The sequence below is a fragment of the Paenibacillus sp. plas6 genome (genome assembly GCF_057221655.1).
Window position 1 is genome coordinate 950,001 of sequence record NZ_CM170151.1, and the last position, 57,671, is coordinate 1,007,671.

The window sequence follows — 57,671 nt, forward strand, 5'->3', positions numbered from 1 at the left end:
ATGATTCTTGGGACAGGTGGTATATTGCTATTTGGGGACGTTGGTAAAATAATTGCTGCAATCTTCTTAGTTATTGGAATGATAGCACTCTTTATTAGCGTTGCAATCTACTTCTGGGCAGGGATGATGTCTACTAGTGCAACAATGCTGCAATGTCCTGAATGTAATCGCCCTACTAAGATGCTTGGTAAAACAGATCGTTGTATGTATTGCAAAACAATACTAACGCTTGATCCCCAGCAAGCTACAACTGGAGTCGAAGAAGCCAATGCATAGTAGGCTTACATTAACGCTAACAGACACATATAAAAATACATAAATATTAAAAAAGCAAGTGAACGAGTAAAATTACCGTTCACTTGCTTTTTTTAATAAGAAATTACGAATGAAGTTCATTATGAATAACTGACCAAATCTCCGGCTTGGCAAATGCTCTCTGCCAAGAAGCAACTCCTGCGAGTTTATATTTATGGACCAGTGCAATACGAGCTTTGAGCGATGTTTCATCCTCAATCCAAATTCGTTTCTTAATCTCATCTTCTTTATACTCTACATAATTTTGACCTGCCTCGTCATCTAATGTCGGCGTAAGCTTGTACTGCGCAATAATTTCATCTACTTTCGCCATACCTACTGCTTTAGAGCTGACCTTTATACTGCCGTCTTGCTGCTTTTCCTCAGACCAAACGCGTGTATAAAGCGGCATGCCAAGTACTAGTTTTTCAGCAGGTACTTGATCTTCTTCTATTATGCGAGTTATCGAACGTTCAACCCATGGGATCGAGGCCACTGAACCTGCTGTTGGACTAGATGCCCAATGCTCATCGTAGGCCATAACCATCATATAATCAACAAGCTTGCCTAGTGCAGCACGATCTAAAAAGGCTGACCACATTTCACTGTTCGATTTCGGGGTAACGTCAATCGAAACAACTAAACCTTGCTCATGCATGATTGGCATCATTTCTTTTACAAATTGCACGAGATTTTCTTTATCTTCGGTATAAACATTTTCAAAATCGATATTAATTCCGTCCAAATGATATAGCTCGGCAAAAGCAACGAGCTGCTGAATCATATAGAAACGCTTTTCCGTGCTCGAAAGCACTTCAGTAGTTTGGTCAGGCTCGAAGCCATTGCTAAACAAAGCCCATACTTGATAACCTCGATCATGTGCCCATTTTACATATTCATGCGTTGCCTTTCCTTTGATTTTACCATCTCCATTTACAAGCTCGAACCATGTTGGACTTACAACATTGACACCTTCCATCTTAGGCATGGACGCTAAATCAGGCTGCTTATTATATATCGCTTCCCAGATTAGATTAATCTTTTTCCCAGCCAAATCATGCTTTAATCCTTCATACGGCTCGATCGCAGGGGTATATTCAATATTCTCCTTAGCTTGTAAATGCGCCTTTTTTACGTATCCTTGCTCACCAGACATCGTTTGCACCTTGCTCCACTCTTCACCAACTTCCCATACCATAACTTGTTGATTTAACTCCAGCTCCATATAATATGGACTCTTTATTGTTGGCTCAGCTCTTAGAGGAGTTCCTTTTTTACGACTGACTATCGCAGTTTTCACCGTATAATTTGGATCATAAACAGCGATTGCCGTATTCCCTTCTAAAGTTTCAATATGCAAACCATAAAGCTGTTCAATCAGCTCAGCAGGGATATATACGATATCATTTTCCACTTGAGCTGTTATCGATAACTCATAGCTTTTCTCATTCAGCAATGCGTTAAGCGATTCTGTTTTAAACCTCAGCACTTTATCAAGTGTAGTTAACACTAATGTATTACTTTCTTCTTCATAATAAATCGGTGAGTCTTCTAAAAGTTCATCTAATAATGGCAATGGCAACTTAACATGTCCATCTTGAATAAGCGCACCTAACTGCTGTAACTCACCGTTATAGTAAATGGGATGATCAAACTCATGGTTGATAGACATTTTCTCAAATGAAGGAACTAGCTTAATATAACCAACAATACATGTTACAGCTAATGCAATAATAAAAATAAACCAATAACGTGTTCCTCGCCTCCTCCTTGAACGAGGAGGATAATGCTCCGTATAATTCATTTTCAATTATCCTTCCTAAATAAAAACGTGCAAATTAGCGAAATATCGCCGCTCTGCACGTCTATACGTAATTTTCAAATTATCTGACTAAATTAATGATGTTTTTGTTGTGACTCGCTGCAGCTTTGACATAGACCATATATTTCCATACGATGACCTTCTACAACAAAACCTGTTGTTTCTGCTGCTGCTCGTTCAACTTCATGAAGCGGCGGGTGCATAAAGTCAACAATCGCTCCACAGCTCTTACATATCGCATGATAATGATCTGATAAATCCGCATCGAAGCGACTAGAATCGTCTCCATAAGTTAGTTCTCGAACGAGACCTGCTTCGACAAATAAACGCAAATTATTGTAAATTGTTGCTACACTCATGCTTGGATATGTTGGTGACAACGCCTTGTAAATATCATCAGCAGTTGGATGTGTCTTCGTATCCATCAAATAGCTTAATATCGCGTGTCGCTGCGGGGTCATACGCACGCCGTTCGTCTTCAATTGTTCTAAAGCCAATTGTACGTTGGCAACCATTCCCCTCACGCCTTTCTTTTTTATAATAATTCTATTGTACGTTTATTTCTAAAGTTTTGTCAATGAATCAACAGTTAGCTTCAAAACGACAATGAACTATTCCTCAAACTACTTCTATTTAAGAAGAATATAGTTAGATGCATACAGATCTATGACATACTTCCCTTTGCCTTGGCGGAAATATAGTTCTTTGCGATACTGCCTGCTAAGTTGGCCCATCGTTATATGCCCAAAGCTTACCTTAGCGCTTAATTCAAAATCTCCATCCTTAGGCAATGTCAACTGTATATTACCTACCGTAGCGGATAAATCCCAATCCCCGTATAGTTGTTTAGCCTGGACAGTAATGTCCCCATTTAATGTAGTTGCATTTATAGCACGGGAAGGATTCAGCAAAGTAATATCGCCTTTTTTAGTTTGTACATCAACTGTGCCTACTGTTTTATTCATATAAATGTTGCCCGATTTGCTTACTGTCTCAATTGGTCCAATAATCGATCGAATGTTTATAGCTGCTGTATTGCTTTCTACCTTTAACCGCTTCGACAATACAAGATTAGAAATGCTAATTGCACCATGCTCTACACGTACATCAGCCGTCTGCAAAAAACGGTTTTGCTTAGGCAGCACTACTGTAATATTCATTCTTGGGTAGCGATTAAGTTTATAGCTCGGCAAGCTACTTACAATAGACAGCTTCTCATCAAAGAGAACCTCAATCTTACTTTGCGCTTTGACGTTTAATGCTTCCTGTTCATCATCAGTAGCTACATATAACTCTGGATAGATCGTTATATCGTCCACTTCGCCGCTCATTAACCGAACGTAACCGTTAAGATGCCGCAATTGTAATGCTTTATAGTCATCTGAAGCTGGCACTTTAATCGGTGGCAATTCATAATAGTACCCTGTTTCACCATCAAGCTGATCTTCTGCTAACATTGGCGCATGAAAGCTTGCTAAAAGTTGCTCAGGATAATCACGATACTGGATGACAAAATAAGCACTGACAATCAATAGAGCACCTATGCATATACTGCTAACATCAATCGTAAAACGTCGCTGCTGATTTAGAAAATAGCGATACAAAAAAAGCAATACAAGTTCTAGCCCGATAATAATGGGTAAGGCGAGCAGCCATTTGCTCCATTGAATCGGAACAAAGCTTTGCAAATTAAATAGCACGCTAAACAGCAGTATACTTATCGAGGCACTTAAGCGAAAAACAAACAGCTTCCCGTTACTACGCTTACTTAAATGAAGCAAATAATATGCTACCGTGCATAGCATTAATACACTAGGATAAGTGCTGCATATCGTTTGCTTATAAGGATACAATCTGTCACTAGGAATCCATAACAACAAGGCAGCAATACTAATCAAACTAGCAAGTACAAGCAACAATTTGGAATTAGTGCGGACCTGGTCATGCATAGACTGTAGACTATTATAAATACCATAAAAATAGTGCCATGGGATGACTAGCATTAAATACGCTACACTAACAGGCTGCTCGATCACAACCATATGTAGCAATGTATATGCAAGCGATAAATGAAATAGAAAAGTGCTTAATATAAAAAATGCGTTATCCCGTTTTCCTACGATCCAGTGTCCTAGTCCTGGTGCAATAATTGACAGCACCACTATCCATAATTTATATGTTACTCGTATTGAAGCCAATGAATGCCCTCCACTTGTTTTAATGCCTGAACAAACGAAAGTATTGCTAGTGCAGACTTACGCTCGATATCAACATATAAAGTAATTTCCAGCTCATTTTTCGACTTCACTTTATCATTGATCTCTAATTCTTCACTCTCTAGCTCACCGATAGAAAGCTTATGCAACACGACTTTATGCTCTTTAAGCAATTGTTGAATGTCGTGAAATAATGATGGCATATTTTCGCATTTAATATTAACCACATAACGTTTTTTATTACGAATGAAGCGATGCTCTAGCTTATTAAATAACCATAAGGTTAAGAACACCATTATTGTTACCGAAACTGAGGCAAAATAAAAACCCGCTCCAGTTCCCAAGCCGATTGCAGCAACTACCCATACCGAGGCTGCAGTTGTCAAACCCGAAATCTTTTTCCCAGTAAACAGAATCGTACCTGCTCCAAGAAATCCTACGCCTGTAATAACTGCTGCTGCAAGTCGCGCAGGATCGACACGAACATTCCACTCGTTTACAAAATCAGAAAAACCGTAAATCGACAGTAGCATCATTAAGCAAGCACCAACACAAACTAAAATGTTTGTGCGAAAGCCAGCAGCATGCTGATGATGTTCACGCTCTAAACCAATGACACCGCCTAACACTAGTGCCGTACCTAGACGAATTAAAATTTCAACCTCACTAATATACCACGGGCTATCAGTAGCTAATAACATTAATGAAGCACTCCCTCTGTAATTGTATCGAATGAAGTTCTTTTTCTATACAGACATGCTGCGCGATCTCAGTATGAAATCGCGCAGCATGCTATGCTACATCGTATGCAGTTCTCTTTCATCTATGATTGGTTAATCGCGCAATTCGTTGGCGCTAGTCAGCTTAGTCGCAAATCTTACATCAACTGTGCTGGACTATTTAATACGCAATCATTATGCTTTTAAGCGTTCGATCAACAGTTTATTTACTAAAGCTGGGTTTGCTTTACCTTTCGTTTCCTTCATAATTTGACCAACAAGGAAACCAATCGCTTTCTCTTTACCAGCACGATAATCTTCAACAGACTGCGGATTACGTGCAATTACTTCATCAACAATAGCAAGAATTGCTCCTTCATCACTAATCTGTACAAGTCCTTGCTCTTCAACGATTTGTTGTGGCAGCTTGCCTGTTTCGAGCATCGTTTTAAATACAGTTTTGGCGATTTTACCGTTAATTGTGCCCTTAGCAAGCAGCTCAAGCATTTCACCAAGACCTTGTCCAGTAAGCGCTACATCAGATAGCTCCTTATTGTTAGCATTTAAATATCCTAGCAAATCGCCCATAATCCAGTTTGCAGCGCCTTTAGCATCCTTCGTATAATTCAAGCTTTCTTCGAACAAGTCAGCTAATTTTTTGGAGGAAGTGATAACCTCTGCATCGTATGCGGAAAGCTCATACTGTGAAGTATAACGAGCTTTTCTTGCATCTGGAAGTTCTGGAATAGTTGCACGCACAGCGTCCTTCCATTCTTGACTAATGTGCAGTTTAACAAGGTCAGGATCTGGGAAGTAGCGATAGTCATGCGCTTCCTCTTTACCGCGCATAGAGAATGTTTTCCCAGTGCTGTCATCATAACGGCGAGTTTCTTGCACAACTTCTCCGCCAGATTCCAAGATTTCAGCTTGACGAATTTGTTCGTACTCTAGACCGCGTTGCACATTACGCAATGAGTTCATATTTTTCAGCTCAGCGCGTGTACCAAATTCTTTTTGACCATAAGGACGTAAACTAATATTGGCATCACAGCGCATGCTGCCTTCTTCCATCTTCACATCAGATACTTCACAGTACAACATAATGGAGCGAAGCTTCTCTAGGTATGCTTTCGCTTCTTCTGGTGTACGAATATCTGGCTCAGATACAATTTCGATTAGCGGTGTACCGACACGGTTGAAGTCGACAAGTGATGCATATCCGCCATCAACATGTGTCAGTTTACCAGCGTCCTCTTCTAGATGAACGCGGGTAATGCCGATTCGCTTTGTTTCACCATTAACTTCAATATCAATATAACCATGCTCACCAATTGGCTGATCATATTGAGAAATTTGATACGCTTTAGGCGAATCTGGGTAGAAATAATTTTTACGGTCAAATTTGCTAATATCAGCAATTTGACAGTTTAGTGCCATCGCTGCTTTCATCGCATATTCAACAGCTTGGCGATTTAGTACTGGTAATACCCCTGGATGACCTAAGCAAACAGGGCAAGTATGAGTATTTGGCGGAGCTCCAAATTCTGTTGAGCAGCCGCAAAAGATTTTACTTTTTGTGTGCAGCTCAACGTGAACCTCTAGGCCTATGACCGTTTCATATTTTTCCAAAGTCATTTTTCATCTATCCTTTCGTCATCACGCTAAGCTATAGCGATGGGCGCTGCTTATGGAATTCAGTATTTGCCTCAAACGCATGAGCTGCGCGTAATACGGTTGATTCATCAAATGCTTTACCGATAATTTGCAAACCAATTGGCAAGCCATCAGCTTGACCACATGGTACACTAATCGCTGGAATCCCTGCTAAAGATACAGGAATTGTACAAATATCGTTTAAGTACATTGTCAGCGGGTCGCCAACCTGCTCACCAATACGGAAAGCTGTCGTCGGTGCAGTTGGGCCGATAACAAGATCATATTTCTCGAAAACTTGATCAAAGTCACGCTTAATTAATGTACGAACTTTTTGCGCTTTTAAGTAATATGCATCGTAGTAACCGGAGCTTAATGCATACGTTCCAAGCATAATACGACGCTTCACTTCTGGACCAAATCCTTGAGAACGAGATTTACGATAAAGATCAATTAAGTTCTCAGGATTATCAGCACGAACACCGTAACGTACACCGTCAAAGCGTGCTAAGTTAGAGGAAGCCTCTGAAGAAGCAAGCAAATAGTATGTTGCAATTGCGTATTCAGTATGTGGTAAAGAAACCTCTTCCCATACAGCTCCCAATGATTCAAACGTTTTTAATGCGTTCATTACCGCTTCTTTCACACGAGCGTCGATACCTTCTCCTAAATATTCCTTAGGTACAGCAATACGCAGCCCTTTAACATCTCCTGTTAATGCGGCGCTGTAGTCTGGAATATCTACTTTAGCAGATGTAGAATCGTTTGGATCATAGCCTGCAATAGCTTGCAACACATGTGCAGCATCCTCAACATTTTTTGTAAGCGGACCAATTTGATCCAATGAGGAAGCAAAGGCTACCAAGCCAAAGCGAGATACAAGACCGTATGTAGGTTTTAAACCAACGATACCACAATAAGCTGCAGGCTGACGGATAGAACCGCCTGTATCGGAGCCAAGTGAGAAGTAGACTTGTCCTGCAGCGACCGCTGCTGCTGATCCACCGCTTGAACCACCTGGAACATAATCAGGATTCCATGGATTGCGAGTCACAAAGTAACTTGAGTTTTCATTAGAACCGCCCATTGCGAACTCGTCCATATTTAATTTACCGATGGTTACAGTAGAAGCCTCACGAAGCTTACGAGTAACCGTTGCATCATAAATCGGTTTATAGTTGCTTAAAAATTGGCTAGCACATGTTGTAAGCAAGCCTTCCGTTACAATATTATCCTTAATTCCTGCAGGCAAGCCAAACAACGCTCCCTGTGCCTCACCTTTAGCTAAGGTTTCATCCAGCTTAGTTGCTTGTTTACGAGCCTCCTGCTCATTAAGTGTAATAAAAGCTTTTATCGTATCATCAGTTTGGGCAATTCGTGCGTAAGAAGCATCTACTAGCTCGCTTACGGACAGCTCTTTATTTTTTAGCTTCGCCCCAACTTCTTTTATACTTAAATCAAAAGGTAACAACAGAAGCTCCTCCTTTCACTATCTCCTCTTATTCAATAACTGCTGGCACTTTAATTTGATCATCTTCATCGTCTGGTGCGTTTAACAACACCTTTTCAATTGGAAGTGATTCTTTTGTCACATCTTCGCGCATTACATTGACAAGCTCGAAGACATGGCTTGTAGGCTCTACATTTTCGGTATCGAGCTCATTTAACTTTTCTGCGTATTTTAATATCGCATTAAGCTGCTCAGTAAATTTCGTTTTTTCTTCTTCTGAGAGCTCAAGTCGGGCAAGATTAGCTACATGCTCAACATCCTTTAAACTAATGCTCATTTCACTACTCTCCTTAAATAGACTTCGGTTTTCGTAATCATGCCTTATATTATAGCCTGTCAGGGCTAAATATAGCAATGTTATTAGACTATGAGACAGCAAAAAGGAGCAGTTAAGCCTAGTTTGCTTTAAGCTGCTCCTATCTTGTATTTAAATCCAAGCTTTTAAATTAATTTGGCGGATAAAATCTTTTCCGCTTAATGGCTGACTTTCTTCTTCCTCTTTACGCTCATCAGCCTCACCATTCATAATATAACGAAATAATTCCTCATTGTGGGTTGCTAGCGCATAATCAATTAGCGCTTCCTTGCCGATTTTTTCTGCCTCTTGCTCGATTAAGCGCGACTCTAACTCAATATCTCCCTTTGGTACAGCAAAATTGCGATTGAGTGCAGGCACACGTACTACATAATCAAAGATATTATCACTATTTCGATCATACGCAATAATGTACCCGTATTCACCAATCGGCAACTTTTGCTCAAGTTGATCTTCAATAAACACAACTTTTGATCCAAGTGGTAACATAACAATCATCCCCTATGTTTCGCACATGCTTTACTGATGTTCCTATTATCCTACTAAACTTTCTATCATATGTCCATGCATATAAGCGATAATCACTTGTCAAATTGCTTTGTTACTGCAAGTATGTGCTTTTTTAATGATCATTTGACTCTTCATTTAGCAGTTGTTGAACCTCTTGTTCAAGAATTGGCGGCAAAGATAATGTAGATTGTCGACTTACTTGTTTAAGAAATAACCTCGTAAATTCATCTCCATCATCCTGCTGATTTTCTTTTATAATTGATATTTCTTTATGAAGACGTTCCATCTGTTTATCTAGCATATTCGCAACATCCGCTGCTTGCTTTAGTTCTTGCAATAAATGGGCGGGAACAGCGGCATCATATTTATAAAAGATTTTATGTTCCAAACTCGCCCAAAAGTCCATTGCAATTGTACGAATTTGAATTTCTACGCAAACAATTTCCCGACCGGTTGTCATCACAACAGGTACGCCTGCAATTAAATGAAGGCTGCGATAGCCATTAGGCTTAGGATTTTGAATATAGTCCTTTACCTCATAAATCTCAACATCAAAGTGCTTTTCAAGCATCTCCTTAATTCGATAAATATCAGAGATAAATGAACAAGTTATGCGAATTCCTGCAATATCTTTAATATGTTTGCGAAGTGTATCCAAATTAAAGGCTAGACCTTTACGCTGAATTTTACCAATTATACTTTCAAAGGACTTTACGCGAGACTTTGTATGTTCAATCGGATTATAGTCATGCAATAGCTGAAATTCTTCTTTTAAAATTTCTATTTTTGTTTCAAGCTCATTTAAGGCAAATTGGTACATCATCATAATGCGCGTTACTTCTTCGCGCAATCGCTTAAATTGCTCGACTTGATTGGAAATCAGTTCGTATTTCTCCATCTGTTTCTCCTCACTTGTCTCCATCGATTACAGCCTTAGTTAAAAAGCTTGTTATAGTTATTGTATACGATGGCAAGTACCAGGTGCAAACTAATCAGTATACAGAAAAAATTAAGAAAAGATCTTGTCGAATAAAAATGACTCATGTAGAATCTAGCAAGAACATAAAAAAATGAAGGAGCAACAATTATGCGAAAATCAATCGGTGTACATGAAAAACCACCATTGCCGATGTCATTAATGCTCGGCTTACAACACTTATTCGCAATGTTTGGCTCTACTGTTCTAGTTCCAAATTTACTAGGCGTAGATCCTGCGATTTGTCTATTTATGAACGGTATAGGCACCCTGCTTTACATCTTTATTTGTAAAGGAAAAATCCCTGCATATTTAGGCTCTAGCTTCGCCTTTATTGCACCGGCAACTGCTGTTATAACAAAAGAAGCTGGCGGCGGTTATGCAGAAGCGCTCGGCGGCTTTGTTATCGTCGGGGTAATTTTCACTGTAGTTGCTCTAATTATTGCGAAGGCAGGCACAAAATGGATTGATGTTGTATTCCCTCCTGCAACGATGGGAGCAATTATAGCAATTATTGGACTTGAGCTAGTTCCAACAGCGGCTGGTATGGCTGGCTGGATTAATCCAGATCCAGTAAATAATCCGGATTGGACCATGGACCCGAAAATCATTATTCTATCAACTGCAACATTGGCAGTGACTGTTCTCGGTTCTGTACTGTTCCGCGGTTTCTTGCGTATTATTCCAATTCTAATCGGGATTATTTTCGGTTATGTGCTTGCGTTCTTTATGGGAATGATTAAATTTGATGAAATTAGCGATGTATCATTTATTACTTCCCCAACATTCACTTGGCCAGCATTTGATTGGGTTGCTATTCTGACGATTGCTCCTGCTGCACTAGTTGTTATTGCTGAGCATATTGGTCACTTAGTAGTAACAAGCAATATCGTTGGTAGTGATTTATCCAAGGATCCAGGTCTGCATCGTTCCTTGCTCGGAAACGGTATTTCTACAATAATTTCAGGTTTCGTTGGCTCTACACCTAACACTACATATGGTGAAAATATTGGGGTTCTTGCAATTACGCGTGTATTTTCTACCTTTGTAATTGGACTTGCCGCAGTATTTGCCATTGTATTATCGTTCTTAGGTAAGTTTTCATGGTTAGTTGCTAATATTCCTACTGCGGTTATGGGCGGTGTATCCTTACTGCTGTTTGGGGTCATTGCAGCATCAGGCTTCCGTATGCTTGTTGAATCTAAAGTTGATTACTCTAAGCCATCTAATTTGTACTTAACTACTGTAGTACTTGTTGTAGGCTTGAGCGGCGTAAAATTAACAATTGGTGATTTTTCAATGAGCGGAATGTCACTAGCAACGGTTGTCGGTATTCTATTAAGCTTATTGTTCAAGCTGTTTGATGTGCTAAAAGCTTCAAACGACTACGAGGAAGCTGGACATTAATGATGTATGGACTAAAAAAGGTGAACTCCTTCTGGAATTCACCTTTTCTTATTTTGCAGACTTTTGCTTTTTTAGTTAGGAAGGCTGGCAAACTTATTGCTCAAATCTTGATTGCTCCACTACCCAGTAGCCATAGTAAATGGTCGTCTGTAAAACATCACTGTCCCACCCCGGTGCATGTCGATAAACTACAGGTCTAAGCCCAAAAGCTTCAATTGCTGCGGTAATTTCAGAAAATGACCAAAAAAATAAGCGTATGTCTGACTGTCCCCCGCCCACTGCAATCCAGCGTTGATCATGATAACGTAGCTCCTCACGACGCTCAATAATCGTAAAGTAAAAACGTCCGCCGTATTTAAGGGCAGCAGCTGCATTACCTATAACTGTTACGAGATCCTCACAAAAATCAAAACAACCATTTGCTATGATGACATCAAACATTCCTAGTTCCATAGGCAATGACTGATGAAAATCATGTACGAGATACGTACCCGAAGGACGTCTTTGCCTTGCAACTTCAACCATAGCAGGAGATAGATCAAGTCCGACTACCTCCACATTAAGTGGAAGAGCGCTCGTCAAATGACCAGGTCCACAACCAAGATCAAGCAACCGTATCCCTGGACGCACGTTCTCGGCAAGAAAATGCTGCACGAAAATATGAAAATGAGACAGATGAGTTGTAAGTGCTTCATAGCTAGTGGCAATGTCATTGTATAATGCAGCTACCTTATGCTTGTCGTTTTGGATATCATTCATGTGGATATCCTCCTCTCCACTTGCTGCTCACTTATGTTCATTGTTCAAAGGTGTTTGATATATAAATACTATTCATCCCATGATTCGTTCATACTTGTGAATTTCTCAACACTTCCAACTCATCTCTTTTAATAGAATACTATTTCGTAATTAACGATACTTTGCAATTACTTCTTGTTTTAATTTGTTAAATTGCTCTACATTTTCACCAAGATATTCGCTTTCAATATCGGTTTGATTAACCTTAGCATTCACCTGATCCGGCTCATTCAAATCATACTTCCCTTGATACATCCCAACAATGGTATGCACAGGTCCGGCTTCATTCTTTTTCAAAAATAAGATGTATTCGCCTTCTTCGTTCATTAAATTGTAACCTTCGATCGTAACGTATTCATCTTTTTCCTGAAAATAACCTGGCTCAAAGGTTTGAATTATGCTATCTGCACTAACTTCTCCTTTATACACCTTCAATACTTTAATGGTCGAAATTGAATTTTTAAGAAACGTATGCCCTTCCTCCGTTTTATACTCATTTAATTCTCGTTCACCAGTAAACTTCGCTAAGACAATTAGCTCAGCCTGTTCCTCCACTTCAGATAGACTTTCAAAAAGAATGAAATCGGCATGAGTAGATAATATTTTTATATTTTGCTCGTTAGTCGAAGCAGTGTCTTGATTAGTAACAATATCATTAACGCCTTGAGAAGAAAAATGTTCATTGTTGGCTCCATTTAATAATATTAGGTGTTAAAGATTGGAGCATAGAAATAAAAATGATGAAGTATGTCCTAAACACAACGAATATAAATCTACCTACTTTTAATCACCAAATAAAAATAGAGGTTCAGATCATCAGTTAGCTGATAGTCTAAACCTCTATTTTACTTATTCTATCTATCGAATTGAGTTTTCTACTAGTTTAGCGAGTCTCATGAATTGCCGCTGTAAATTGCTCCAATGCTTGTTTCAGAATCGACCGCGGACAAGCAAGATTAATCCGCAGCCAACCCGCTCCCTCTTCACCGAACATGGAGCCTTCGTTAAACGCAACTTTAGCTTTTTTATGCATTAGCTCCTTCAACTCAGCAGGCTTGTCGCTTATTGCACGGCAATCGATCCATAACAAATAAGTGCCTTCTGGAACTAACGGTTTTACGATTGGCGCATGCTCAGCTAAATAAGCTGTCGCATAATCTAGATTTCCCTTTACATACTTCAGCATTTCATCAAGCCATTCTTCGCTTTCATTGTAAGCAGCCTGAACAGCGTCTTGGGCAAAATGGCTTGCCATATGAATGCTAAGCACCTTAACACGCTGATCAAATTTAGCGCGAAGCTGCGGATTTGAAATAACCGCAAATGAAGTATGCAGTCCTGGAAGATTGAAAGTTTTCGTCGCTGCTAATGCTGTTATTGTAATATTAGCTGCTTCCTCGGACAATGTAGCAAATGGCGTATGTACATGTCCTGCAAATGTTAAATCGCAATGAATTTCATCAGAGACGACTAACACGTTATATTTCAAGGCAAGCTCAGCCAAACGTTCTAGCGTTTCTCGCTCCCATACTCTGCCGCCAGGATTATGCGGATTACATAGAAGAATCATTTTCGCTCCCGAAGCGAATAGCTCCTCAAGATGAGCAAAATCCATTTCGTAACGTCCGTTTTCAATTTTTAACGGATTACGAAGCACTTTGCGTCCATTTCCTTTAATAACATCATAAAACGGATAATAGACAGGTGATTGCAATACAACACCATCACCAGGCTCTGTAAACAAATCAACTGCTAAGCTTAGTGTCGTAACTACACTTGGAACATCAATGATCCAATTTGCCTGAATGCTCCAGCCATGACGACGCTTAAACCAACCTGTAATTGCGTCCAAATAGCTTTGTGTGCGAATGCTATATCCATATACGCCAAGTGCCGCACGCTGTTCAACGACTTTTCTTACAGCAGGCGGACTGTAAAAATCCATATCAGCTACCCATAACGGCAGGATTGTTTCGTCACCAAGTAACGGTCCCATCTGATCCCATTTATAGGAACGCGTATTGCGTCGATTAATTACTTCATCAAAATTATAGCTCACGTCTTACACACCTCACCCTTCTGTAGATAATACTACTGTAGCATGTTTGTCCCGCATTCGCCAACTGAATTAGTGTATTAGCGAGACACATTAGGATGAGAAGCAACATAAAAACGCCACGGATAATCCTTTGCTTCACCAGTGTTAGGAATCCCGATTCTTGGTCCAGTCGTTATTCCATCATAACTTTTTCCTTCTGCAATCCATAACGGCGGCTCAGTTACTTTATGACCATAATCCGTCATCGTAATACCTAGCGCCTTACATAGCTTTCCAGGACCATTTGTTAGCTCCCGTTCATGCTTTATCTTGCCTCTGCGCTTATGCATTAACTCGATGCCAATACATGGCTCTACCGCCCTTATTAATACTGCTTCAGGCACTTCTGGCTTTGCAGCAACGATATTCACTAAGCAATGGGTATGCATTTGATAGGTATAAACATATCCTGCAGGGCCAAACATCACCTCTGTGCGCGCTGTTCGGCGATTATTATAGCTATGAGCAGCACGATCCATCGGTCCAGCATAAGCTTCTGTTTCTACGATATAGCCTCCTGCAAGCCCATCCTCTGTTTGCTTTAATAACAGCTTGCCTATTAACTGTTCTGCAAGACTTAACGAGCTCTGCGCATAAAACTGCAGTGGCAGCGGCTCATATTCCATGCTCATTCCCTCCTGTTTGAATCGGAAAAAATCTCTATTAACATAATGGAATGTGGTGCAAGCTGCTTCCGCAAGCATGGCAAATCACGATCATAGATATACCCTTCAATGCTTCTGCCTCTCGCTAAAAACTGAATATACCTCATCCTCTTAATCGGCGTTTGCTTGCCCACATTTACTAAATAAATGTTATCCCATTTTGTGAGCTCGTCCTTCTGCTCTAGCCCTTCCTCTGTAATAAAATGAGAGATTGTACGAGAAGGATACAATATATAGATTAATAGTGCAATACCGACATCGATTATGTTTAACTCATGATATACTGTTGATTGAGCCAGTTCATTGTACATATATAGGATGTAAATTGCTATAGTCGTTAAACTAAAGATAGTAAGCAGTACATCAAGTATCCGCACAGCAGGAGGAATTCTATGAAGATAATGTTTGATTGATGAGGTTTCAAGCAAAATCCCATGCTGCCTTGTACGGGCAATATATAGCAGCAAAACTTCTTTTGCGAAAAATAAAAGTAGAGACAGCCCGATCCCCCAAGCTACAACCAATTGCATCTAATATCCTCCTCTCTCATATAACAGCTATTATTTACAAATGATAGAAGACTCATACGCTTATAAAGTCTGTTAGCTTCAATATATTATGTAAATGAGCTGGATATGTACCCTCTATTAAACTTTTATTTGTAGGCGATTTAGATTTAAAAGAGAAAGCGCAAGCTTAGCATGTGCCTATCGCACTGCCTGCTTGCGCTTTTTGTGTTGTACTATCCATTTGCTATTTTTATTAATGATTAAGCAAGTCAATCCTCACTGATTTATATAGAGACAGAGCGTTCTTCAACGATAGATAGACGATACTTTTTACTAATCATATAAAAACATAGCATCGATATAAATGCGCCCATCAATACATCTGTAGCAAAATGTGCGCCATAGATGACTCGGCTTAGCGAAGTACAAAGACCCCAGATAACTGTCAAACTTAAGCAACATAATCTCCATGTGCGTTTTAGCGGGACAAATAATACGAATGCTACTCCTGACCAGGCATTAGCGGAATGACCTGAGGGAAAGGACTTATATACACTGCTTATTATTCCGTTTTCTTGAATCCCTCGCAGCCTAAACCATGGGGTAAATTGCGATATATCATCTAACATTTCACGATAACGCATTCTGCCCCACACAATTTTTAGCAAATGCGTTACAACTAATTCAGCAACAATGATCAACATGCTCGCCCAAGCTACTGTACGTAAATGACGCATCGTCTTCTCATTAACTTGGCTTAGCCAAAATTGGATAAGAAATGAGAGAAATAACGTCAATATAAGAGCTGCTGTCAAATAAATGATAGGCGAGCCTGTCATACGTGATGATGCAACTAATCCGCCGCCAATTCCTCCTGATAATATAGAAAAAGTGCCAATTATTACAACTGCAAATTTAACTTTCCTATCTTGAACTGTTCTAGAGTAAATCAATACATTGCCAGCAGCAATCAGTACGAGAAATGCTGGCGTCTCTCCCCAAATTTCAAAAAAATGGGCAAAGACCGACGATTTTCCTCTATAAATTGCCTGCGAAAAAGATAGGTCGAAAAACGTAAAGCAAATGAATAACACAATCCATACTGAAAAAAGCGATAAAAATAATCGTTTATCAGTTTTGAACATTTGATAATCTCCTTTTTTTTCAAGCTTGTCCGAAATTTCACGAGTCAAGTTTCTTTTTAAACAGATATACTCATTTTTTCGGTATTCTAGGTAGTTAAGCCTCTCCAATAAAACGCTGTTGCAAGCTGCTATTGCGCTCAGTATGCTTAAAATTAGTGACGGCATGCTTTATAGCAGAATCCTGACCAATGACGCAAACAAATTGCTGCGCTCTCGTATAACCTGTATAAAAAATGCTATTGTTTAGCATATGACGATGCTCGTCCAAGACGATGATAATAACCGCCTTCCATTGTGATCCTTGCGACTTATGAATCGTCATCGCATAACAATGATCCAGTTCATCCAACCCATCGCGATATTTAACGAAGCCGTCCTCATAGCGTACGACAACAACGGGAGTTTCTCCTTGTTCAGTTGTTTCAAGATAGATTTCTTCAATTACGCCACATTCACCATTCGTTATTCCTAATAGCTGCTTATTTTCAATATAGCTCCCCTGCTCGTTCTTACTATACCAAACCTTATTGTAGTTATTTACAGTATGGATGACTTTATCACCGGTCATAAAATAAAGCGTTAGCTGCTCACTCTCTGCGTGAATGCCTGCTTTCTCTTCATTTGATAGTTGCTTCTCTGTTAACTGTTTCGTAAATTTACAGTTTTCAAGCTTTAAGCCGTCCACATTTTTATTAAAATGCTGCTGAATCAACCAATTTAGCACATAAGTACCGCCTTCACCTTTTCGCTGAGGACAAAGCACCTGAATCTCATCTAAAGAAAAACGATAAGCTTTCATTAAACGCTCCATTGAGCGCAGCAAAATTGAATGTATGTTCACAGCATCGGGTTGAGTAATTATAAATGCATCACCAGTTGCAGCTTGTTTTTCAGGAATTTCTCCCGCTATTATTTTGTTGGCATTGGCGACAATCCCTGAGTCTTTGCCTTGCCGCTTTACCACATCTAGCGTAACGACAGGAATAACCTCGCATGCAATCAGATCGTGCAGAACATTTCCTGCCCCAATGCTCGGCAACTGCTTTGTATCTCCCAGCAAAATCACTTTGCAATGCTTTGGCAATACGCAAAAAAGCTGACTTGCAAGCATAATATCTAGCATTGAGCTTTCATCTATGACCACGCAATCTACTGGAAGCGGGTTCTGCTCATTAAATTCAAAGCCTCTCTCTGGACTATAGCTTAAACCGCGATGAATTGTTGTGCATGCTCGGCCAGTTGCTTTTGCGGCAACTTTCGCTGCCTTGCCTGTCGGAGCGAAAATGCGCACTTGGAATGGCAAGTTTAACGACTCATATTGCTGCTCCAGCACATCAAGAATAATGTTAAGTGTAAATGTTTTTCCGCAGCCTGCACTGCCATTAAGGATATAAATGCCTCCGCTTTGCTCAGTAAAGCTAGTTACCGCTTGAAGCTGTTTTGCTTCAAGCTTTAACCCTTTTTCTGCTAAATAAGCGCTTATTCTTGCTTGGGCGGATGGGAACTGTTGGGCAGGATGCAGTAATATTTGCAAAATTTGTCGCGCCAGCTTTAGTTCTGCTCGATAGAGCTTAGGAGAATAAATGCGCTCCGCTTCCCTAATTAGTTTTCCTTGCTCAATACATTCCGTTAGAAGAGTATCTAATTGACTTAGCGAAAAAGAAAGACCTTTATTACCAGTCGCAATAGATTTCATTGATACGCTGGGCAATTCTAATAATTCCTTTAGTCTTTGAAGCAATATGCTCCGTTCAAGAAAACAGTGACCATCGTAAGAAGCTTCACGCAATAGATAACCAATTGCTGCAAGCTGACGGCTTTTAGCTGTCATATCTAGACCAAGCTCCATTGCTATTGCATCGCAACGACGAAATCCATAACCCCTTACTAGTTTGCTAAGCAAATAAGGATTTTGCTCAATAAGCTGATCTACCTCATTTCCCAGCTCTGAAATAAGCTTTTTCGCAGCATTCAGACTAATACCCCAGCCTTGCAAACGTGCCAGCAGCTCCGCATTGCCGCCAAGCTGATCCAATTGTCTAGACCAATGCTCTGCTTGCTTTAGACTAACTCCTGATATTTCTTCTGCAACAATTTGTGGCTTATGCTTAACCATTTCCAGCGTATGTTCCTTGTACCGCTCAACTAATGTATAGGCTCGTTTATCTAAGCCATCTAAGCTTTGCAAAAGCAGCACAATTCCTTCTAGCGTTAATGGTCGAGTGGCTCGAATAGAGGAAAGATGAATTTGTTTACCCTCTTTATATAAAACAACCTTGCCCTCAATGTTGTAAGTTAATCCTTTTTTTAAGCGATGCGGCAAGGTCCCATTAATTACATAGAAATGCTTATCTTCCTCTTGACATACATATGCTCCGTAATGCGAATCGTCGTCATAATAGAGCTCTTCATAGATACAAGACTCTCGCTTAACGATCTCATCCACTTCCATCGCCTTCAGCCACTTTGGCATCAGTTTATGAAGACGACTTATCGAATGTACCATCAACTTCCCCCTTAATTGACTAGTTTTTTTTGTAAATGAGTGACAGTTATTTGGATATTACTCCTTGCGGAAGAAGAATTCACCCCATAGAAATGCTCCCTTTATAGCTGAGGAAATTCTTTTCCCTACGCTATACGGGAGCTTTTATTGTCAAAATTTATACGTTCCGCTATCCTTACTGTTCTTTAACCATCTTATTCGTAAGTGCGCCAAGCTTTTCAATTTCAATTGTTACAATATCACCATCACGCAGCCAGTCAAACTGAGGTTTCTTATGTGCGATTTGTCCGTCAAAGCCGTTAAACACTACACCCTCTGGTGTTCCTGTAATAATCAAATCACCGGGCTGTAAAGTCATATACTGAGAAATATAGCTTATAATATCGCGGCAATTAAAAATCATATCCGACGTATTCGAGCGTTGACGCACTTCTCCATTCACTTTGCAAAGGATTTCCAGCTTATTCGGATCACCTACCTCATCGCTGCTAACGAGATAAGGTCCAACTGGACAGAACTTATCACAGCTTTTGCCAAGCAACCATTGATTAGTACGGAATTGCAGATCTCTTGCTGATAGATCATTTGCATTACAATAGCCTAATACGTAATCAAGCGCAGTTTCTGGCGTAACCTCCTTCGCAGTTTTGCCAATGACAATGCCTAGCTCCGCTTCATAGTCCACTTGCTCACTATTAAAAGGCAAAGGAATGTCCTCTCCATGTGCAGCAATTGCGTTACTGAATTTATTGAATAATATTGGATATTTCGGTATCGGCATATTTGACTCTTCAGCATGCTTACGATAATTCGTACCTACGCAAATAATTTTGCTCGGCTTATAAACAACTGGACCATATTGAATTTCAGTTTCCAAGCGCCAAAGCCCTTTATCCTCAACCAACAGCTTTTCGTTTTGCTGCAAGTATTGCTGTAAAGCTAAAAGCGCTTCATTGCCTCGTGACATCAATTGTTCGATTGAAACAGGAATATTGATTGAAGTTTTGCAAGCTTCACTTGCTTTACGTATATCCAATACTCCTTGTTCTGTTCGCACGCCAAGCTGCAATCCATCCTCATAATAGGTTAAAATTTTCATCTATCGATCCGTCCTTTTCATTTCCATTTGTACATCTCATTCTATTATACAACTCTAATAGATAACTCTGAAATTTAAACAAACATATCGTTTCTTTTGCTGTTTCTTTTAGGGGCCAAGCAATAAACTAAGTCTGAATAGTAATAAAACTAAGAAAGAGAGGTATGCATCTATGTCTAGCAAATTCAAAAAGCTCGTAGCTTTGCCCCTCGCACTGCTACTCGTGCTAGCGCTTATTTCTCCTAGTTTTCTTACATCACAAGTGGCAAACGCAGCACCAGAAATTCCACAGGAATGGAAATTTAACATGGGACATCCTGGAGGACCGACGGATGGCATGGAAGATTGGATTACACTTTATCCAAGCACGTCAGCCTATTCGTCTGAAAATGGCTATGGTGTGGTGAATACGACAAGCGTAGATTCACGCAATAGAAATCAAGCTGGTTTAACTCCGTTAGAAAATCAATTTTTTCTTGGAGCTGCGGGATTTCGCGTTGATATTCCAGACGGTAAATATTTAGTTACTATTTATTCAGGCGATCCTACCAGCTCAGGCACAACAAACTTAAATATTTCTGTTGACGGGGAAAGTAAAGGAAGAATTAGTTCCAAAGCAACAGTTAACTCCTTATCTTTTGAATACGTTGCAACACAGGGCTACATTCAACTGGATTTTTCGACTAACAATTTATTAGTCCTTAATGGAATTGTTATTACAGAAATTGTTCCTGAAGTACCCGAGCCGCCAACCTCGCTCACAGCAAGTGCTACCTCACAAGCAATTACATTAAGCTGGGAGCCAAGCAGCACTGAAGACGTTACGTACACGGTATACCGCTCACTAAGTGGAGAAAACAACTACGATGCGATTGCTACAGAACTGTCCCAGTTGACTTATCAAGATACTGCGGCAGAATTTGGCAACAGCTATGACTATTATGTTGTTGCTGTTAAAGATAGTGTAGCTTCTGAGCCTAGTGACATCGTTACTTCAAGCTTGCAAGCGGTTACAGTGACACCTCAAGCTCCCGCTTCATTAACTGTACGCAATGTCAATATTTCGGGTGTTACTCTGCAATGGAGTGCCAGTGAACTAAGTGACAGCTACAATGTTTACCGTTCCGATTTAGCTGATGGACAATTTACTTTGATTGCTAGCGGTCTCACTGCTCTTACCTATGTCGACACTACCGCTGATACATCCATTGTTAATTATTATAAAGTTACTGCAGTTAACAGTGTAGGCGAATCAGAAGCTTCACCAGTTGCAGCTAGCAGCATTTATACGCCTCCTGCTCAACTGCCTGAAAGCTTTCCATATCGTTTTGATTTTGGGCTTGTTGAAGCTGCACCTAATGCAATCCAGGTTGATGATCATGCAGTATACAGTGAGCAAATCGGTTATGGATTCGCAGATGCTGATAATGTGACATGGGGTAACAATAATGATGCGGATCCGCTATACAATGACTTTGCAATTCCTGATGCCAATGCTGTATTTAAGGTTGATCTGCCAAATGGTGATTACCGCATCTCAATTATTGCAGGAGATTCACAAACAGCTTCCCAAACTGGCGTAATTGCTGAAAGCATTCAAAAGGTGCAAATTCCAGAAGCTGCTGCGGCCGGCTACATGGAACGTACTTTTGATATTGCGCTTGTTGATGGTCAATTGAATATAAGTTTTAACGGCAATGCTCCTAAAATCAATGCAATTACAATTGATAAACTGCCGGAACGTCAACCGGGACTTAAACCGACAGTTTATATAGCTGGTGACTCGACCGTACAAACTTATGATGAATATTGGAAGCCTGAGGCTGGCTGGGGTCAAATGATTAATCGCTTCTTTACCGATGATGTTGCTTTTGACAATCATGCCATCGGCGGACGAAGCAGTAAAACATTTATAACAGAGGGCAGATTAGATACGATATTGCGCAAAATTCAGCCCGGTGACTATTTCCTCATTCAGTTCGGCCATAACGATGCTACCATTACCGTTCCAGAACGTTATGCATCTGTGCCAGATTATAAGGAGTACTTAAAAACTTATGTTAACGGTGCCCGCCAACGCGGAGCTGAACCTATTCTAGTTACTCCAGTTGGTCGCCGTTCTTATAATTTTGAAACAGGGAAATTTAACGTCAGCTTCCCAGAATATGTTCAAGGAATGAAGGAAGTCGCTGCTGAGCTGGACGTTAAACTTGTTGATTTAAGTGCACTTAGTATTGCGTTCTATGATGAAATTGGTTATGAGGCAACTCGTTCTGTCTTCCTATATACTGACCCAGGCGTTTACAGTGCTTGGCCGAACGGCAGTACTGACGATACACATTTCCAAGAATACGGTGCAATTCAGCTTGCTAGATTAGTTGCTGGGGCAATTAAAGAACTGAATATATCTATTTCACAATATGTTATTTCTGTGCAAGCGCCAGAAACTGTACCTGCCGCACCAACGAATATTATCGTAAGCAGCATTAGTAATGCAGGAGCTACGATAAGCTGGAACGCTGTAGAAGGTGCTGACATTTACAAAGTATATCGAAAAGCTGAAAGTGACGAGCAGTTCAGTCTAGTTACCACCTCTACGACACCGCTAGTCAGCATTTCAGGATTGAGTGATGGTACAAACTACAGCATCTACGTAACAGCTGTTAATGCAAAAGGTGAGTCTGAGCCTTCACAAATTACCACATTCCGCACGAAGTCAGCAGATTACAAATTTGACTTTCAGGGACACCCTGATTTTACAAATGGCGGAACAAATGCAGAAGGCTATACTATTGTAAACCTTGGTAATTCAGCAGAAACCTCAACCACTTACAATGAAGAGCGTGGATACGGATTATTTTACGATTCCGGCATGATTTCTCGTAACCGTGGTTATGGCAGTTATGCTGGTCAATTACCGACCAATGTACTCGATGCCCTGCGTGATTGGATTGGCTACTTTAATGTAGGCTGGCAATTTAGAGTGGATGTGCCTAACGGCATTTATGCAATTAAACTTTATGTTGGTGATTTTAGCGGCAGTGCTCGCACAAATTTAGCGATTAATGGTATCAACTATGGTGCCGTTAATGCAGCGAACTCCAGCTATACGGAACGGGTCATTAGCAATATTAAAGTGACTGATGGCCATTTATTGTTCCACTTTACTGGTTCAACGGGAATTGCCAATGCACTTGAAATTACAACGATTTTAGTTGCACCGAAAAATTTACAATTAACAGAAACTTCTCTTGATATTAATAATCCGTCTATTCATTTAGCATGGGATGAAGCTGCCGATGTCTCTAAGTATAGAATCTATCGTCAAATTGAAGGTTCCTCGCTCCGTCAACTTGTGGCAGAAACTGAAGAAACATCATGGCAAGATACCGATGTTATTGTAGGGGCAAGTTACCTATATTCTGTCTCTGCAGTAGATGCTGGCGGTGTTGAATCCGTTCGCTCTAATGAATTACTTGTAAATCTATATGATGAAAGTAATGGAACGATTGATGCTCCGCAAAATCTAAACGTAGCAGATATTCATAAAAATGATGTAACGCTTACTTGGGATGAAGTAGAAGGTGCTCACGCCTATGCAATCTATCGTTCTGAAAGCATGGATGGCCCATATGAGCTTGTAGGCTTTGCTAATGCCCCATCATTTACAGATACAACTGTACTAACAACAATCGCCTATTATTTCAAAGTAAAAACGCTCCATAATGGTGTACCATCTGAACTATCTGAAGCTCTAGAAACACCTGCAGTAACCACATTGCTGCGTCAAATGGAAGCGCTCGATCGCGGAATTGTTGCTATTAATACGGAAGAAGGGGTATTTGTTAGCTGGAGATTACTAGGTACTGATCCAAGCTCGATCGCCTTCCATCTGTATCGTGATGGGGAACGCATTACATCCCAGCCAATAACAGACAGCACAAACTATCTTGATAAAAATGGATCGCTCGATGCTGTTTATGCTGTTGCTGCAGTAATAGATGGGCTTGAACAACCTGCGTATGATTCTGCAACAGTATGGGCTGAGCAATATATTGACATTCCACTTAATAAACCTGAAGATGGCGTAACTCCGCTCGGCGATCCATACACTTACAGTGCAAATGACGCTAGTGTAGCTGATTTAGATGGTGATGGTCAGTACGAAATTATCGTCAAATGGAATCCGTCAAATGCGAAAGATAACTCACAAGCAGGCTATACAGGCAACGTATATATCGATGCTTACGAATTTAGCGGTGAACAGCTATGGCGTATCGATCTAGGTCATAATATTCGTGCAGGGGCACACTATACGCAATACATGGTTTATGATTTTGATGGCGATGGCAAAGCTGAAATCGCGATGAAAACTTCTGACGGCACAGTTGATGGTGTAGGCAATGTAATTGGCGATCATACAAAAGATTATCGTAATTCCAGCGGTTACGTCTTAATAGGCAATGAGTATTTAACAATGTTCGATGGATTAACAGGGGCAGCTATTGATACAGTCGACTATGAGCCTCCTCGCGGTGTCGTAGCTGATTGGGGCGATTCCTATGGAAATCGCGTAGACCGCTTTGCTGCTGCTGTTGCTTATCTTGATGGAGAGCAACCTAGCCTAATTATGGCTCGCGGAGTTTATACTCGAATCGCTATAGTCGCCTATACTTTCAAAAATGGTAAGTTAACTCAGCAATGGAAATTCGATACGATTGACGAAGGGAATAATGTTTATGAAGGTCAAGGATATCACAGCTTAAGTGTTGCTGATGTTGATTTTGATGGCAAGGATGAAATCATATACGGTCAACTTGTAATTGACGATAACGGTAAAGTTCTTCATAGCACGGGCTTAGGACATGGAGACGCGTTGCATGTCAGCGACTTTGTGCCAGAACGTGAAGGTCTTGAAATTTTCGCAGTACAAGAGCATGCTGATGCTCCTTATGGCTATGACTTACGCGATGCTCGCACAGGGGAAATTTTATGGGGGGTGTATACTGGTATCGATACAGGTCGCGGACTAATCGCCGATGTCGATCCACGTTACCCTGGTGCAGAGGCCTGGGCAATTGATGGAGAATGGAATAGCCGTACTGGCGGAATTCATAATGCAACAACCGGTGAAAAAATCGGTAACTCAATCCCTACTAGCAACTTTGCTATTTGGTGGGATGGCGACCTATTGAGTGAGCTTCTTGACCATGACTATGATGAAACAATCGGAGCGGGACCGGGTGTAATTGATAAATGGGATTACGAAAATATGCAATTGCAACGAATTTTAACGGCTAATGGCACGCTCTCTAATAATGGCACAAAAGGTACTCCATCGTTACAGGGTGATTTGCTAGGAGACTGGCGTGAAGAAGTATTGTGGAGAACTGAGGATAGTTCGGCATTAAGACTATATACAACTACAGATGTTACAGAACATCGTATCTTTACATTAATGCATGATCCACAATATCGACTAGCAATTGCTTGGCAAAACGTAGCATACAATCAACCGCCACATCCAAGCTTCTTTATTGGTGTAGGGATGTCTACACCACAGCAGCCAAATATTTATGTAAATGAAATCCTTGCTACGGATGTGTCAATACAAAGTGAAAACTCCGAACTAGTTGTTGGAGGCTCATTACAGCTAAAAGCTATCATCACTCCTGCATCTGCTACGATGAAACAAGTACAATGGAGCGTAACAGATATTGATGGCGGTCATACGGATTTAGCTTCCATAAGCGAGGATGGAGTTTTGACTGCGCTAAAACCTGGCAAGGTGAAAGTCATTGCTACAACACTCGATGGTTCAAATTTAAGAGATGAGCTAATAATTACGATTAAGCCAATTGTTGTAGAAAGCATCAAAATTACTAGCACTAGCTCTGTAGTAAGACTCGGCAATAAAGTACAACTGTCAGCAATTATCGCACCAGATAACGCGAGCAATAAAGCTGTAAGCTGGTCAGTAACGACACTTGACGGAAAAACTACAAGCATTGCTGCTATTAATCAAAACGGCTTATTAGATACAATAGCACTAGGTCAAGTCAAAGTGATCGCTTCAGCAGTCGATGGTTCGAATGTAACTGCGGAAACTATTATTACAATTATAGATAGCGGAACAAGTTCAAATGATAATCCGCCTGCTAGCACACCGCAGCCGACAACTGAGCCTAATCCTGCTAATGTACCAATCGTGCTAGAAGTTACGAAAAATAAGGATGGCATTGCAGAAGCAGTTATTACTGCTGAGCTTCTAAAACAGCTTGATTCTGGACAGCAAACTGTAACTATTAATTTACCAAGCGACAGCAATGAACAATTACTGCTAACCTTGTCCCCAGAAGCGTTGGAGCAATGGCATCACATGAATAGAAATTATATTGAATTTATTACTCCTTTAGGCAACATTAAGCTAAACTCTGCATTTGCCGGCAGTGATAAAGACAAAGCTAGCTTACAAGTATTGCTTGAAAATAAAGCTGCACCTTCTGATGTAGCTACTGAAACTGGCAGCTCGAGCGTGCTTGAAGTAAAAGTATTACGTAATGGAGAAGCTGCAGACCATTTAGCTGGCAATATAACGATTACTCTGCCGCAGTCAGTGGAAAAACGTGATGACAATACTTTATGGGTTGTTTATTACATTGATGAAGACGGCAGCTTAACGCCTGTGAAAAATAGCCGCTTAACAGCGGACAACAAGCTTGTTTTCAAAGCAAGTGAAGTTGGTCAATACGTTGTTGGCTATGCTAAAGTCAACTTATCTGATGTAACGAAAGCACCTTGGGCTGCAGAAGCAATCCACACATTAGCTGCTAGAGGCATTATTACAGGTTATAGTGACGGAAGCTTCAAACCTGAAAATCCTATTACACGTGCAGAATTTATTAAGCTGTTGCTTGAAGCTGCAGAGCTAATGCAAACTGATGCTGAAAGCACATTTAGCGATGTAAATCCGACAAACTGGTTCTATCATGTCGCAGCTACCGCAGAGCAATTAGGGTTAGTTACTGGAAAAACTGACGATCGATTTGCTGGAAATGATCTCATTACAAGAGAAGAAATGGCGGTTATCGCTTATCGCTTCATACAATACTTGAAGCTTTCTCTAACGGTGCAAGAGACTTCTCCGTTCAATGATATTGATCAAGTTGCTTCTTACGCTAAAGGAGCCGTAACCGCAATGCAGCAAAATGGTATTCTTCAAGGTAATGGGGCAAACCGCTTCAATCCTAAGCAAAATGCTTCACGTGGTGAAGCAGCGGTAATAATTTACCGTTTATGGCAACTATTCGAATAAGTTCTCAACTCCCCCCCTTATTATAGTTGAGGCACGAAAAAAGGCTGGGACCTGCTTAAAATGTACCCAATAAGATGGACACTTGAAAAAGGTTATCTTATTGGGTCTTTTTTTGATTATAATGAACAAAACAACAATCGGAGCCGATGAATATGAGCAAACAATTATTTACAAGAAAACAACAGGAACAATTAAGACAAAATCCTTATGTAAAAAGAGTTAGCGAAAAAGCAATTACGTATACGGACGCATTTAAGCAGTTATTTATTCACGAGTATGAGCAAGGGAAACTCCCCTCTCAAATTTTTGAAGAAGCTGGGTTTGATGCAGAAGTGTTAGGGATGACACGTATCTGGAAGGCCTCTAGTCGTTGGCGTGCAGCTTATAAGGATAACGGAGTAGCAGGATTAGAGGATACACGTAAATATAGTTCTGGTCGTCCATTAGAGCGTGAGTTAAGCATCGAAGAGAAATATGCACGTTTAGAGGCGAAGATGAAATTAGTACAAGCAGAGAATGAACTATTAAAAAAGCTCGATCAACTAGAAAGGCAGATGATGAAAAAGAAATCCTATTAAGTACCAGTCAAAAATTTCAACTCATTCATCAGATTATTGAGAAATATCAATTAAAACGACTTGCTAGCTATCTTTGTAAACTCACAGGCGTATCACGTTCAGGTTATTATGGTTATTTCAAAGAAGAGGCAGTACGCAATCGGAGAAAACGTGAGGAAGCCGATATGAAATTGAAAGCGATCATTCTAAAAGCCTATCGTTTCCGCAATCGAAACAAAGGGGCACGTCAAATTAAAATGACGTTAGAAAATCAATATCAGATTATATTTAACTTAAAACGAATTCGTCGTATTATGAAAAAATTTTCAATCATATGTCCGATTCGAAAGGCTAATCCATATCGAAGAATGGCGAAAGCAACAAAGGAACATCGAACATGTCCAAACCTGCTACAACGTCATTTTAAGCAAGGGGTAGCAGGAAAAGTATTATTAACGGACATTACCTATTTAACGTACAAATACGGAAAACGTGCCTATTTGTCTACCATAAAAGATGCTGTAACAAATGAAATTTTAGCCTATGAAGTATCCGATAAAATCACTTTAGATATTGCAATCAACACGCTCCAAAAACTGAAGTTAAAACATCGTCATTTAACCAAAGATGCTTTTATTCATTCCGATCAAGGTATGCACTATACGCATCCTAAATTTCAAAAGTTGGTAAAGAAAATGAAGTTAGGTCAATCGATGTCACGTAGAGGGAATTGTTGGGATAATGCCCCACAAGAATCCTTCTTTGGACATCTCAAAGATGAAACAAGGATTAGTCATTGTGAAACGTTAGACGAGGTTAAACAAGAAATTAAGGACTATATGATCTATTACAATTACTATCGTGGTCAGTGGAATTTAAAAAAGCTGCCGCCTGCAAAATACAGACAGCAGCTAGAACAAGTCGTCTAACCTTTTAATAATTGTCCTTTACAGAGGGTACATTTTAGCTTACGTCCCAGCCTCTTTTATTCAAGCTAAAATTTTCGATTGTTTAGTATTAAGCGAATAAATCCACTGTGCAGCCTGCTTTAATCTCTAGTGGCTCGTTATCTACACTTATCCATACATCTAACGCTGTTGGATTGTAAATCACACTGCAATCCATTGTAAAGCGTAATGATTGTAAAGCCTTCATATAAGCAACGATTTCTGCATTAGTCGCATACCATATATCATTGCGCCCTGCAATTTTTTCTCCGAATTGCTGCACAAGCTCCCAGTTATTGTCATGATCAAATTCAAAGCTATGACCCCATACATATAAAAGCGCCATTTGCGTTTTGCGATAAGTGAACTCCAGAAACTTTTCAGCATACTCCACCATTTGCTTATGATGACAAGTGGGATGCCACTCCAACCAGTTTTGTGGCATATGAAATTGTCCATGACTCGCTACAGTGCGAGCATACTCAATGCCAAGTGCTTGAAGTTGCTGAATTACACTTGTATTGTATGTACCATATGGATAACTCATCCCTCGAATTGGATAGCGCACAAGCGATTCTAGCGCTTGGCGATCCTGTACGACTTGATATATGACCTGCTCCTGCGGAGACTGCTCAAGAAACGGATGATGTGTTGTATGAATAGACACCTCGTGTCCCTGATACAATGTTGCTACCTCACTAGCTTCAATGTAGCCATCTTTGTCGAAATTACCACTATTCAAATGAAATGTACCCTTCAGCCCGTATCCATTAAGCAATTCGACTAATTTGCGATCAAATTCCCTGCCATCATCAAAGCTTAACGTAACTCCCTTCGTTAAGCCACCTGGAAAACGATTGAATAAAATGTTCATTATCTTAACCCCCACCATTTTAAACGTATTGTAAAAACTTTATATATATAATTGAGGGTTTTCCTTGATATATAAGTCTCGGAAAGCAAAAAACTTGCCACCCCCATAGTTTTAGGTTAAAAGTAAGGTTACCACACCGAACACTTAATCCCAAACAACTAGGAAGTGACAAGTTTGTATCCTCAATTATTAACCTATTTACTTGAATTTATCAAGTACCAAGATCAAATTATTAAAACTTTACTTACTCTTCTTATCGGTAAAAACATGTTTGATAAACCTAAAGAAGAGCCAATCAATAAACCATATCGTAAGCTTCAGGTGGATGATCTTCCGATCAACGAAACTCTTCAGAAGCTTGATTATCGAATCCTTCTAACAGAATACCTAGAGAAAAACGGTAAACATCTAAAGCCTGTTCAAAGGCGTTTGAATGCAAAGACGACTGTACCTAAATCTATGAACTGTCCGAAGTGTGGTGCTCCATCGGATTATCTTTATGCCAATAATGGGGGCAAAGGACAGTATCAATGTAAGGTATGTTCCTGTCTGTTTAATGATAAGAGCCGCTATTTGAAAGAGGCCATTTTAAAGTGTCCTCATTGTTCTAAGACTCTTGAAAAAATCAAAGAGCGAAAAGACTTTAACGTGTTCAAGTGTAAAAATAATGATTGTCCCTATTACCAAAAGAAACTAAATGGTATGTCTTCGAAAGAGAAGAGACAGTTTAAAAAAGATCCTCAATCCTTTAAGTTAAGATACATTTTCCGGCAGTTTCACATCGATTTTCAGCCATTGTCTAAGTCTTCCCCCAAAAAGCCCAAGGTTGATTTATCCAGGCTGTATGCGTCGCCACATACTTTGGGGCTCATTTTAACCTATCATGTCAACTATGGACTTTCGGCCCGTAAAACAGCTGCACTCATGAAAGATGTACATGGGGTAAGCATATCGCATCAAAGTATTTTAAATTATGAGAATGCAGTTGCCCTAATACTTAAGCCTTACGTAGATTATTATCCCTACGAACTTTCTGACCAGTTCTGTGGAGACGAAACCTACATCAAGGTGAATGGGCGTTGGCATTACTTGTTTTTCTTCTTTGATGCGGTAAAAAAGATTATTTTGTCTTACCCAGTATCGCCAAATCGGGATACAGTGTCAGCAATCCGTGCCATTGATGATGTCTTAATGAAACTGAAAGAGATTCCTAAAGATCTTACATTTGTGGTGGATGGCAATCCGATTTATCTCTTAGCTCAGCACTTTTTCGCTCAACACGATATTCAGTTCGACATCAAGCAGGTTATTGGACTTACCAATGAAGATCCTGTGTCAACGGAGTATAGGCATCTCAAACAAGTTATCGAAAGACTAAATCGCACATTTAAAGGCAATTATCGTTCAACACACGGGTTTGGATCCGAACAAGGATCTGTTTCTTTTGTGACCCTGTTTGTAGCTTACTTTAACTTTTTAAGGCCTCATTCTGCATTAGAAGGTAAGGTGCCAGTGCTTAATCCAGAGTTACTGCAGCTCCCGAATATGCCTGCGAGATGGACTAAACTGATCGCTTTAGCACAACAATGGATTAACGAACAACAACCAGCCTAACTTTTTGGTTTAGCAGAGCCCGAAGTAAAAACGAGCAATCGGCGGAGCGAACTCTTGACAAACCGAACTAGCCAATGGTTTAAAATGGAAAAACCAAGGGCTATTTAGCATGCCTTCTTTTTGTCCCCGTCGCCCTTGTTAAAGTAGAGTCAAACCATTGGCGTGTTTGTCAAGAGCGATTGCGTGGCCTTTCCACCCAACAAATGGGAGACGACCCGAACACCTATTGAGTTTTCATAGAACTTTTGACACTACCATTTTAAAAAATACTATTTAAGTATCCTACAATGTAGGCTGCCTGCAGCTTTCTTATTTCCTCATGATAATGTACATGGTCAAAATAGGCCTCTTTACCGAATGTGCAAGTGAATGTATACAAATCAATGACTGGAATATGATGCATAGCCATAATCTCATCTGCACAAGCATTATATGCTACAACATCGTTATGAAATCTTAAAAAAGGAGCTGAGCTATCTCGATTATGTATTTCCTCTACTACATCTGTTGTGCGAATCCATATGAATGTACGTGACATTTCTTGTGCTAAGGCAACGATTTTTTCAAGATTTTGCCGATATTGCTCAATTGGGATTTGCTTTTGCATCGAATGTGAATCTGTTCTTATATCATGCAGTCCACAATTAACTAGCAGCACGTCATATTTTATACCTTTGCTTTTCTCCTCCATCAAATAAGAGAGAACCATGCTGCTGTCTCCGCCGTTCGCACCAACTGGCTTATCTAAATCAACTAAAGCCTCAGCTTCCCCTCGTTTACGATCATATGTAAAAGTACCGCTTGTCATGTTTTTTACATACGGTCCATATTGAATAGAAATACTGTCCCCAAGAAAAAACAAGCTTCTCATTTTATAGTAGCTCCTCAAATCAACAGACTAACAATTAATACTTTACCTTAAGATGAAGTCATAATCGTCTTATTTTTTTGCGAGTTTTTCAAAATAATTGCAAATTTTGTACTTGCTTATTACAGATCCTGCTGCTTAATCCTAATGAAAATATCTTTCGTTAATTTATTGTAATATACGTTGCTTTAATTGAGTAGTATCTCTCATTAAAGCCTCTACACTTTAATTAAGCATTGTTAATTATATATTGAAATAAAATCGCAAAACTATTCGAATCAGTTCATCTAACTCTGCCCAAAAATAAGTCAGTTAGTATAAACAAATAACAATGAAAACAATAGCATTTGAATTTATTTTTATGTTACAATAGTAGTTAGAGCTAAACTTATGAATCATAAGCACCATACAATTTGTGCAAATATGAATGCTTAGACAGATAGGAAAGGAACTAAATGTATGAAGAAAATTCTAAGTTATATTGGAGTCATTCTTGGAGGTATTATAGCAGCTTACGGACTTGAAGCTGTCCTCATTCCCAATCACGTATCAGATGGTGGAGTAACCGGTTTAGGAATCGTCGGTTCACAACTTTTTAATCTTCCGCTTTCCTTATTTTTAGTGATATTCAATATTCCATTCCTATTTTTAGGATATAAGCAAATTGGTAAAACCTTCTGTATTAAATCATTTATTGGTATCGCCTCTCTTTCCATTGGTGCTATGGTCATGCATCATATTCCTACATTAATTTCTGGTGATTCTTTGCTTGTTACCGTATTTGGTGGTATTATCATCGGATTTGGTATGGGATTAGCTTTGCGTAATGGTGGCGCATTGGATGGTATTGATATGTTAGCAGTTTTATTGTCGAAAAGACTGCCATTTAGCACAGGTGATATTATCCTTGCTCTGAATGTGATTGTCTTTGCAATAGTATCCACTGTATTTGGTCTTAAGGGTGCTTTGTTATCAGGGATAGCATATTATGTTGCAAAAACAGTTATTGAATTAGTTGAAGTAGGTCTTAGCTCAAGCGTTACAGTTACGATTATTACTAAAAATCATGAAGAATTGGTGGAAGCTATTCGAGATCGTTTAGGCCGCTCAGTTACATTATCTGAGGTAACAGGTGGATTTTCTGGCGATAAGCTAACTTCCGTTACATGCGTTATTACTCGCTTAGAAGAAAGTAAAATTAAAGATATTATCAATGATTTTGATAAATCTGCTTTCTATACCTTTACTGATGTCGCTGAAGTTAAAGGCGGTTCATTTAAGAAACATGATATTCACTAATTTCATATGAACGAGTAATATTTAAGCAAAAAGCACCGAATAGCAAATGATAATCACTGGCTTTCGGTGCTTTTTGCATGTATGAAAAGCTCTTTATCCGGTTGTAATAACAAAAGAACCTTAATGCACCATAGAAATTGGTCATTAAGGTTCTAACTTCTTATAAGCTATTTAGATTTTATAAGCTTTCATTGCTTTGCGCAGCTCTTTGAAGCTTGGGCGTTTACCATACATTAGTACACCGGTACGATAGATTTTTGCAGATATATAAACGGCTATATAAATGGATACAAGCAGAATTCCTAATGAAATGAGTACTTCCCAAGTTGCAATATTCGTTAATCCAACACGCAGCATCATTACAAATGGTGAGAATAACGGAATATAGCTGCAAACTTTAACTAGCATGCTATCAGGTGTAGAAATGCTAAATATTGCAATGTAGAAGCCCGCCAAGGAAATAAACGTCATTGGCATTACTGCCGAACCAAGATCCTCTGTTCTGCTTACGATAGAGCCTAGGGCAGCATATAATGTTGCAAATAAGAAGAAACCTAGCAAGAAGTAGAGAACTGCAAAGATAAGAACCATTGGGTCAATACTAGATAAATCAATATTAAAGCTTTCTAGCAAATCTGCATTATGCGGTAAAGCAATATTTACAAGTGCAATTCCGATATATGCAGCAAGCTGAATAATGACGATCAAAAACATCCCCATGATTTTACCAAACATGCTTGTTAACGGAGACACGCTAGTAATTAATACTTCCATAACGCGAGAGCTTTTTTCAGCTGTTACCTCAGAAGCAATTAACTGACCAGAAATCATAACAGCCATAAACAAGAAGATAATTAGGAAGTAAACAATTCCCATATTTACGCCTTGCTCTGCCGCAGATTTTGCTTCAGCCTCATCCCCTGCTGCTACAGAGCTTTTAATTTGCACAGATTCAACCAAAATAGGAGCTTGTAGTTGCTTTAGCTGTGCTTCAGTTAAGCCAGCGTTCGCTAGTATATTATTTTGACGAATAATCTCTAATACTGATTCAAGTTGTGAAGCAACTGAATGATCTAGCAGCTTTTCACTTTTTACTGTGATGCTTGGAAAACCGCTATCTGTGACATCGCCAAACTCTAAGTAACTATTTAGCTCGCCATTACTTAATGCTTTTCTTAATACATTTTCATCTGCAGTCGCATCACCTGTGCTAGGATAAGCTTTAAATTGAAGTGTGCTTCCTTCAATCGCTGCAAAATATTGCTGAAGCTGCTGAGCTGTTGCACTGCCAAGTGAATTTTCAGCCTGTACATAACCTATTATTTTCATTCCATCCCCATCATCTTGAAACTTTGAAATGATATAAGGAATGTTTACTACAACAGAAATAATAAGCATAAACACAAGTGTGCTAATAATAAATGACTTCGTTTTAAGCTTATTCAAAACTGTAAAGCGAACAACTGTACCGAAATTATTCATTACGTTCACCAACCGATCTAATAAAGATTTCATTTAATGTAGGTTCCTTCACTTGAAAATGCTCAATCTCACTTTGCGTCATCGCATGTGACAATATTTTTGGCGCTACATTTTCATCAGCGATAATAATTTCAAGACCATTTTCATGACGATGAATCTCTTTAACGCCAGAAATGCTTTCTAACCCTGTTACTTCACTCTTTGTTTGCAGAAACACTTTTTCTTTTGGAAATTGCTTTTTAATTTCTTTAACACTGCCTTTTAACACTTCTTTTGAGCGATGCAATATCGTAATGTTACGGCAAAGCTCTTCTACATGCTCCATACGATGCGTAGAGAACACAATGCTGGCACCTTTATCTCGCAGCTCTTTCACAGTTTCTTTTAATAGTTCAACATTTACTGGATCAAGTCCGCTAAACGCTTCGTCCATAATAATAAATTGTGGATTATGAATAATTGCTGAAATAAATTGGATTTTTTGCTGATTCCCTTTGGATAGCTCTTCAACACGCTTATTGTAGTTTTCTGGCACCTCGAAACGCTCAAGCCAGTATTTTAAGCTGCGGTCAGCCTCCTTAGCAGACATTCCTTTAAGCTGAGCTAAGTAAATAAGTTGATCGCAAACCTTTATTTTTGGATACAAGCCGCGTTCCTCTGGCAAGTAACCGATATTTTTCAGCAGCTCATTGCTATATGCTTTGCCATTATATTTAATTTCGCCTTGGTCAGGATAAATCAGTCCAAGAATCATTCGCATAGTTGTTGTTTTTCCTGCACCGTTGGCGCCAAGCAAACCATAGATTTCACCTTTGTCCACTTCAAACTGTACTCCACTTACTGCAGTTTTATCTGCATAATGCTTCACCACATTGTTAACTACTAACGGTTTCACAACTCTCCCACCTTTATCATAATTAATAACTACTTCGCAAAATTTCTGACTTTCTTAACATGCTGAAATAATATTTCATCAAGCTCCAAAAGCTTATTGCTATGAACGACAACTGGCTGTTGTTTTAACCAGCTTTCTGCTTCAAATGCTTTGGAGCTAATGACCTCATAGAATCCATTGCTGACAAGCTTATGTTCGCAATAACCTGGTAAATCAGTAATAGAAAAGGCTTGCTCGGCTGAGACTTCGATAAAAAACGTTGACCAGCTTTGCAGCAGTTCATCTTTTTCATACGTTCCTATTAACTGACCATCTACTAAAAATACGATATAATCGGCTAAACGTTTTACTTCATCAATAATATGAGTAGCAATTAATATAGTATGTTGTTCATTCTCCATATACTGATGTAATACTTCAATCATTGTTTTCCAAGCTATTGGATCAAGCCCAGAGGATGGCTCATCTAGCATTAAAAGCTTCGGATGATGAGCCATTGCTAACGATAAATCAAACTTGCGGCGTGTTCCTTTAGACATTTTTTTCAGTGGTAAATCATCTCTTGTTTCTAAATTTGAGAGTAGCCGCTGATAAGTATCGTTATTCCAATTGCGATACCATTTCCCATGAAATCTCGCTTTTTGATAGCCCTTCAAATGCCGATCGAAAACCGTTGCATCTTCTTGCAGGTAGCCAATTTGCTGTTTTAGCTCATCATCATTTTGCTGACTAAGTTGATGATTAAGCACTTGAATATTCCCTTGCTGAGGCTTAATCGTATTCATAATCATCTGAAACAGTGTGCTTTTTCCAGAGCCATTCGGCCCAACAATAGCAGTTACATACCCTGTAGGAATAGACAAATTCAGCGGTCCTAATGTAAAGTGTTCTCTTGCTAGCGTCACATCGTTAAGCACGATAGCTGGTTCTTCCATCTATTTTCTTCTCCTCTCCAACCTCATTTGTCATAATTCTTAAGCTTTTCTTGGATTAACTGCTCAAGCTTCTGCTTATCACATTGAACTCGCTTGGCTGCCTCCAACAATTGATCAATAGCTTCTATCACTACTCCTAGACGATGTTCTTCTCTCGACTCATCCTCTACATGCGACACATAGGTACCAGTTCCTTGCCTTGTTCTTAATAACCCTTCATTTTCTAAATCACTATACACACGCTTAATGGTGATGACACTGCATTTAAGCTGTGAGGCGAGTTCTCGGATCGAAGGCAGCAATGTACCAGCTTGTAATGTCCCACTAATGATGAGTGAGCGAAGCTGAACTTCAATTTGATAATACAGTGGCTCTGCACTTTGCTCGTTTATGTCGATCGGTAGCCTCATTCTTTATCACCTGCTTTATCTCTTACAGTATATTTCGTTCTCTTAATTTTTTATCAATCAGTATATATGCCAGAAAGAATGTTGCAACGATCATCACAACACTTGCAATACCAATCGTCCATGGAGCTTTCTGAACTTCTTCATATAGCTTTTCTATAAAGGAAAACTTAAATAAAACAGTATATCCCGTTACAATTGCGATTATCACAAATGGCTTTATCCAGCAATACAAAATATATATTTTATATGACTTGCACATTTCAACAAATAAATACATGATGTTTAAAAGGTAAGTCACTGCATAAAACGATAATCCATGCAAAATAAATGCCAGCAAATTCATTTCGATTTCATCGTATTTAACCATTATTAAACCCGTAATAAAATAAAAGATAATAACAGATATTAAACTGGTTATGGTTGTTAGCATTAATCTTGCCCAAACGATTTGGTCAATTTTGATGGGTAACGTGCGCCAATATTGCAGTCGGTCCGAAATTAAATCTCTTTTTAATCCAAATCCATAAAGCGAACTGACACAAAGTCCTGTTACTGAAAACATTACCAAACTAATGAAATCTAACATAAACAAAGAAACTTCCTCTGTTTTTGTAATAAATGCTTCATACTCTGAATGGGTAAAGATAATTGAATAAGCAATTATAATAAACATCGCTAAGTTTTTCCATTTTGCATTGCGAATTTCATTCAATATTAAGTAACTTACAGCTTGCCAATAGCTCATTTTTTCACTCCACCCTTCATTCTGTAACAAAAACATCTACTATATTTAAATCAGCAAGGTGTACATACTGTATATACTGTGTATATCTATATACACAGTATATACACAGTAGTTTTCACTGTCAATATGAATTTGGAAAAAATTTCGTACTCATCCCAATATAGCTAGTCTAAAAACAACAAAAAGGCTAGCTCCCTCCTTACGGAAACAGCTAACCTTTTTAGTTATAACTTCTTCTATTATTGTCTAAATAAAGCATCAATAAATGGCTCTGTATGTCCACCTGGATATAAAAGATATAACAGTATGTAGACGGTAATCCCTGTTATTGCTGTAATAAACCAAACTATAGCAGTTACGCGACCTAATTTGCGGTGCTTATTAAATTTTTGGCGATAACCGAGCACCAACGTTGTAATCCCAAAAACTGCGGCAACAGTTGCCAATATAATATGAAAAAATAAAAAAATTAAATAAATGCTTTTTAACCCTTCAGGCCCGCCCCAAGTTGTATTTCCTACAAATATTGTACGTGAAGCATAAATGAGAAAGAAAATAATCGCGGTTATCGCTGCCCATAGCATCGTTTTCTGATGAGCATCACGCTTCTTTTTAATGATTTGTCGCCAGCCAACTGCAACAAGCGTTGCACTAAGGGCAATAAAAAAAGTGCTAATCGCTGGCAAGATTTCAAATTCGCTCATATTTCTTCTATCTCCTCCTACAATCAAGGTTGGTATAAGTTTGACAGCTTATTTATGTTCAATTGCTAGGGCGTCACGAAGCAGCTTCTCGTCAATCTCTTTCTGCTTATGTTCACGAGAAAACCACTCGCGAAATACTTTTACAAGTATGACCCCATATGTGAACTCTTGCAGCAACTTCATAATAATCCCGCCAGCCTGTTGATCCTCAAGCACGGTAAAGGAGGTGAAAAATTGTGGTCCTCCGTATTCTTGTAATAAATAACTAGTATCGCCAGATATACAATAGCCCATAGCTTTAACCCAAACTACAGGATCGTTGTAAATTCCATAAAGCGGCTCACCTGAAAATATAATTAACGCACACGCTGGTGTTAGTAATACTCCATTAGCAAAAATATAAGCCATTTTCATCACAGGAGTCAGTTTCTTAGCTTGTTCAATTGGTGTAATTACATTCCACCACATCATAAACGCAGCAGCTAATAACAATACATAGTATAAACGATGAATAGCAAAATTGGTCATGACATAATCGTGAACTACAGGAATATGGTACACCGAAAACATCATATTAAATAGAATCAACGTAACGATGGGATGCATAAGAAATTTAAGCTTGCTCCAAAAAGCTGCCGAAAATGCTCTTTTCCAAACAAAAGCCGGAACCGATGCAAGCACCATCGGAGGGGCTATTAAATATAGCAAAGCCATATTAGTCATATGGAAAGAAAACATAATATGTCCCAGCAGACTAAGAGGTCCCTCAAATGCTGCATAAAAAATAGCGACAGCGAAAATAAACAACAGCTTTTTGCCTAAAGATACTCGTTGCTCATTAGGGAAGTGCTTTTCACGCCAAGGACCAACAATATATAAATAGCCAATGACAATAAAAATCATTGCAAATAAAAACATTGGACTCCATACTGCTTCAAATGAAAAATATTGCAAGCCTAACATGGTGTAACTCCTTTCTTATGCATCCATATTACGATTGTTAGCAACTTAATCAGCATGATTGCTCTGCTCATATAGAATAAGGGGAGCCATTTAGGACTCCCCAATGTTAATTAAGCATGTATTACCAGTGCGTCCAATACAGAGCCATAATAATACAAGTAAACACTACTACTACCCCAGATATTATCGCTATTATCGCAAAGCCATGCCCTTTATCCTTCATATGCATCCAAAAAGCCATTTGCACAAACACTTGAAGAATCGCTAGAACAACAAGCATGATGTATACAAAATCAAGGTTAATCTCGCCAGCCATTACGATAGCGAAAGAAATAAATGTTAATAACATGGAGAATACATAAGCAATGATATGCTTTTTCGACCCTTCCGGTCTAGTTGTTTTAACGTCAGAACGTTCTGTAGAGTTTTGTCCGTTAACTGCTGCCATATTATTAACCCACCTTTCCCATCAAGTAAACAACTGTAAAGATAAACACCCATACTACGTCGATAAAGTGCCAATACATTCCAAACAGATACACCTTCGGTGCTGTCGTTAAATTCAAACCACGCCCAGAAAGCTGAAGCATGATTAAAATAGACCAAAGCAAACCGAAAGCAACGTGTGCACCGTGGAAGCCTACTAATGTATAGAAGGAAGTAGAGAATGCGCTCGTACTAAATGAAAGTCCTTCATGTACATAGTGAGTAAACTCATAAATTTCAAGTCCTAAAAACCCAGCACCTAAAACAAACGTAACAATTAGCCAAGCTAACAGCGCTTTTACATTATGCTTGTGCATAGCTTGTAATGCCATTACGCTCGTTAAGCTTGAAGTAAGTAGAAGTACTGTTGCTATCGCTACAACAAGAAACTCAAACAATTCATTTGAGGTTGGTCCATCTGCAACTTGATTGCGCAATGTTAAAAATGCTGCAAACAACGTACCAAACAATACTGTTTCGCCGCCAAGGAATAACCAGAAACCAGTAATCTTATTACGTCCCTCAAGGGTAGCACGTTCTGGTTCATGTGGTAATTGACCTTCTACATGTGAATGTGAACTCATGCCTTAACCCCCTGATCTTTAAGAATTTCTTCTTCTTCGATATGGTAGCCATGATCATCAATCCAAGAGCGAAGTGCCATACAAAGGAATGTAATTGCTAAACCAGCAATACCGATTACAAGGCTGACTGCTCCGAATTCTCTTGCATACATGAAACCAAAACCTGCAATGAATAAGCCTAGTCCCATAAAGAACGGCAATATGCTTGGAGACGGCATATGGATTGGACCGATTGGCTCTACAGGAGTCATTCTTGTATTACCTTCCATTTTTTCATGCCACCATGCATCATATGCACGAACAAGTGGAGTTTGGGCAAAGTTGTATTCTGGTGCTGGAGAAGGAATTGTCCACTCCAATGTACGTCCATCTTCCCATGGATCGTTCGTAGCTGTTTTTGGCTTAAGGCTTGTAAGCACAACATTCGTTAGGAATAAGATTGTACCTACACCCATTAACAGCGCACCGATTGTACTAATAAAGTTCAAGCCGTTCAAGCCCATACCATCAAGGTATTGCCAGATACGACGAGGCATACCCATCAATCCTAGGAAGTGTTGGACGAAGAAGGTTAGATGGAAGCCGATATAGAATGTCCAGAACGTCCAATAACCAAGCTTTTCGCTAAGCATACGTCCAAACATTTTAGGCCACCAATAATGCATACCTGCAAAAATACCATTAATCAAACCACCGACAATAACGTAGTGGAAATGCGCTACTACGAAATATGAATCGTGATATTGATAGTCGGCTGGTGATACAGATAACATTACCCCTGTAACCCCACCCATAACGAATGTCGGGATAAAACCAATTGCAAATAAGCTAGCAACTGAGAAGCGAATCGATCCGCCCCAAAGAGTAAATAACCAGTTAAAGATTTTAATCCCCGTTGGAACAGCGATAAGCATCGTTGCTACTGAGAACAAGGCATTCGCAATAGGACCTAAACCTGTTGTAAACATATGGTGAGCCCATACCATGAAGCCTAAGAAACCAATTAGAATTGTAGCAAATACCATTGAGCTGTAACCGAAAAGACGTTTACGTGCAAATGTACTTACTACTTCTGAAATTATACCGAAAGCAGGAAGAATAAGAATGTAAACCTCTGGGTGACCAAAAATCCAGAATACATGCTCCCAAAGCACGACGTTACCGCCAGCATCTGGGTTAAAGAAATTACCACTGAATAAGCGGTCAAACATCAAAGCTGCTAAACCAACTGTTAAAGCAGGGAAAGCAAACAAAATTAGCGCTGATGTAATAAACGTTGCCCATGTAAACATTGGCATACGCATAAAGGTCATACCAGGTGCACGCATATTAATAATCGTAACAAGGAAGTTAATCCCCCCTATTAGCGTACCGATACCTGAGATTTGTAGACCGATTACGTAATAATCTGTACCAAAATGAGTTGTATGTGTATTACCAGACAATGGAGCGTACATTGTCCATCCTGCGTCTGGAATTGTGCCCGTAAAAAAGCTTATGTTTAACAGCAAGCCACCAAAGAAAAATGTCCAAAAACCTAGTGCGTTGACAAATGGATAGGCAACGTCACGAGCTCCGATTTGCAATGGGATGACTGCATTCATAAATCCAAACAGGATCGGCATTGCTGCCAAGAAAATCATTGTTGTACCATGCATCGTAATCAGTTCGTTGTAGGTTTGCGCTGATACAACGTGTGATTGTGGATACATAAGCTGCAAGCGAATCAAAATCGCCTCAATGCCACCAATTAGGAAGAACAATCCTCCCGTTAGCATATACAAAATACCAATTTTCTTATGGTCAACCGTCGTTAGCCAATCCATAATACCTGTACGACGTTTAACCGCATGAGCATGTGCCAAGGTAGCTACCTCCTTCACTTCACCGTTGTTTGAGTTTATTCATAATCAAGCGTTAACGTAGATAAGTATTCAGCAATACCTTTAACCTCTTCATCTGTCAATGTATAACCACCTGTCATGTGGTTGCCTGGTTTAACAGACTCTGGATCGCTAATCCATTTGTACAGGTTGTTATACACTGTATCCTCATGCTTATACTGTTTTTCGCCTTCTTCAACGTTAATTAAAATACCTGCAATGCTTTCGCGTGAAGCGATCCCTGTCAAGTTAGGGAAAGCGCTACCGCCATATTCACCAACAGCGTGGCAAGATAAGCATTGGGCTTCAAAAGTTTTCGCCAATTCCGGATCACTAGGAAGCTCTACTGTGTCCGTCATTGCGACTACCCAACGATCGAATGAAGACGGCTCTACCGCTTTAACCTTGAAGTCCATCAAACCATGCGAAGGTCCACATAGCTCCGCACATTTACCTTGATAAACGCCCGCCTTAGGCGCTTCAAAGTACATATAGTTAACATTACCGTCAGGATTTGTATCAATTTTACCTGCAAGTGCAGGTATCCAGAATGAGTGAAGCACGTCGGCTGTTTTTGCTTGAATAGAAATAACCTTGTCAGTTGGAACTACCAGTTCTTGAGCTGTTTTAATCCCTAAATCAGGATATTCAAACTCCCACCAGTATTGATGCGATGTAACAATAACTTGTAATGCATTTGGATCATTAGTGTAATCCTTTGATAACGAAAATACCGTTTTCAAAGTTGGAATCGCTAGAATAATTAGCAATACGATCGGGATTAATGTCCAGATTACTTCTAGCGTATGACTTCCTTCTACTTGCTTAGGAATTTTGTTATCCCCTTTGCGTCTGCGGAATTTGATCAATACGAAAATTGAAATCGCAAACACAACTACCACAACAATTGACATGATTAAAATAGAGATTTTCATCAAGTCAAGTTGTGCTTCCGCCACAGGGCCTTGAGGATTAAGCGCTGACAAATCTTCTCGACCGCAAGCTGACAGCACTAGCACCAGAAGAGCCATCAAAGGCGCAAGGCGTTTCACAAATTGCCACCGTTTCATTAATAATCAACCCCACTTTTGACGTTTTCACAGCGTCCTTATTGTGGCCAAGTCCGCTGCGTGAACCAAGATGATTTACAAATCCTGCATCAAATCACTTAATTAAATATAAAGTTGTGGCAACCTTTTGTCAATGTTCCACAGGAAGTTCACAAATTGTTCTCAAAGCTGTCAAATTCGAATAAATGGTGTCATATGACGCTAATGAATTTTCATATGCCATTTCTTCATTTTTAGAGCTTTATTTTCCTTTAATTGGTAAATACTTGCCGTTTGCGATCAATTCCTCCCACTTTAAAGCTTTTTAAGCTAAATTGATCCACTTTAAGGAACAAATTAGAAATTTCTCCGCACTCGGCTTAAAAAAGAGTGATTTAGATGAAATTTATAGCCTCGGTTTACTGTTATTGTTTCATTTAAAAGAAACAATTTTCTTTGATTTAGTTAAATCTTATTATGCTGCCTTTTGCATTTCTCTGCCAATAAACGAATTTTCTATTCAATTGTTTAGCCTTCAGTCCTATCTTCTCATAGTTTGGCAAAATGTGTCCTTCCTTATGTATTCATTACCATGCATATTTTAGACTGAAAAATCAGAGCATGATTAGTGAACGAATTACCGAACCCTCCCGATAACGCAAAGGATTAAGGAGTGTAATTTATGATGAACTATCTTAAGCCAAAATTAATCATTACTGCAATAATGCTTACTGTGCTTCTTCTAAGCACTGGTTGCAGCGAGGAACTAGAGCGCTATTCAGTGCCATTAAAAAGTTCTGATCATGGCAATTATCATGCTAAAAGGTCAAATCAGTCTTCTTCTGATAATGACAGAATGAAAATTTTAGATGCACAGCTCGCTTCACCTCTGCCATCAGCTCCAAAAGAAATAACTTATAGCTATGAGCTAGCCAAACTCGTTAGCTCCATTCCAGGTGTTGCCGATGCACGAGTTTTTACCGTCGGTGAAAATGCTTATATATCCGTCGTTCTAGATAATACAGGACAAGGTTTCTTTAAATCAAAGGCCTATAGCGAACGTGAGGATGCTCGTACCCGTATGGAGGATAGCAAATTACTGAATGATAAGCCTCGTCCAGGAGATACAGATGATAAAACACCTTTAACCAATGAACCTTCAATCCACAATAATCCGTTTCGCTACTATATAACGGTTAACGACAACTCGCAACTGTCTGACCGTTTTGTCGAAACAGTGGAAGATGCAGTGAAAGCTAAACAACCCTCCATTAAAAATGTTTATCTTTCCGCGAACAAAGATTTTATGTACTATATGGATGAATTTGCTCAGGTCGTATGGGGCGGAGATTCACTCGAGCCATATAAGGAGCAGTTTCAAATCTTAATCGATCATCAATTTTTTAATGGTAAAATAATGCCGAATTCACTTAAGTATTATCGCAGCGAATAACAAGCCAATTCTTTCCTTAAGAACTTTTTTTCGTCTGCTGCTCAAGCAAAGCAATAGCTTGCAGCAGACTATTTTTTATTTGTGCGAGTTGATTCTCATTAAGCTGTTGACTTTGCTGACTTTCTTCCTGCAAATTTATAACGATTGTGCGGTAATCTAATGTATGTATACAAAGCTCTTTATCCGGTACATATTGTGCAATAAAAACATCCTCTACTTTAAGATTCTTTTTTGCTATTTGCTTTTCCAGCCAGTTCAAATCTACTCCGCTTTCTGTCAGTTTTTGCAACTCAGCTGAACCATCAATGATTAACGTTACCGGCTCTAACTCGCGTGGTAAAGAAATACCAAGCATTGCAGGTGTTATAGGCATATATTCCGTTTTAAGCAACACACTAACTTGACCATTTGCCTCGATTGAAGCATTTTCAACATCTGCAATACGAAACACATTTTTATCCCGCAATTGCTCCAATAACTCTTCTACTGTTAAATTTTCCTTAGCCATCGCATCTTTAAGCACAACACCTTTATGAATTAGCAATCTTCGTTCACTATCAATATATCCCCTTAATGTTTTGCTCTTTAATGTTAGTCGCTCTAATCCAACTGTAACAAGTACCCATATGCCAAGTACGATTATGCCTAAATACCAATATTCATTCTCTTCTAATGCAATAAATGCAGCAACGTTACCTATACTGATTCCCGAAATGTAACCAAACAGTGATATTTCAGATAGCTGCCTTTTACCTAACAATTTGGTCAAAAAATACATCGCAGCGATTGCAATTAATGTTCTGCCTGATATAGATAATACAGCATCAGTCATTTTCAAAGCCTCCCTCCACCTTCTAGCCTTGCCATTAATTCATATAAAAATAACACTATGCTACTGCAATCAGATATGATACGATCAGCTTAGTTGCCATAATTTCATAATAAGGGAGAGTTTTGGATGATGATCGTAAACTATGCACATCGTGGAGCAAGTGGATATTTCCCAGAAAATACAATGGCAGCGTTCCAGCATGCAATTCAGATGGGCGCTACAGGAATTGAAACTGATGTACAGATGTCCTCAGACGGTGAACTTGTGCTTATTCATGATGAAAACTTGCTTAGAACAACTGGTGTAGACAAACTAGTTAAAGATTTGACATTAGCTGAACTGCGCGAGCTTGATTGCGGATCATGGTTTGATCCTAAATTTGCTGGAGAACGTATCCCGACGTTAGATGAATTACTACAACTAGCTAAAAGCAACTCAATCAAATTGAATCTCGAAATTAAATCCGGTATTGTTGAGTATCCCGATATTGAAAAGAAAATTCTAGACAAGCTTGCAGAGTATGACTTTGAAAAAGATTGTATTATTTCAAGCTTTAATCATTATTCTTTAGTACAATGCCATATGCTTAATCCAGCTGTCGCAACTGGCGTTTTGTATACAGAGGGACTTTATCGCCCTTGGGATTATGCAATTTCCCTTGGAGCTTGTGCCCTGCATGCGCCAAACTATGCAGTTAATGCTCAGTTTGTTGAAGAAGCGAAAGCAAAGAATGTAATTTTTAATGTATGGACTGTAAATGAACCTCAAGAGATGAAAAGACTGATCGCTGCTGGAGTTGCAGGTATAATTACCGACTACCCAGATCGGCTACATGCTATCATTAACGGAAAGGAATGATAGAATGAAAAAAACTTGGCTGTTAGGCTTCGGTTTTTTTAGTATCAGTCTAGTATGGGCACTATATAATGCTTACGTTCCACTGTTCCTAAAAAAGTATCTAGATAGTGCAGCAATTATTGGTTTTATGATGACACTAGATAATTACTTCGGTCTTTTTTTACAGCCAATTGTCGGTCGTCTTAGCGATAAGACAGATACAAAATGGGGCAAGCGCATGCCGTATTTATTGATTGGGATGCCGCTTGCAGCACTGTTTGGTGCATTAATTCCATTACATACTAGTTATTCATTGCTCATTACATTTATGGTGCTTATGAACTTGTCAATGAGTTTATATCGCTCTCCAACTGTTGCTTTAATGCCAGACATTACTCCTCCTCATAGGCAAACTCAAGCAAACGGCATTATTAACTTAATGGGCGGGCTTGGCTCAATTATTGCCTTCACTGTTGGCTCAAAGCTTTACGAACAACACATTGCACTTCCATTTTTCAGCTCATCTGCTATAACCCTAATCAGTCTATGTGTGCTTATGGTATTTATCCGTGAGCGTCGAGATGCAATCGAATATAAACCTGTAATAAAGCAAGCAAATGAATCAGAAAATAATGAAATAGTTCCCCAACGCGTATGGGGCAGAGCACATACACTGCTAAAAGCGGCAAAGCGTGAACTCAAACCATATTTAATGGAATGGTCCTTTCCTACAATAATGCTGCTTGGTGCAATTTATTTTTGGTTTTTTGCATATCAAGGAATTGAAGCTTTATTTACGCTCTACGCAACTGAACAGTTAAATTTTACAGATTCAGAAGCAACAATGTCACTTGCCTTTTTCTCAGTTGCTTTTGTTGCATTTGCAATTCCTGCTGGGTATTTTGGAGCAAAATTAGGTAAAAAGAGGATTATTTCGCTTGGCGTGAGCGGCTTAATTATCATTTTTGCTTTGCTAGGTTTCGTTACAAATATCACCATATTACGTTCATTACTGCTAATAGGCGGCATATGCTGGGCGTTAATCAATATTAACTCTTATCCATTTGTTATATCGCTAGGCAAACAAAGCAGTATCGGAACGCGAACAGGAATTTACTATATCGCCTCATCTTTAGCAGCACTATCTTCTCCACCATTAATGGGCTTGTTTATCGATATTTTAGGATATACTTCTTTATTCTTTGTTGCTGCTGCAAGCATGGTGCTCGCCTTAGCGTTTCTGCTTCTTGTGAAAAATAGGCAGCAATTTTAAGAAAATAGCTCCAGTTCACGATATACTCCACAATAAAAAAGCTCATCTTTTGTTATCAGCATCTTGCTTAAAGAAGTCGATAGCGTAAAGATGAGCTTTATAAAATAATTCACGGATGTTAATGTGAGCCTTGACGCGAAAAGCTTCCGCCCACAACATCAGCAACAGATTCGATAGCAATAAAAGCATCGGCATCCTTTTGTTGCACAAGAGTCTTCAATTTCGATAATTCAATACGAGATACAACACAATAAATGACTTTTACCTCTCGACCAGAATAGCCGCCCGTTGCATGCATCAATGTCGTTGAACGTCCTAAATTGTTGATTATTTCCCGAGAAATTTCTTCATAATTTTTAGAAATAATCGTTACAGATTTCGACTCATTAACCCCTTCAACTACAATATCAATCACTTTACTTGCTAAGTAATAAGTAACCATGGAATACATCGCCGAGCTCCACTCAAATACAAAGCCTGCAATAATAAATATAACAACGTTAAATACCATAATAATTGTACCTACAGAGGCTTTCATTTTTTTAGAAATCAAAATGGAAACAACCTCTATTCCGTCAAGACAGCCGCCATAACGAATGACTAATCCTACTCCCATCCCAAGAATAATACCGCCAAACAATACAGCTAGCAGTTTATCGTCAGGAAAAGGTCCGGAATGGTGTAAAAACGCAGTCGTAAGCGACATAATAGCAATCCCATATAAAGTAGAAAAGGCAAATCCCTTTCCTAATTGTTTATAACCAATAATCAGAAACGGAATATTAATTAAAAATAGCAGTACACTCAGAGGGACAGAGCTTAAATGTGATAGCATTATTGAAATCCCTGCAATTCCACCATCAATGATAGAATAAGGAACGAGAAACTTTTCTAGGGCGATCCCCATCATGATTGCTCCAACAGTAATAAAGAAAAAGCGTTTTAAAAATTCTCCTACATTCATCGAGTAATTCTCCTTTATGTAAGCTTAAAGCAAGATGCACAATGTAAAGATTATCTTATTTTAGCACTGTACTATTCTATTCCTTTTGGTGCGATAAAGCAAATAAACGCTCTGGAAACAATAAGCTCTTAGTAAAATAAAAAGCCCAGAACGTTAGCGATACGCTAACACTCTGGACATTCAAGTTCATTTATTGGAATTATTGTTTTATTGCAGCTTCGATCTCTGTAACCATTTTTTCAAGAGAAACTAGACCGCCACCAGAAAGATACCAATATTCAGGATCAAGGTAAATAATTTTACCGTTTTTATAAGCATCAGTAGATTTTACAAGCTCATTATCAAGCGAAGAATTTGCATTGCCTTCACCGCCAACAACCGCTGTACGGTCAATGACAAACAAGTAACCAGGATTTTTCTCAGCTACATATTCAAATGTAACTTCTGCACCATGTGTAGAAACTTCAATCGTTTCATCAGCAGCAGGTACACCTAGTACATCATGGATTAAACCAAAACGTGAACCTGGACCATATGCGCTTAGTTTACCTTCATTTGAAAGGATAATTAGACCTCTTGCATCTGATTGAGCTACCTCAGCTTTTACATTATCAATTTGAGTGTTAAGTTTTTCTAGCTCAGCAGCCGCTTCTTGTTCTTTACCGAAAATTTTTGCAAGTGTTTCAACATTGCTAGTAAAAGATTCCATATAATTTGCAGCATCTATACCTACGTAAATTGTTGGTGCAATTTTATTAAGTTCTTCATAAGCATCAGATTGACGACCTGAAATAATAATTAGGTCTGGCTCAGCAGCATCGATTGCTTCGAAATCTGGCTCTTTTAAACCGCCGGCATTAGCATATTCAGAGCCTGCGTATTTTTCTAAGTAAGAAGGCAAGCTATCTTGTGGCACTGCAACAACTGATTCTACACCAAGACGCTCAAGTGTATCTAATGCACCCATGTCAAAAACAACAACTTTTTGCGGATTTACTGCAACTTCAGTTTCACCAAGTTGGTGCTTTACAGTGATAGTTGTCGAAGCATTCTCTTCAACCGCATTGCCAGCTTCGTTTGTATTATTTTTAGCAGCATTATTAGCTCCGTTATTGCCGCAAGCTGAAATAACCATAACTATGGCAATAAGCATCATAAACATTGACAAACTTTTTTTCATTTTTCGTTCTCCATCCTTTTGTAATCTTTTTATTTAAAGTAAACACCTATTCGATTCCCATCGATGACTTCAATTGGAATTGGCATCTCATAAATTCCTTCCAATACTTCACTCTCAATAATTTGCTCGGTTGGACCTTCATGAACTACTACTCCGTTTTTGAGTGCAACAATATTATCCGAGTAACAAGAAGCAAAGTTAATGTCATGAATAACAATAACAATCGTTTTCCCTAACTCCTCTACTAGTCGTCTCAACACCTTCATAATTTGTACAGAATGCTTCATATCCAAATTATTAAGAGGCTCATCAAGTAAAATTACATCTGTGTTTTGTGCAATAATCATCGCAATAAATGCACGTTGATTTTGACCACCACTTAGTTGATCAAGATAACGATCTTTTAAATCTGTTAAATCCATATAGGCAATTGCTTCATCAACATATTTCCAATCTTCTTTCGTTAACTTCCCTTGTGAATAAGGAAAGCGTCCAAAGCTAACTAGCTCACGAACGGTTAATCGCAAATTTATATGATTTGACTGCTTAAGAATAGAAATTTTGCGCGCTAAATCTCTTGTATTCCAAGCAGAAATATCTTTGCCATCAATTTCAACTGTTCCAGAATTTTTTTCTAGAAGTCTGCTCATAATTGCTAACAGAGTGCTTTTACCTGCACCGTTAGGACCGATAAAGGAAGTGATCTTACGCTCAGGAATCGTCAACGATACATTGTCAACTACAGGCTTGCCACCATAAACTTTCGTTACATTTTTTACTTTAATCATGCTCGACTCTCCTTTAGCAACAAGTAAATGAAATAAAGACCACCAATAAAGTTAATAAGTACACTAACGGTTGTATTGAACGAAAACACTCGTTCAACCAGCAGTTGCCCGCCTACGAGTGCGATAACACTGATTCCAATCGATGCTGGAATTAAGTAAGAATGGCGATAGGTGCCAATGAAATGGTACGCCAAATTCACTACTAGCAACCCTAAAAACGTAACAGGTCCAACTAATGCTGTGCTTATTGAAATTAATAAGGCAACAACAAGCAGCATTTGCTGAATCGTTTTATGATATGGCACACCTAAATTAACAGCCTGCTCACGTCCAAGCGCTAGCACATCCAAATATTTGTTATAGCGAAGTGAATAAATAGCTATCAGCCCAATCAGTACTGCAGATAGTAGCAGCAAATCTGAATTTACATTATTGAAGCTGGCAAACATCTTACCTTGCAGCGAGAGAAATTCGTTAGGGTCTATTAGGACCTGCATAAAGGTCGTTGCACTACCAAACAATGTTCCCATCACAAGACCAACTAGCAGTAAGAAAAATAAATTTTTCCCTTCACGTTTAAACAACAAACGATATAATACAAGCGCAAATAACATCATTAAAATAGTTGTTAATGCGAAGTTCACATATTTATTTACTGCTGGTAAACTCATTGAGCCAAATATAAAGACGATCATCGTCTGGAACAGCATATATACAGAATCTAGTCCAATTACGCTTGGTGTTAATATGCGATTATTTGTCATTGTCTGAAAAATTAACGTTGCATAGGCGATAGCCCCACCTGTTAACAGTATCGCAGCTACCTTTTTTAATCGTCTTGGTAAGGCGTAATCCCAATTGCTAGGCAGATCGAAAAACACAAAGGCTGCACATACAGCGATCGCCACAACGATTAGTACCGTTAGTTTAGCTTTCATATGCTCGTCTCCTCATTAGCAAGTAAAGAAAAATAATGCTACCTATGACCCCGACCGTTAAAGCAATCGGTATTTCATAAGGATAGATAATGATTCTTCCGAGGATATCGCAAGCTAACAAAAAGTTTGCTCCAAGTAAAGCTGTATGAATAAGTGATTTTTTCAAGTTATCACCCATATACAATGAAACGATATTCGGTACAACTAAGCCTAGAAATGGAATAACTCCAACCGTTAATATAACAACGACTGAAACCAATGCAACAATAATTAGCCCCAAATTGACAATTTGTTTATGTTTTAAGCCAAGATTAACTGCAAACTCCTCACCCATGCCGGCAATTGTAAATTTATTTGCATACAAATATGCCACAATGAGCAAAGGAACACTAACATAAATTAATTCGTATCGTCCAGCTATTACACTTGCAAAGCTGCCTTGCAGCCAAGACGATACGTTTTGAATGAGATCGTTTTTATAAGCAAAAAATGTCGTCAAGGAATTAATTATATTCCCAAACATTAAGCCAATAAGAGGAATAAAGATTGCATCCTTAAACTTAATTCGATCAAGCAATTTCATAAACAACACGGTGCCAGCTATTGCAAACAAAAAGGCAATGAGCATTTTTTCCATAGTTGTTGCGGAGGAAAACATTAGCATCGCTACAAGTATCCCTAGCTTAGCAGAATCATCTGTCCCAGCAGTTGTCGGTGAAACAAATTTGTTACGGCTTAACTGCTGCATAATTAGACCAGATACACTCATGCTTACTCCTGCAATAATTAAGCTAATTAACCTAGGAATACGAGCAAGCGTTAAAGCCTGAACTTGCCGCTCTGACAACGAAAATAAATCAAAAATCGTTAGGTCCGTTACACCAATAAACAAAGAGGTTACAGATAAAATAACCAGTATAACGACTAGATGCCAAGCTTTCATAGTGACCCTCTTATCTTAATTTGATACATAAGAACAATAACCCTTAAACACTGTAAGTGATAATCATTCTCGCAAAACAAGACTAACATTGCTGCTTTATGAAGTCAACCTTATGAAGCAAAAACTAATAAACATATTTATCTTTATGAATAGATAATGAATAACTATAATAATTTTAAACTACATCAATAATTTTAAATTACATCATAAATTCCACTAGGGTGTATTATTAGAAACAGCTTTCCGAAAATATTCACACATTTTAACTTGTATGGTAGTATGGTAATATATAAATGGTAAATATAAACAACCGACCAATGTGAGGTGAGTCTAATTATTAATGTAATCTCAACTCAACGCTCTGTACGAGATCAGGTCTATGAAACATTAAAAGAGCACATTATTTCACTTGCGATTTTGCCAGGTGTTGCACTATCTGAAAATGATATGGCGATTCAATTTGGCGTTAGTCGCACTCCGATTCGTGAAAGCTTTGTTCGTTTGGCCCAGGAAGGTTTAGTACAAGTGCTCCCTCAGCGCGGCACTTATGTTTCCTTAATTGACCTTAAACTTGTAGAAGAGGCTCGTTTTATGAGAAGTCAATTGGAATGTGCAGTTGTCGAGCTGGCTTGCCAAAGCATATCTAGCGAAATCCTTCTCCAACTTGAGCAAAACTTACAACAGCAAGCAATTACTTTGCAGCAAGAAAATGTAGATCATATGTTTAAACTTGACCAACAGTTCCATGCTTTATTATTTACTGGTGTTAACAAAATCAATACTTGGAACACAATGAATCTACTTACTGTGCATCTTGATCGCAGCCGAAAGCTGCGCCTTTTGGATAACCATGATTGGCAGCAAATTTATGAACAACATCAAGACATTATAAAGTCAATTAAACAGCATGACCAAGCAAAAGCAAAACAAATAATGCAGGAGCATATCGAGCGTGGCAAAGATGATTTAGCTGCATTAAGCAATAAATACCCTCATTATTTTGCTTAGCAGGAGGAAAGGCTATGAAAATGACTTTTCGTTGGTTTGGCGAGGGCAATGATCCTATCCCGCTAAACCATATTAAGCAAATCCCAGGTACTGAAGGAATAGTGTGGGCACTGCATGACATTGCTGCTGGTGAAGAATGGCCTTTAGACCGCATTTTACAAGTTAAACAGAAAATTGAGGAAGCCGGCTTTCATGCTGAAGTTGTTGAAAGCGTTAACGTACATGAAGATATTAAGCTTGGCCTTCCTAGTCGTGAGTATTACATAGAAAATTATAAAAAAACGATTGTTTCGCTTGCCAGCGCTGGTATCAAAGTCATCTGTTATAATTTCATGCCTGTCTTCGACTGGTTGCGCACTAATTTATATGCAGAGCTTGAAGACGGTTCTACAGCTATGTATTTTGAAAAAGCCGTCGTTTCCAGCTTAACCCCGCACGAGCTCGTAAGCTATTTTCAAAGCAATTCAAATTTTCAACTGCCTGGCTGGGAACCTGAACGATTAGCCCAACTATCAGCTACGCTGAAAGCATACCAAGCTGTTGATGAGGAGCAGCTATGGCGTAATTTGCAGTATTTTTTAGAGCAAATTATTCCTGTTGCTGCAGAGCATGGCATTCGGATGGCTATTCACCCTGATGATCCACCTTATTCACTCTTTGGTCTGCCACGGATTATTAACACACAAGCAAGTTTACGAAGACTAATTAAATTGGTCGATCATCCCGCAAACGGAATTACGTTATGCAGCGGTTCACTTGGTGCACGGCAAGATAACGATATTGTTGCTATGATTTATGAATTTGCTGATCGCATTCCTTTCGCTCATATCCGTAATATTCGCCTGGAAGAGAACGGGGATTTTATCGAAACCTCGCATCGTTCAGAGGACGGTACCGTGAATATTGCCGCAATCGTAAAAGCTTATTACGATATTGGATTTACTGGATATGTTCGTCCAGACCATGGTCGCCATATATGGGATGAACAATGTCGTCCGGGATATGGCTTATATGATCGCGCACTTGGCATTATGCATTTATTAGGTCTTTGGGACGCATATCGTTATTCCGATCAACAACGTTAACAAATGATATCGTTTCTAGGAGGAGTTATGATGTCAGTAATTCAAGCAATTCATCCATCTTTAGCAAATAAAGTTGCAGTGATTACAGGCGGCTCTGGGGTTCTATGTAGCGCGATGGCAATTGAGCTTGCTCGACAAGGGGCAAAAGTAGCTGTGCTCGGTCGCACGCTTGAAAAGGTAGAAAAGATCGTCACAGACATTAAGCAACATGGCGGAGTCGCAATCGGTGCTGCTTGCGATGTAACGGATCAAGCTAGTGTGGAAGCAGCTGCAGCACTTGTTGAAGAGCAGCTTGGATGCTGCAATATTTTAATTAATGGTGCTGGTGGCAATCAAGCAAATGCCAATACGAGTAATGAAACGTTCAGTATTGAGGATTGGCAAAACCCAGAGATACGTTCCTTTTTTGATTTATCTCCAGACGGAATTCGTCAAGTAATCGATCTAAACTTTATTGGTACACTAATTCCAACACAAGTTTTTGCCAAACAAATGCTTAATGCTGTGCAGCCTGTCATTATAAATATTTCTTCAATGAGCGCACCATCGCCAATGACCAAGGTTCCAGGCTACAGTGCAGCAAAAGCTGCGATTAACAATTTTACTCAATGGCTTGCCGTTCATATGGCGAATACGGGAATTCGAGTTAATGCAATTGCGCCAGGCTTTTTTCTTACCGAGCAAAACAAACGTCTGCTGCTAAATGAGGATGGCTCTTTAACTGAACGCTCTCACAAAATTATTAGTCATACTCCAATGAGACGCTTCGGCAAACCAGAAGATTTACTAGGCACATTATTATGGTTATGTGATAGTCAAGCTTCAGGCTTTGTTACTGGCATTACTGTACCAGTTGATGGCGGCTTTATGGCTTATTCCGGAGTATAATAAAACTTGCCGTTTCATAAAACAGCTCATTCTTCAATAAAAAAGCCGCCTCTCTTGCTAGACACATAAACATGCATCTAGCTGGAGGGCGGCTAATAAATTATCCATTTAGACATCAAACATCGTTCTTCATTAGAAAGAAATAACTTTACTCTACATGCATTTGAATATCTTCATTTGCTGCATCGAAAGAAATACGTAAGTTTTTACCATCCAAATACCACATATTATCTTTCTCAATAAAAAAATGAACACCTTCTACATATTGCTCTGCTCCGATTTCGCGAGGTTCATCTCGAGTAACACCTAATGAAACTCCAGGATGTACATGACCAGATCCGCCTAATTTTACAAAAATGCGAATATGATCTCCCTCTGCCAGCTCCATCTGTGATTTATACCAACTTGCTGCTGGCTGCTCAACGATTAACGCCATAGCTTGCACACCCTTTCTAAATAAATGAACCAATCGCTTGCTTTAATAGATTGGTATATATACATCTTAGCAAATGATACTATTATTGTTCAATGCTCTTTCTTTTTCCATTTCGTGAATACCAAGACCATATCGGTAATAAATGCTCATCAGCTATTCCTTTTACCCGATAAGAAAAGAAACTGCCAAGCACCTGAACATGAATATTGTGCAGCTTTCGTTTTCTTTGTATAGGTGTGGACTTTAAGCTTAACGTTACAATATGCTTTCTACGAACAAAATAAGTCACAACATTAATTTTTCGATTACGCAGCGTTAGGTCTTGTCCATCTAGCCAAACACCGGAAGACTTCATACAAATCAAGCTCCAACCCCAAACGATAGGCAGCAAGAGCAATAGGAACAGCCCATTCCACTTCCATAACCAAACAGCCCCAGCTACAAGCAGCAAACATATTATGCTAGGCAGCAAGGCATAGGTGCGAAAAGCATAGGATGGCGGTGTATGCAGTTTATTACGCAGCTCCAACTTATAATCAGGTAAAAGCTGATTCATAATGCTTGGTATATCCTTTTTTCGAGCAAACGGATGAATGACAAGCTGCTCCCGTGCATCCGAGGTAATAATTTGAACGCGCAGCTCAGCAAAGCCAAGCAACTGTCGTAATGGATTTTCTTCCATAATAACAGCTTGAACCTTACGCTGATCAAAGATAAAGCTTTTCTTCTCCAATAAGCCATAGGATACGGATATCTGCTCATGACTTCTAGTTATTTGATAGTCTCCATATTTGATCAAATAAATAATAATCGAAAGCAGCCATACGCCTCCTAACACAACAATTACCAAGATCATACTTAACAAGATTGGCAGAGCAGAGGTTTGATCAATAATGTCATCGATCAGTTTCTCATACAAACCAGGCATCAAAATATCTATTACATCATCTGCAAAAGAATAAATACCTAGTATAAAAATGATCGCAAAATTTAAATTCAACGAAGTGAGCGAAGCCTTTAATAATTGAGCAAAGCTAATACGATATTGATAATCATACTGCTCCTCATTTAGCCACTGCTCATTTTGCTGATTATTATGGCTTTGGTCATTTATAGCATTTCTTACTTCCCCTTGGCCAGCCAAATTACTTTGACCATTCGGAATTGCTCCATGACTATGCGTATCGCCATAT

50 protein-coding genes (2 of these 50 cut by a window edge) are annotated in these 57,671 nt (G+C 39.1%); 12 read left to right on the forward strand and 38 right to left on the reverse strand.

All coding sequences use genetic code 11. The features are described from left to right. Positions 1 to 276, forward strand: partial view of a DUF2614 family zinc ribbon-containing protein gene (locus AC2TDL_RS04375; RefSeq protein ID WP_484698968.1) — the 3' portion only. Its footprint begins 84 nt before the window's first position; the window shows 276 of its 360 coding nt (coding positions 85–360); its start codon lies off the left edge, out of view; the stop codon is at positions 274 to 276. A gap of 103 nt (positions 277 to 379) precedes the next feature. On the opposite strand, the gene AC2TDL_RS04380 is transcribed toward AC2TDL_RS04375, so the two are convergent. The 9 genes from AC2TDL_RS04380 to AC2TDL_RS04420 form a co-directional block, all read right to left on the reverse strand. After that, positions 380 to 2,098 (reverse strand): glycosyl hydrolase family 18 protein, encoded by a 1,719-nt coding sequence (locus tag AC2TDL_RS04380; RefSeq protein WP_484698969.1) that lies wholly within the window; start codon positions 2,096 to 2,098, stop codon positions 380 to 382. 92 nt (positions 2,099 to 2,190) lie between these two features. Next, positions 2,191 to 2,631: a peroxide-responsive transcriptional repressor PerR gene (perR, locus tag AC2TDL_RS04385; RefSeq protein ID WP_484698970.1), complete on the reverse strand. Its 441-nt coding sequence runs from the start codon at positions 2,629 to 2,631 to the stop codon at positions 2,191 to 2,193. Positions 2,632 to 2,745: 114 nt separating this feature from the next. After that, the gene (locus AC2TDL_RS04390) at positions 2,746 to 4,314 is read right to left on the reverse strand and encodes a DUF4097 family beta strand repeat-containing protein (protein WP_484698971.1); all 1,569 of its coding nucleotides are present in this window, start codon (positions 4,312 to 4,314) and stop codon (positions 2,746 to 2,748) included. Beyond that, on the reverse strand, positions 4,296 to 5,033 hold the full coding sequence (locus AC2TDL_RS04395) for an MgtC/SapB family protein (protein WP_484698972.1): 738 nt from the start codon (positions 5,031 to 5,033) through the stop codon (positions 4,296 to 4,298). The genes AC2TDL_RS04390 and AC2TDL_RS04395 overlap by 19 nt, the downstream gene beginning before the upstream one ends. A 213-nt stretch (positions 5,034 to 5,246) precedes the next feature. After that, a complete protein-coding gene (gene gatB / locus AC2TDL_RS04400; protein ID WP_484698973.1) occupies positions 5,247 to 6,686 on the reverse strand; it encodes an Asp-tRNA(Asn)/Glu-tRNA(Gln) amidotransferase subunit GatB in 1,440 nt (479 codons plus the stop codon). A 31-nt stretch (positions 6,687 to 6,717) separates the two neighbouring features. After that, complete coding sequence (gatA, locus tag AC2TDL_RS04405; RefSeq protein ID WP_484698974.1) at positions 6,718 to 8,175, reverse strand: Asp-tRNA(Asn)/Glu-tRNA(Gln) amidotransferase subunit GatA; 1,458 nt, start codon at positions 8,173 to 8,175, stop codon at positions 6,718 to 6,720. Positions 8,176 to 8,203: 28 nt separating this feature from the next. Continuing rightward, positions 8,204 to 8,491 (reverse strand): Asp-tRNA(Asn)/Glu-tRNA(Gln) amidotransferase subunit GatC, encoded by a 288-nt coding sequence (gene gatC, locus AC2TDL_RS04410; protein ID WP_484698975.1) that lies wholly within the window; start codon positions 8,489 to 8,491, stop codon positions 8,204 to 8,206. A gap of 150 nt (positions 8,492 to 8,641) precedes the next feature. Then, positions 8,642 to 9,019 (reverse strand): ATPase, encoded by a 378-nt coding sequence (locus AC2TDL_RS04415; RefSeq protein ID WP_484698976.1) that lies wholly within the window; start codon positions 9,017 to 9,019, stop codon positions 8,642 to 8,644. Positions 9,020 to 9,152: 133 nt separating this feature from the next. After that, positions 9,153 to 9,938 carry a GTP pyrophosphokinase gene (locus AC2TDL_RS04420; RefSeq protein ID WP_484698977.1) on the reverse strand — a complete coding sequence of 262 codons (786 nt, stop codon included), beginning with the start codon at positions 9,936 to 9,938 and terminating at the stop codon, positions 9,153 to 9,155. Positions 9,939 to 10,127: 189 nt separating this feature from the next. On the opposite strand from AC2TDL_RS04420, the gene uraA reads away from it, so the two are divergent. Next, positions 10,128 to 11,423: a uracil permease gene (uraA, locus tag AC2TDL_RS04425; protein WP_484698978.1), complete on the forward strand. Its 1,296-nt coding sequence runs from the start codon at positions 10,128 to 10,130 to the stop codon at positions 11,421 to 11,423. A gap of 93 nt (positions 11,424 to 11,516) precedes the next feature. Here the strand turns inward: uraA and AC2TDL_RS04430 are convergent, their stop codons facing one another. The 8 genes from AC2TDL_RS04430 to AC2TDL_RS04465 form a co-directional block, all read right to left on the reverse strand. Continuing rightward, positions 11,517 to 12,182: a class I SAM-dependent DNA methyltransferase gene (locus tag AC2TDL_RS04430; RefSeq protein ID WP_484698979.1), complete on the reverse strand. Its 666-nt coding sequence runs from the start codon at positions 12,180 to 12,182 to the stop codon at positions 11,517 to 11,519. Between the two features lie 150 nt (positions 12,183 to 12,332). Next, a complete protein-coding gene (locus AC2TDL_RS04435; protein WP_484698980.1) occupies positions 12,333 to 12,776 on the reverse strand; it encodes a hypothetical protein in 444 nt (147 codons plus the stop codon). Between the two features lie 328 nt (positions 12,777 to 13,104). Further along, a complete protein-coding gene (locus tag AC2TDL_RS04440) occupies positions 13,105 to 14,280 on the reverse strand; it encodes a MalY/PatB family protein (protein WP_484698981.1) in 1,176 nt (391 codons plus the stop codon). Positions 14,281 to 14,357: 77 nt separating this feature from the next. Then, the gene (locus AC2TDL_RS04445; RefSeq protein ID WP_484698982.1) at positions 14,358 to 14,945 is read right to left on the reverse strand and encodes a DNA-3-methyladenine glycosylase; all 588 of its coding nucleotides are present in this window, start codon (positions 14,943 to 14,945) and stop codon (positions 14,358 to 14,360) included. A 2-nt stretch (positions 14,946 to 14,947) separates the two neighbouring features. Further along, a complete protein-coding gene (locus tag AC2TDL_RS04450; RefSeq protein ID WP_484698983.1) occupies positions 14,948 to 15,514 on the reverse strand; it encodes a hypothetical protein in 567 nt (188 codons plus the stop codon). 263 nt (positions 15,515 to 15,777) lie between these two features. Then, on the reverse strand, positions 15,778 to 16,638 hold the full coding sequence (locus tag AC2TDL_RS04455; RefSeq protein WP_484698984.1) for a phosphatase PAP2 family protein: 861 nt from the start codon (positions 16,636 to 16,638) through the stop codon (positions 15,778 to 15,780). 94 nt (positions 16,639 to 16,732) lie between these two features. After that, on the reverse strand, positions 16,733 to 19,144 hold the full coding sequence (gene recD2, locus AC2TDL_RS04460) for an SF1B family DNA helicase RecD2 (RefSeq protein ID WP_484698985.1): 2,412 nt from the start codon (positions 19,142 to 19,144) through the stop codon (positions 16,733 to 16,735). 175 nt (positions 19,145 to 19,319) lie between these two features. After that, entirely contained in the window at positions 19,320 to 20,243 is a 924-nt protein-coding gene (locus AC2TDL_RS04465; RefSeq protein ID WP_484698986.1) for a fumarylacetoacetate hydrolase family protein, read from the reverse strand. A 172-nt stretch (positions 20,244 to 20,415) separates the two neighbouring features. Here AC2TDL_RS04465 and AC2TDL_RS04470 point away from each other — a divergent pair, with 172 nt between their 5' ends. Then, positions 20,416 to 27,558 carry a rhamnogalacturonan lyase family protein gene (locus AC2TDL_RS04470; RefSeq protein ID WP_484698987.1) on the forward strand — a complete coding sequence of 2,381 codons (7,143 nt, stop codon included), beginning with the start codon at positions 20,416 to 20,418 and terminating at the stop codon, positions 27,556 to 27,558. A gap of 152 nt (positions 27,559 to 27,710) precedes the next feature. Further along, a protein-coding gene (locus AC2TDL_RS04475; RefSeq protein WP_484696053.1) for an IS3 family transposase occupies positions 27,711 to 29,044 on the forward strand; the annotation gives its coding sequence in 2 pieces (ribosomal slippage) (positions 27,711 to 28,095 and positions 28,095 to 29,044; 1,335 coding nt in all). Between the two features lie 88 nt (positions 29,045 to 29,132). Here AC2TDL_RS04475 and AC2TDL_RS04480 read toward each other — a convergent pair. Beyond that, on the reverse strand, positions 29,133 to 29,936 hold the full coding sequence (locus AC2TDL_RS04480) for a polysaccharide deacetylase family protein (RefSeq protein ID WP_484698988.1): 804 nt from the start codon (positions 29,934 to 29,936) through the stop codon (positions 29,133 to 29,135). Positions 29,937 to 30,110: 174 nt separating this feature from the next. Between AC2TDL_RS04480 and AC2TDL_RS04485 the strand changes: the two genes are divergently transcribed. Further along, positions 30,111 to 31,550 (forward strand): IS6 family transposase, encoded by a 1,440-nt coding sequence (locus tag AC2TDL_RS04485; RefSeq protein ID WP_484696056.1) that lies wholly within the window; start codon positions 30,111 to 30,113, stop codon positions 31,548 to 31,550. A 259-nt stretch (positions 31,551 to 31,809) separates the two neighbouring features. On the opposite strand, the gene AC2TDL_RS04490 is transcribed toward AC2TDL_RS04485, so the two are convergent. Continuing rightward, positions 31,810 to 32,421 (reverse strand): SGNH/GDSL hydrolase family protein, encoded by a 612-nt coding sequence (locus tag AC2TDL_RS04490; RefSeq protein ID WP_484698989.1) that lies wholly within the window; start codon positions 32,419 to 32,421, stop codon positions 31,810 to 31,812. A 456-nt stretch (positions 32,422 to 32,877) separates the two neighbouring features. Here AC2TDL_RS04490 and AC2TDL_RS04495 point away from each other — a divergent pair, with 456 nt between their 5' ends. Then, entirely contained in the window at positions 32,878 to 33,717 is an 840-nt protein-coding gene (locus AC2TDL_RS04495; RefSeq protein ID WP_484698990.1) for a YitT family protein, read from the forward strand. A 171-nt stretch (positions 33,718 to 33,888) separates the two neighbouring features. On the opposite strand, the gene AC2TDL_RS04500 is transcribed toward AC2TDL_RS04495, so the two are convergent. The 11 genes from AC2TDL_RS04500 to coxB all read right to left on the reverse strand — a co-directional run bounded on the left by AC2TDL_RS04500 (position 33,889) and on the right by coxB (position 43,874). Next, positions 33,889 to 35,232 (reverse strand): ABC transporter permease, encoded by a 1,344-nt coding sequence (locus AC2TDL_RS04500; protein WP_484698991.1) that lies wholly within the window; start codon positions 35,230 to 35,232, stop codon positions 33,889 to 33,891. Then, entirely contained in the window at positions 35,192 to 36,094 is a 903-nt protein-coding gene (locus tag AC2TDL_RS04505; protein WP_484698992.1) for an ABC transporter ATP-binding protein, read from the reverse strand. The genes AC2TDL_RS04500 and AC2TDL_RS04505 overlap by 41 nt, the downstream gene beginning before the upstream one ends. A gap of 29 nt (positions 36,095 to 36,123) precedes the next feature. Beyond that, positions 36,124 to 37,029, reverse strand: coding sequence for an ABC transporter ATP-binding protein (locus AC2TDL_RS04510; RefSeq protein WP_484698993.1), 906 nt, complete (start codon positions 37,027 to 37,029; stop codon positions 36,124 to 36,126). A 23-nt stretch (positions 37,030 to 37,052) separates the two neighbouring features. Next, positions 37,053 to 37,439 (reverse strand): GntR family transcriptional regulator, encoded by a 387-nt coding sequence (locus AC2TDL_RS04515; protein WP_484698994.1) that lies wholly within the window; start codon positions 37,437 to 37,439, stop codon positions 37,053 to 37,055. Between the two features lie 22 nt (positions 37,440 to 37,461). Then, the gene (locus tag AC2TDL_RS04520; RefSeq protein ID WP_484698995.1) at positions 37,462 to 38,184 is read right to left on the reverse strand and encodes a hypothetical protein; all 723 of its coding nucleotides are present in this window, start codon (positions 38,182 to 38,184) and stop codon (positions 37,462 to 37,464) included. Between the two features lie 239 nt (positions 38,185 to 38,423). Continuing rightward, complete coding sequence (locus AC2TDL_RS04525) at positions 38,424 to 38,888, reverse strand: DUF420 domain-containing protein (protein WP_484698996.1); 465 nt, start codon at positions 38,886 to 38,888, stop codon at positions 38,424 to 38,426. A 48-nt stretch (positions 38,889 to 38,936) separates the two neighbouring features. Beyond that, entirely contained in the window at positions 38,937 to 39,851 is a 915-nt protein-coding gene (ctaG, locus tag AC2TDL_RS04530; RefSeq protein WP_484698997.1) for a cytochrome c oxidase assembly factor CtaG, read from the reverse strand. A 121-nt stretch (positions 39,852 to 39,972) separates the two neighbouring features. Next, complete coding sequence (locus AC2TDL_RS04535) at positions 39,973 to 40,299, reverse strand: cytochrome C oxidase subunit IV family protein (RefSeq protein ID WP_484698998.1); 327 nt, start codon at positions 40,297 to 40,299, stop codon at positions 39,973 to 39,975. Positions 40,300 to 40,303: 4 nt separating this feature from the next. Next, on the reverse strand, positions 40,304 to 40,921 hold the full coding sequence (locus AC2TDL_RS04540; RefSeq protein ID WP_484698999.1) for a cytochrome (ubi)quinol oxidase subunit III: 618 nt from the start codon (positions 40,919 to 40,921) through the stop codon (positions 40,304 to 40,306). After that, positions 40,918 to 42,747, reverse strand: a complete 1,830-nt coding sequence (ctaD, locus tag AC2TDL_RS04545) for a cytochrome c oxidase subunit I (protein WP_484701041.1) — start codon at positions 42,745 to 42,747, stop codon at positions 40,918 to 40,920. The genes AC2TDL_RS04540 and ctaD overlap by 4 nt, the downstream gene beginning before the upstream one ends. Positions 42,748 to 42,821: 74 nt before the next feature. Then, positions 42,822 to 43,874, reverse strand: a complete 1,053-nt coding sequence (gene coxB, locus AC2TDL_RS04550; RefSeq protein ID WP_484699000.1) for a cytochrome c oxidase subunit II — start codon at positions 43,872 to 43,874, stop codon at positions 42,822 to 42,824. A 661-nt stretch (positions 43,875 to 44,535) separates the two neighbouring features. Here coxB and AC2TDL_RS04555 point away from each other — a divergent pair. Then, positions 44,536 to 45,306 carry a YhcN/YlaJ family sporulation lipoprotein gene (locus tag AC2TDL_RS04555; RefSeq protein ID WP_484699001.1) on the forward strand — a complete coding sequence of 257 codons (771 nt, stop codon included), beginning with the start codon at positions 44,536 to 44,538 and terminating at the stop codon, positions 45,304 to 45,306. 16 nt (positions 45,307 to 45,322) lie between these two features. On the opposite strand, the gene AC2TDL_RS04560 is transcribed toward AC2TDL_RS04555, so the two are convergent. Then, positions 45,323 to 46,138 carry a DUF421 domain-containing protein gene (locus tag AC2TDL_RS04560; RefSeq protein WP_484699002.1) on the reverse strand — a complete coding sequence of 272 codons (816 nt, stop codon included), beginning with the start codon at positions 46,136 to 46,138 and terminating at the stop codon, positions 45,323 to 45,325. Positions 46,139 to 46,264: 126 nt separating this feature from the next. Between AC2TDL_RS04560 and AC2TDL_RS04565 the strand changes: the two genes are divergently transcribed. Continuing rightward, a complete protein-coding gene (locus AC2TDL_RS04565) occupies positions 46,265 to 46,996 on the forward strand; it encodes a glycerophosphodiester phosphodiesterase (RefSeq protein WP_484699003.1) in 732 nt (243 codons plus the stop codon). A 4-nt stretch (positions 46,997 to 47,000) separates the two neighbouring features. Further along, positions 47,001 to 48,248: an SLC45 family MFS transporter gene (locus AC2TDL_RS04570; RefSeq protein WP_484699004.1), complete on the forward strand. Its 1,248-nt coding sequence runs from the start codon at positions 47,001 to 47,003 to the stop codon at positions 48,246 to 48,248. A 118-nt stretch (positions 48,249 to 48,366) separates the two neighbouring features. On the opposite strand, the gene AC2TDL_RS04575 is transcribed toward AC2TDL_RS04570, so the two are convergent. The 5 genes from AC2TDL_RS04575 to AC2TDL_RS04595 all read right to left on the reverse strand — a co-directional run bounded on the left by AC2TDL_RS04575 (position 48,367) and on the right by AC2TDL_RS04595 (position 53,061). Continuing rightward, the gene (locus AC2TDL_RS04575) at positions 48,367 to 49,212 is read right to left on the reverse strand and encodes a YitT family protein (protein ID WP_484699005.1); all 846 of its coding nucleotides are present in this window, start codon (positions 49,210 to 49,212) and stop codon (positions 48,367 to 48,369) included. A 199-nt stretch (positions 49,213 to 49,411) separates the two neighbouring features. After that, positions 49,412 to 50,392: a siderophore ABC transporter substrate-binding protein gene (locus tag AC2TDL_RS04580; protein ID WP_484699006.1), complete on the reverse strand. Its 981-nt coding sequence runs from the start codon at positions 50,390 to 50,392 to the stop codon at positions 49,412 to 49,414. 29 nt (positions 50,393 to 50,421) lie between these two features. Continuing rightward, positions 50,422 to 51,180, reverse strand: coding sequence for an iron ABC transporter ATP-binding protein (locus tag AC2TDL_RS04585; protein ID WP_484699007.1), 759 nt, complete (start codon positions 51,178 to 51,180; stop codon positions 50,422 to 50,424). Beyond that, positions 51,177 to 52,118: an iron chelate uptake ABC transporter family permease subunit gene (locus tag AC2TDL_RS04590; protein WP_484699008.1), complete on the reverse strand. Its 942-nt coding sequence runs from the start codon at positions 52,116 to 52,118 to the stop codon at positions 51,177 to 51,179. The genes AC2TDL_RS04585 and AC2TDL_RS04590 overlap by 4 nt, the downstream gene beginning before the upstream one ends. Further along, complete coding sequence (locus tag AC2TDL_RS04595; protein ID WP_484699009.1) at positions 52,108 to 53,061, reverse strand: ABC transporter permease; 954 nt, start codon at positions 53,059 to 53,061, stop codon at positions 52,108 to 52,110. Before AC2TDL_RS04595 ends, AC2TDL_RS04590 begins: the two co-directional genes overlap by 11 nt. A gap of 324 nt (positions 53,062 to 53,385) precedes the next feature. Here AC2TDL_RS04595 and AC2TDL_RS04600 point away from each other — a divergent pair, with 324 nt between their 5' ends. From AC2TDL_RS04600 to AC2TDL_RS04610, 3 genes are read left to right on the forward strand one after another with little or no spacing between them, the layout of a single operon-like run. Further along, positions 53,386 to 54,069 (forward strand): GntR family transcriptional regulator, encoded by a 684-nt coding sequence (locus AC2TDL_RS04600; protein WP_484699010.1) that lies wholly within the window; start codon positions 53,386 to 53,388, stop codon positions 54,067 to 54,069. Between the two features lie 14 nt (positions 54,070 to 54,083). Further along, entirely contained in the window at positions 54,084 to 55,154 is a 1,071-nt protein-coding gene (uxuA, locus tag AC2TDL_RS04605) for a mannonate dehydratase (RefSeq protein ID WP_484699011.1), read from the forward strand. Between the two features lie 27 nt (positions 55,155 to 55,181). After that, entirely contained in the window at positions 55,182 to 56,042 is an 861-nt protein-coding gene (locus AC2TDL_RS04610) for an SDR family oxidoreductase (RefSeq protein WP_484699012.1), read from the forward strand. Between the two features lie 148 nt (positions 56,043 to 56,190). Here the strand turns inward: AC2TDL_RS04610 and AC2TDL_RS04615 are convergent, their stop codons facing one another. Together AC2TDL_RS04615 and AC2TDL_RS04620 are read right to left on the reverse strand one after the other, a co-directional pair. After that, positions 56,191 to 56,478 carry a HesB/YadR/YfhF family protein gene (locus AC2TDL_RS04615; RefSeq protein WP_484699013.1) on the reverse strand — a complete coding sequence of 96 codons (288 nt, stop codon included), beginning with the start codon at positions 56,476 to 56,478 and terminating at the stop codon, positions 56,191 to 56,193. Positions 56,479 to 56,560: 82 nt separating this feature from the next. Then, a protein-coding gene (locus AC2TDL_RS04620; protein WP_484699014.1) for a PH domain-containing protein crosses the window boundary here: on the reverse strand, positions 56,561 to 57,671 show its 3' portion. Its footprint extends 542 nt past the window's final position; 1,111 of the gene's 1,653 nt are visible here — the last part of the coding sequence; its start codon lies off the right edge, out of view — the gene reads right to left on this strand; it ends in the stop codon at positions 56,561 to 56,563.

Coding starts and splice junctions, on each gene's coding strand:
- AC2TDL_RS04610 (WP_484699012.1), top strand. CDS start 55,182: ATGATGTCAGTAATTCAAGCAATTCATCCATCTTTAGCAAATAAAGTT.
- AC2TDL_RS04500 (WP_484698991.1), bottom strand. CDS start 35,232: ATGAAATCTTTATTAGATCGGTTGGTGAACGTAATGAATAATTTCGGT.
- AC2TDL_RS04515 (WP_484698994.1), bottom strand. CDS start 37,439: ATGAGGCTACCGATCGACATAAACGAGCAAAGTGCAGAGCCACTGTAT.
- AC2TDL_RS04575 (WP_484699005.1), bottom strand. CDS start 49,212: ATGAATGTAGGAGAATTTTTAAAACGCTTTTTCTTTATTACTGTTGGA.
- gatC (WP_484698975.1), bottom strand. CDS start 8,491: ATGAGCATTAGTTTAAAGGATGTTGAGCATGTAGCTAATCTTGCCCGA.
- coxB (WP_484699000.1), bottom strand. CDS start 43,874: ATGAAACGGTGGCAATTTGTGAAACGCCTTGCGCCTTTGATGGCTCTT.
- AC2TDL_RS04395 (WP_484698972.1), bottom strand. CDS start 5,033: ATGTTATTAGCTACTGATAGCCCGTGGTATATTAGTGAGGTTGAAATT.
- AC2TDL_RS04560 (WP_484699002.1), bottom strand. CDS start 46,138: ATGACTGATGCTGTATTATCTATATCAGGCAGAACATTAATTGCAATC.
- ctaD (WP_484701041.1), bottom strand. CDS start 42,747: ATGGATTGGCTAACGACGGTTGACCATAAGAAAATTGGTATTTTGTAT.
- AC2TDL_RS04380 (WP_484698969.1), bottom strand. CDS start 2,098: ATGAATTATACGGAGCATTATCCTCCTCGTTCAAGGAGGAGGCGAGGA.
- AC2TDL_RS04420 (WP_484698977.1), bottom strand. CDS start 9,938: ATGGAGAAATACGAACTGATTTCCAATCAAGTCGAGCAATTTAAGCGA.
- AC2TDL_RS04565 (WP_484699003.1), top strand. CDS start 46,265: ATGATGATCGTAAACTATGCACATCGTGGAGCAAGTGGATATTTCCCA.
- AC2TDL_RS04595 (WP_484699009.1), bottom strand. CDS start 53,061: ATGAAAGCTTGGCATCTAGTCGTTATACTGGTTATTTTATCTGTAACC.
- uxuA (WP_484699011.1), top strand. CDS start 54,084: ATGAAAATGACTTTTCGTTGGTTTGGCGAGGGCAATGATCCTATCCCG.
- uraA (WP_484698978.1), top strand. CDS start 10,128: ATGCGAAAATCAATCGGTGTACATGAAAAACCACCATTGCCGATGTCA.
- AC2TDL_RS04490 (WP_484698989.1), bottom strand. CDS start 32,421: ATGAGAAGCTTGTTTTTTCTTGGGGACAGTATTTCTATTCAATATGGA.
- ctaG (WP_484698997.1), bottom strand. CDS start 39,851: ATGTTAGGCTTGCAATATTTTTCATTTGAAGCAGTATGGAGTCCAATG.
- AC2TDL_RS04585 (WP_484699007.1), bottom strand. CDS start 51,180: ATGATTAAAGTAAAAAATGTAACGAAAGTTTATGGTGGCAAGCCTGTA.
- AC2TDL_RS04535 (WP_484698998.1), bottom strand. CDS start 40,299: ATGGCAGCAGTTAACGGACAAAACTCTACAGAACGTTCTGACGTTAAA.
- AC2TDL_RS04540 (WP_484698999.1), bottom strand. CDS start 40,921: ATGAGTTCACATTCACATGTAGAAGGTCAATTACCACATGAACCAGAA.
- AC2TDL_RS04455 (WP_484698984.1), bottom strand. CDS start 16,638: ATGTTCAAAACTGATAAACGATTATTTTTATCGCTTTTTTCAGTATGG.
- AC2TDL_RS04480 (WP_484698988.1), bottom strand. CDS start 29,936: ATGAACATTTTATTCAATCGTTTTCCAGGTGGCTTAACGAAGGGAGTT.
- AC2TDL_RS04450 (WP_484698983.1), bottom strand. CDS start 15,514: ATGCAATTGGTTGTAGCTTGGGGGATCGGGCTGTCTCTACTTTTATTT.
- AC2TDL_RS04510 (WP_484698993.1), bottom strand. CDS start 37,029: ATGGAAGAACCAGCTATCGTGCTTAACGATGTGACGCTAGCAAGAGAA.
- AC2TDL_RS04580 (WP_484699006.1), bottom strand. CDS start 50,392: ATGAAAAAAAGTTTGTCAATGTTTATGATGCTTATTGCCATAGTTATG.
- AC2TDL_RS04465 (WP_484698986.1), bottom strand. CDS start 20,243: ATGAAAATTTTAACCTATTATGAGGATGGATTGCAGCTTGGCGTGCGA.
- AC2TDL_RS04415 (WP_484698976.1), bottom strand. CDS start 9,019: ATGTTACCACTTGGATCAAAAGTTGTGTTTATTGAAGATCAACTTGAG.
- recD2 (WP_484698985.1), bottom strand. CDS start 19,144: ATGGTACATTCGATAAGTCGTCTTCATAAACTGATGCCAAAGTGGCTG.
- AC2TDL_RS04520 (WP_484698995.1), bottom strand. CDS start 38,184: ATGAGCTATTGGCAAGCTGTAAGTTACTTAATATTGAATGAAATTCGC.
- gatB (WP_484698973.1), bottom strand. CDS start 6,686: ATGACTTTGGAAAAATATGAAACGGTCATAGGCCTAGAGGTTCACGTT.
- AC2TDL_RS04590 (WP_484699008.1), bottom strand. CDS start 52,118: ATGAAAGCTAAACTAACGGTACTAATCGTTGTGGCGATCGCTGTATGT.
- AC2TDL_RS04555 (WP_484699001.1), top strand. CDS start 44,536: ATGATGAACTATCTTAAGCCAAAATTAATCATTACTGCAATAATGCTT.
- AC2TDL_RS04445 (WP_484698982.1), bottom strand. CDS start 14,945: ATGGAATATGAGCCGCTGCCACTGCAGTTTTATGCGCAGAGCTCGTTA.
- AC2TDL_RS04615 (WP_484699013.1), bottom strand. CDS start 56,478: ATGGCGTTAATCGTTGAGCAGCCAGCAGCAAGTTGGTATAAATCACAG.
- AC2TDL_RS04570 (WP_484699004.1), top strand. CDS start 47,001: ATGAAAAAAACTTGGCTGTTAGGCTTCGGTTTTTTTAGTATCAGTCTA.
- AC2TDL_RS04430 (WP_484698979.1), bottom strand. CDS start 12,182: ATGAATGATATCCAAAACGACAAGCATAAGGTAGCTGCATTATACAAT.
- AC2TDL_RS04525 (WP_484698996.1), bottom strand. CDS start 38,888: ATGAGCGAATTTGAAATCTTGCCAGCGATTAGCACTTTTTTTATTGCC.
- perR (WP_484698970.1), bottom strand. CDS start 2,631: ATGGTTGCCAACGTACAATTGGCTTTAGAACAATTGAAGACGAACGGC.
- AC2TDL_RS04470 (WP_484698987.1), top strand. CDS start 20,416: ATGTCTAGCAAATTCAAAAAGCTCGTAGCTTTGCCCCTCGCACTGCTA.
- AC2TDL_RS04495 (WP_484698990.1), top strand. CDS start 32,878: ATGAAGAAAATTCTAAGTTATATTGGAGTCATTCTTGGAGGTATTATA.